The following is a 54340-nucleotide window of genomic DNA, read 5'->3' as shown; positions in this document are numbered from 1 at the left end:
GGCCGCTCCTTTCTCATCTATTTTGCGCTTCTCGCAATAAAATTACTCTCCGGTGTTTCGTTTTGCAAGAACCTCTGGTGTGCCGAGATATATTTACGAAAGATTGACGGTACCGCATATCCTGTTCTATGCACCGTTTCACTCGCCAGATGCAGTATAGGGACTGGTACTAATTATGTCGTTACCTATATCGATATTTCAAAAAGAATGACTAAGGAAAACGAAACAAATCAGCAGTCCTATGATGATGCGTTGGTTGTGTTACCAAGCTTTAATTTGCTAAACCGAGATGACATCGCAGTGCAACAAGCAACAATAAGTACCTTGAATGAGACAAGCTACCTAGCGCCTCCTGTTCGCGAGTTGATTATTGATCGATCTACAATCGAACGATCGATGATTGCGGCGCTGGATCGTAACGAATTTAAAGTATATTTTCAACCGCAAATAAAAGTAGACGGTAGCTTGATGGGGGCGGAAGCTTTGGTGCGATGGGAGCATCCAAAGCGCGGACTACTTCCACCATTAGAGTTCATCTCTCTGGCCGAGGAAACAGGAATAATTATTCAGTTAGGTCTATTCGTACTGGAGGAATCGTGCCGGAAAATTGTGGAATGGCAAGAGGATTTTAATATTGGTGAATTCAGTATGTCAGTTAACGTGAGCGCCCGTCAAATTCGTCATCCTGATTTCGTCACACAAGTATCAACAATATTAAAACGTACGCAGGCCGACCCCAAACGGTTAAAGCTCGAGTTGACGGAGAGCTTGTTAGTCGACAACCTGGAAGACACGATTTCTAAAATGAACCTGTTGAAGGCAAGCGGGGTTGGTTTTTCGTTAGACGATTTTGGTACGGGGTATTCGTCGCTGTCATACCTGAAGCGCTTGCCGCTTGACCAGTTGAAAATTGATAAATCGTTTGTTAATGATGTCTTGACCGATCAAAATGATGCTGCAATTGTGGAGATGATCTTGGCACTTGGCAAGAGCATGGGCTTGGCCGTGATCGCAGAGGGAGTGGAGACCGAAGAGCAACGATCTTTTTTAAGCGAGCGTGGGTGCAATGCTTTTCAGGGATATCTTTTTGGTCGACCCATGGCAATGGTCAGTTTTGAGACATTCTTAAATGTTAAGACATTTACAAACACGCTTTAGGTAGAGCGCGTTAAATAATCGATTAGTTATCGGGTTTCGTCTTGTTTGCGTTATTGCACTTTATTGCCACGTATAATATCGTTAGGGGTCTTCATATCTTATATAAACCATATGGATCCTCTAAGCCGACTCATCAAGTTAGTTCGACCGCAAGCCAGTCTTGACCTTCGGTGCTTGTTGGGGGGCGCGTTTTCTATTCAGCACGAACAAGAAGCTGAGGGAGTCGTTCCGTTTCATTTAGTTTTGAGCGGGACATGTGTTATTAAGACGAAAGGCTCAAAACCGTTAATCCTGGAGGCTGGCGATTTTGTGCTGTATCCGAACGGTGGAGCGCATTTAGTGCGGGATAACCTGGGTGGTAGTATGCCAATTAAGTCAACGTTAGAAGATGATGGCGACTTTCTGCCATTACGCAGTAATGGTAAGGGGGCGATCAATGCAGATTTATTGTGCGGACGCTTTCTTTGCGAGAGAGGGTCAGCCGCACTATTATTTGGAACATTACCTGATCCATTACATATTTCTTTAGCGAGGAGCCATCCTCTTCTTGCATTACAAACGTTGGTTGCTCTCATACGCGACGAGGCGGATAGCAAGAACTCCGGAGCACTAGCGATCGTTACCTCGTTAAGTCAGGCCTTGCTTGTCATGGCACTGAGAATTTATGGTGAACATCAATCGGATGTACCAAATATTCTGACACTGTTAACGGATAGCAGGTTGAGTGCTTCAATTCAAGCATTGATGATCGCCCCCGGGCATCAATGGACCATTGCCGAACTTGGTGCTAGGGCGGCCATGTCTCGGGCCACTTATGCGCGTCACTTCAAAGCCAAAGCCGGTATGACCGTATTGGAGTTTCTCTCGCATGTCCGGATGGCGACGGCCAGTGCATTATTACTTCATACCAAACGAAATGCGGGTGACATCGGCATGGAAGTCGGCTATCAATCTGAAGCCGCTTTTGGCAAGGCGTTTCGTATCAACACAGGATTCACACCGGGAAGATATCGGCAACAACTTCAAGAAAATGTAGCGGCTAATCAGAAATAAATCACGGTTCACTTTGAATGAAACGGATTGAGACGAATGCGTAGTTTCTTGGTTCTTTAGAACTATCGTTTTTCTGACAATCCTGAATACAATAGTTTCGTTGTATCCCTTTAGAAACTACTGGAGTTCATTATGTTTTCAGATTGGAAGTCTCTCGTCCCTCATATTAAAAAGTCGTTCGGTACCTTAAGTAAAGCACATCCTAAAATGGTGGCTGCTTACCAGGCGCTGGATTTGGCGTCTGCGGACGGCGGCGCACTTGATCCCAAGACACGTGAGCTGATCTCTCTTGCCGTCGCCGTAACGACGCGCTGTGACGGTTGTATTGGCACTCATGCTCAGGCAGCCGCTACCCATGGGGCTACTGAGGCTGAGATTGCTGCTGCTCTTGCAACAGCAATTTCATTGAATGCTGGAGCTGCGTACGTATACTCGCTCCATGCGCTAGAAGCTTTTAGTTCATTTTCGGATGCAAAGAAGCTTATCGCTTAAATCCAATAAGTTTCTTTCAAATATCACATGAGCGTTCGACGTCAATAATTAGTCTGGAAGTTGGCATTAATAGATCTAAGAACCGTCTTCTTGATTTATTACAGTGTGGTGTCGCTGACCGCAAACCGTGCATGTAAGGTTGCGCGCCACGCGGATTTGCGTCCATTCCATGGTTTGCGCATCGAGTAGTAGCAAGCGGCCGAGTAGCGGTTTGCCTATGCCCATGATGACTTTGAGTGCTTCGGCGGCTTGCATGCTGCCGATGATGCCGACTAGCGGTGCAAATACGCCCATCCTGGCACATTGGATTTCTTCAAATTGCTGGTCTGGGGGGAACAGACAGGCGTAGCAGGGGGATGTTATCTCGCGGCTGTCGAATACGCTGATTTGTCCGTCAAACGAGATCGCTGCACCAGATATCAGTGGAGTACCAGATTCCACACAAGCTTGGTTGACCGCATGGCGGGTACTGAAATTGTCGCAGCAATCCAGGACGACGCTGGCGTTTTGGACAAGCTGTTGCAGGCGTTGGCCACCGATTTTTTCTTCCAAAGTGACGATCTCAATCTCGGGATTGATGGCTGCTAGGGTCTGTCTGGCGGAGTTGGCTTTGGATTGTCCGACGCGTGCGGTGGTATGCAAGATCTGCCGCTGCAAGTTAGTCAGATCGACGGTGTCATGATCGACAATCGTGATTTTGCCGACCCCAGCGCTGGCGAGATAAAGCGCGGCTGGCGATCCCAAGCCACCGGCGCCGATAATGAGCGCATGCGCACCACTGATCTTTTGCTGGCCTTCAATCCCGATCTGGTCGAGCAAAATGTGGCGAGAATAGCGAAGTAACTGCTGATCGCTTAGGTCGGTGGTATCGGGTTCGGTCATAGCGCTTCAATTGGAATTACGAGGTGAGCAATCATCCTACACGTTTGTATCGTTTCAGGCATCATTGCAAAATGAAAAACTGGCGATAGATATTTTGCCCGCACATCACCATCTTGCGTGAGATGGACTACTGGTCATTACCGGAGGCGCCGTTACATTATCTTCGATGCCTCATTCAAAGAAGCTCCGGTTATTTTCCGCGTTTGGTCATTGAAATCTGGAATAAGTAAGTCCACAATGCTAAGTCCAAATGTAAGATGAATATTTCTATTATTCTGCTTTTTCCAGCCATTCTGTATTTTTGTCAAACTCGAGCAAACCAGATTAACTTTGGATTTGTGACGAGGCTTAGAGGTAGCAATATTCGGCAGTAGTTTTGAACTGTTATTCATGCAATATTGCCGGCCATTTATTACTAAAGCCCTCATTAAAAATAGATCCAATTTAGAACTCAAGAAACCATTGATTCAACATGTGCCATTTTCTGTAACGGGATGTAAGCCTGCGCAAACGAAGTCGATTAATCGCCCCAGCTTGAATAGCTTCGTCTGTAGTCGCTTGCACTTCTTTTTGCATACCAAACTGCACTGACAACACACAAATATTGGTTACATTATTTTTAAATATGGTGTGATTTTTGGGTGAATATTTACTGAAATTTATTTAATAATTAGAGCTACTGATTTGAATTGCCAATCGGGGTATGGATAGATGAAAGCATGCCTTGTTCAATGCTTCGTTCATTCAACCCTTATCAAGCTCAATATCTATTCAACGAGGTTCATACTTTATGAATTTTTTTCGTACAAATGTACGCCAATTATGGCTGCCGTGTTTGTTCTGCGCATTGACGCTTTCCGCTACCTTTCATGCCGAAGCGGATGACGTCAGTCAAATCACCAGCAATGGACAAAGGCTTACTCAATTTTTAGATCAAACACGGGTTGAGGAGTTGTGGCCAGCGGGTGTCCATGTCGCATGGGAGACAGGAGTACCAAATGGAAAACCGGCTAAAGGTGAAGGCAAGCATACTCACTGCAGTGCTTTTGTCGCTGCCATCGCCAAGCGATTAGGCATTTACATCTTACGACCACCCGATCACAGTGCCCAGCTGTTAGCCAATGCCCAGTACGATTGGCTTCTGACGCAAGGTGCACCAAAGGGATGGGAAGAACGACTGAGCTCTAAGCAGGCGCAGCAAGCAGCCAACAGTGGCGTGCTGGTCGTTGCCGTCTACCGCAGTCACCACGACGATAAGCCAGGACATATTGCGATCGTACGACCGGATTTAAAATCCGGGCGTGCGCTTGACTTGGAGGGACCACAAATCACACAAGCTGGAGCGGTTAATTACCTGAGTGCCACGCTAGCCCAAGGATTTGCATCGCATCCCTTGGCTTGGAAGAAAAAAGAAGTCCGTTATTTTTCGCATGATATTGAGTGGGAAAACGTCCAATAATGACAAGCTCAACAAATCTTACCCGCACTAAAAAACTGGTAATTGACTACGTAAACCAACCAGATTTCGATATTCTGGTTATCGCCAACTTCACCATAAAAATTCGGAGACTCAAATTGAGTATCCGATAGAGCTTTCATTTTTCTCTAGTGATCTTTTATGCCATAGCCTTAATAACCGTCAAATCCGCTTAGGCTCCAGACCACTATTTCCTTAGATTGCCTCTTTGCATTGAGGGCATAAAAAATCGCAGAGCTTGCTCGTGCGACTAATGATCAATAGCCCTATTTTACTGATACTCCCCCTTTCAGTAGAAAAAATGCCTCTGATGCCCAATATTTATATGGGGGATTAAATATACTAATTAGGAGTATATTTATTTACCCTACTTTGAGGCGATAAAAAGGCCGCACGATATGCGCCTCGGTCAGATCAGATCGTGACATGCAGGACACGATCTTAATCATTGTCGTTTTATTTTTTCTTTGAATCCGCTTTAGATTCCTCTTTGCTATCTTCTACGACATCTTTTGGATCAACTTTGGTGACTTTGACTGGCAAGCCTTTTAAGTGATTTAAGGCTTGCGCCAATTGGAAGTCATCTTTACTGCCGTATTCCAATGGTTTACTTTTTTTGGCGAGAGCGATCAGGCGCTGTTCTTCTTCCACCTCGTCAACCTTGGATTTATTGGCTTGCTCAGCTTCTTTGTCGTTATTTAAGTGCTTGTCTAAATCTACTTCGCGTGTGCGCAGGCTGTTGAAGCCGTCGCCTTCTGCAGTTTCTTCCACTGCCAGATCAGGGGTGATACCTTTAGCCTGAATCGAGCGACCGTTCGGTGTGTAGTAGCGTGCGGTGGTCAGTTTGACGGCTGTATCGGCAGAGATCTGGCGTATAGTTTGTACCGACCCCTTGCCAAAACTTTGAGTCCCCAGAATGGTGGCGCGTTTGTAATCCTGCAAAGCACCTGCCACGATTTCGGACGCGGAGGCTGAGCCAGTATTAATCAGCACGACCATCGGCACGTTCTTAATCGCTTCTGGCAATTTGCTGAGCGGATCGCCGATGGCGCGGGTGGCATAGTTTTCACGCTTAGCGGTGTAGCTGGCTTTGGAGTCGGCTAACTGGCCGTTGGTCGTGACGACGACGGCATCTTTCGGCAAAAACGCGGCTGAGACACCAATCGCACCAGGCAATACGCCGCCCGGATCATTGCGTAAATCGAGCACCAGACCTTTGAGATTAGGATCTTGCGTGTACAAAGCCTGAATTTTTTTGGCCATGTCTTCAACTGTCGGCTCCTGGAACTGGGCTATCCGCAACCAGGCGTATCCGGGCTCTACCATCTTTGCTTTAACGCTTTGCTGTTTGATCAGCTCACGTGTGATGGTGACGACGATAGGCTTATCCTCGTTTTTGCGCGCCAGCGTCAGCGTGATTTTGCTATTTGGTTCGCCACGCATTTTTTTGACGGCTTCATCCAGACTCAGACCTTTGATCGGTATCGAATCCAGACGGGTGATCAGATCGCCCGGTTTGATGCCGGCGCGATAAGCGGGCGAATCTTCAATCGGAGAAATGATTTTGACGTAACCATCTTCCATCCCGACTTCAATGCCCAGACCGACAAATTTGCCTTGCGTACCTTCACGTAATTCTTTGTAGGCTTTTTTATCCAGATAAGCTGAATGCGGATCGAGTGAGGCGACCATGCCAGAGATGGCTTCGGTCAATAGTTTGCTGTCTTCTACGGGCTCGACGTAGTCGGTCTTGATCATGCCGAAAACGTCAGCCAGTTGCCGTAGTTCTTCGACGGGCAAAGGTGAACCGGTATTTTTTTGTGCCAAAGCAGAAAACTGGATCGTCGCGGCAACGCCAGCGATAACGCCAAAACTGATTAAGCTAAAACTTTTTATTTTGCTACCCATTTCAATATCCACATCTCATCTGATTGTTGCCCACGTCAATGGGTCGAATACGCGCCCTTGATACCTTAGCTCAAAGTATAAACCTGATTCTTCATTGCCGCCGCTATTACCCGCGCTGGCGATGACGTCGCCGGTTTTTACGATGTCGCCCACATGTTTTAAGACTGCTTGATTGTTGCTATATAAACTCAGATATTCGTTACCATGATCTACAATCACCATATTCCCAAAACCGCGTAGCCAATCGGCAAACACTACTCTGCCAGCCGCAATCGCTTTGATTTCTGCGCCTTCTGCGGTCTTGATAAAAATACCTTTCCAGCTAGGACCATCCCCGCGTTTGCTACCAAACTTGGCGATTAATTCCCCTTTTACTGGCAATCGTAGTTGTCCTTTTAACTTGCTAAAATTGCCGTCAAAACTAGTCGCTATTGGTGTTTGCTCATTTTTTGCGATCACTTTACTCGGAGGTTCGTCATCGTCGATCGCATCAGGATTGGTCGGCTTACCGGATTTTTTATTTTTCAGTGCTTTTTCTTGAGCGAGTTTTTCCAGGCGCTGTTTTTCTTTTTGTTTTGCTAATTGTGCTGCGCGTTCTTGTTCTGCTTTGATTTGTTCCGCAATCAATTTATTTAATTGTGTGACCAGATTGCCGAGGCGTTGCTCATCTTTTTGCAGATTGTCGGCCTCTTTCTTTTGCGCGTGTAGTTTGTCGGCCAATTGCGCTAACAAGGTGCTACGTTTTTTCTTCTCGCCCTCTAAGGCTTTTTTATGTGTGATTTCTTCTTGCGCGATTTCGTCCAGATCGTCTTTAGCGTCTTGCTCTTCTTTGGCATTTTTTTGTACTGCGGCCAGGCTGGTGCGCAAGCCTTCTATCATTTTGGCCTGGGTTTGCGAGACATAACCCATGTATTGCAAATCACGATTGATACGGTTGGGATTGTCGCCCGATAGTAGTAGCTTGATGCGGTCGCTGTCGCCACGCATATATTGATGACGCAAAAAATCCGAGAGCTGCTTTTTTTGCTGCTCGACCTTGGCGCTGAGTCTGCTCTGTTCGGCTAATAATTGTTGCAGGCGGGTCTGGGTCTCGTTTTGCTCAGTTTGCAAATCGCGCAAAGAACGATTGGCTTCAGAAATGGCTTGCTCAGAATCAGCCAGTGCATCGCTAGCTTTGTCTTTAGCCGACTCTGTTTTATTAATATCTTTTTTGAGTGCTTGCAGCTTTTGCTGTAACTCAGTGCGCTGCGCTTCGACTTGATTTTTTTGCGTCGTGCGGGCATTACTAGCTGCTTGAGCGGGATTACTTAGTCCACAGAATAAACTGAACAAACTGCCAAGCATCAGCAGGCACATGCCCAGCGGCACCCGTGAAGAGTACGCTGGCCTGGTGCCTGTGTTTACTTTGTCTGCTTTGGTGTTGGTGTGCGTCACTGCGTTCAGCATCAAGGTCTTATCATGGTCTTACTTCGATTTCCCTTGGCTGGCAACTGCGTGCAATGCCGCTTCAATCGCGGATTGATCGCCCAGATAGTAATGCTTGATGGGTTTTAAATCGGCATCCAACTCATACACCAGCGGTTGTCCGTTAGGTATATTTAAGCTGACGATATCTGTATCGCTGATGCCATCCAGCATTTTGATCAAGGCGCGCAAACTATTGCCATGGGCACTGATGATGATGCGTTTGCCGGCACGAATGGCGGGGGCAATTGTATCGTCCCATGCAGGCATGACGCGGTCTACCGTGTCTTTTAAACATTCCGTCAGCGGGATTTGTGAACGCTTTAAACCAGCGTAGCGAGGATCGTTGAACGACGTACGGGGGTCATTTTCTGGTAAGGGATTGGGCGGTGTATCGTAGCTGCGACGCCATACAAGAACCTGTTCATCGCCATACTGGGCAGCTGTTTCTGCCTTGTTCAAACCTTGTAGCGCGCCGTAATGGCGTTCATTCAAACGCCAGTCGTGTACCACGGGCAACCACATCAGGTCCATTTCATCCAGCGTGCCCCAGAGTGTGCGGATAGCGCGTTTAAGGACGGAGGTATAAGCCACATCAAACATAAAACCAGCTTCTTTTAAGACTTTGCCTGCCTGGCGCGCTTCTGCTACGCCTTTTTCAGTCAGATCAACATCGGTCCAGCCAGTAAAACGATTATCAAGATTCCAGGTGGATTCGCCGTGGCGCATCAAAACGATTTTGTACATGGTGTAATGAAGTGTGATTAAAAAGAAGTTTGGAGTTTAGGACTTACGCAAAACAGTAGAGCAGCAACTACAACAGCATCTATTTTATAATGGGCGCGTTCTTTAAAACCATTTATAACGATCTATAACCATATTACCCATTGGAATACTGTGAAATTCTTAATTGAAAACATCTGGATGATTGCCGTCGCCCTCATTTCTGGCGGTGCTTTGTTGTTCCCTGTACTGCAACGTCGTGGCGCCAAGCTAACGCAATTGCAGGCAACGCAAGTCATGAACCAGGGTAAAACTGTCGTGTTAGATGTACGTGACGCAGAAGAATTTGCTGCCGGTCATTTGCCAAACGCTAAAAATATTCCTCTGGCCGATTTGTCTAGCCGCTTGAAAGAACTAGAAAAATCAAAAAACGGTACCATCATCACTGTGTGCGAGCGTGGTGTGCGGTCTGCATCAGCGGTTGGCGTACTCAAGAAGGCTGGATTTGAGCAAGTGTTTAGCCTTGAAGGTGGCGTTTCTGCTTGGAAAACCCAAGGATTGCCAACAGTGAAGTAATTGCCGGATGACAAGTAAGTCAGTTCGGTGAATAATTGAATAAATCATTAAAATACGTAGATATTTAAGTTAGCAGGAGAAAATCATGACAGCGCATGTCGTAATGTATAGCACCGCAGTTTGCCCATATTGCACGATGGCAGAGCGCCTGCTGAAGTCAAAAGGTGTGGACGAGATTGAGAAAATCCGTGTCGATCTGGACCCAGTTGTGCGTGAAAACATGATGCAAAAGACCGGCCGCCGGACAGTACCGCAGATTTACATCGGCGAAACGCATGTCGGCGGTTTCGACGATTTGTCGGCGCTGGATCGTACTGGCAAGCTGGAAGCTTTATTGAATCCCGCTTGATCAGGCGATGAATCGGCTTTGATCTGACTGCGGTTTTGCTCAATCAGAGCTGTTTTGCTGGCGTGTAACACAGTGCTTTCCTTGCCAGAGCCTTAATAAAATGTCATCGCATTGACAAATCAATCAGCAAAAATCACTTAAATAGCAGATTTTTGCTGATTTTGCATTTCACTTGGTAGAATAATGCGCCGCGATCTTGAAATGGCTTAAATCAGCTCTACCTACAGCCATCTCGCTGTTCATTAATTGTTATTAATCTTTTAGAATTTTTAGAAAGTCTCACATGTCTGACGAAAATCTGCAGCCCGTATTTCAAATTCAACGCGTTTATCTGAAAGATTTGTCGCTTGAACAGCCAAACTCCCCAGCTATTTTTCTGGAACAAGAAGCACCAACGATCGAAGTCGCTCTGGATGTCAGCGCAGCGCCATTAGCCGATGGTATCGTTGAGTCCATCGTGACTGTAACGGTGACTGCCAAGGTCAATGATAAAGTTGCTTTCCTGGTTGAAGGCAAGCAAGCAGGTATTTTTGAAGCACGCAATATTCCTGCAGATCAGTTAGATCCACTGCTGGGTATTGGTTGCCCAAATATTATCTATCCTTACCTGCGCGCCAATATTGCTGATGTGATTTCCCGTGCGGGTTTCCCACCAGTACATTTGTCTGAAATCAATTTTGAAGCTTTCTACCAACAGCGTTTGCAAAATATCGCTGAACAGCAAGCTAAATTGCAAGCTGAAGGCGGCGAACAAACGCCCGCAACGACACACTAATTGCGTGTGATCGAGTATTAGCCCGGTGAGCTGGTTAATGACTAAATTAGCTTAGTTAATTGACTTAGCTAATTGACTTAGCTGATCGGGTTTAAAGTGGAAATTACTATGCGTCGTTCTCTGATTTTATCTGTACTGTTAGGTATCGCTTCTTGGTCTGGCATCGCCCAGGCCTTAGAGTTTAGAGCTATCGGTGCGTCCCCCGTGATTTTGTATGATGCGCCATCGACCAAGGGCGGCAAGGTGTATGTTGCGCCGCGTGGCATGCCAGTGGAAGTGATTTTGACTTACGGCACCTGGAGCAAAGTACGCGACATGGGTGGCGATTTAAGCTGGGTAGAATCAAAAGAATTGGTCGCGCGTCGCAATGTCGTTGTACGTGTCGCCAATGTCAAAGCCCACTCGGCTGCGGATGAAGCCTCGCCTATGGTGTTTAGCGCAGACAAAAATGTGTTGCTGGAAATGGCCGAGCCGGTGTCATCAGGATGGGTTAAAGTAAAGCACCGCGATGGACAGATTGGCTATGTCAAAGTGTCTGAAGTCTGGGGCGTGTAGCAGGCTGCAAGGCGATCGAAAAAAGGACAGCATGCTGTCCTTTTTTATATACTCCCCTCATTTATAAGAAAATATGCCCTATTGTCCAGTGAATATTTGGACGGTTAATAAATACTGTATGGGGTATATATCTAATCTTTACCTGTATTTTCACAACGAGGTCAGGCAATCATGAACATAAGCGTACTTGGCGCTGGTGCCTGGGGCAGTGCATTAGCGATTTCTCTTGCCACTAAAAATCAGGTGTTGCTTTGGGGACGCAAGCCCGAGCTGATGCAGCAAATGCAGACTCAGCGCGAAAACCAGACCTATCTTGCGGGCTGTCCTTTCCCTCCAGATTTACAAGCCACAGCCGATTTTGAGCAGGCTATGGCGCATGCAAGTTCGGCAGACGGCTTGTTGATCATTGCCACCTCAGTATCTGGCTTACGGCCTTTATTGCAGCAATGTCTGCCATTTCAGCCGAAGCATGTGGTCTGGTTGTGCAAAGGCTTTGAAGAGGGCACGCAACTGTTACCGCATCAAGTGGTGCGCCAGGTTTTGGGCGATGCGGCGCAGGCGGGCGCTTTATCTGGTCCCTCATTCGCGCAAGAGGTTGCTAAGGGTTTGCCGTGTGCACTGACCATCGCTTCTACCTCAGCAGAGCTGTGCCAAAAAGTCGTCAGTGCGGTGCATGGGAATGCGATTCGGGTGTATTCCAGTGACGATGTGGTCGGTGTAGAAGTCGGTGGTGCAGTGAAAAATATTCTGGCCATCGCGACTGGCATTGCTGATGGTTTGGGTTTGGGTTTAAACGCCCGTGCAGCCTTGATGACACGCGGCCTGGCAGAAATCAGCCGCCTCAGCGCCGCTCTAGGCGGACGCGTGGAGACTCTGATGGGTTTGACCGGCGTAGGGGATTTGATTTTGACATGTACCGGAGATTTATCACGCAACCGCAAAGTCGGTCTGGCGTTGGCGCAGGGTAAATCCTTGTCGTTGATCGTACAAGAATTAGGACATGTTGCCGAGGGCGTGCGTTGCGCGCAGGCAGTCAAAACTTTAGCCGCCAGTTTGCAGGTGGAGATGCCAATTACCGATGCCGTCGCTGGCGTGTTGTTTGATCAAATTTCTGCGCAGCAGATGATTGCCCGTTTATTGGCGCGTGATGCTAAGCAGGAAGTGCTCTAACTTTATCAATGTTTGACGAAGATATCGAGGACTATGGTTGTGTGTAAGTGCGGCGCAACTTGGGATGATGTAGCACGCGGTTGATCACGGAATCCAGCACGAGCTGGCTACGCAACAACTCCCGGGTTTTTTGTATGCCTAATGTCGGTAAATACAGTATCCCGAGATCGACCATAAACCGGGTACGAATGTCTTTTCTGCGCAAAGATAATTTGCGATGATAAAGTTGTTTGCGGCGTCTGCTTCCTGGCATACATATACCTTAGTCTTAAGACATTGCCTGACATTACATGACGCATCAATCTTAATCTTGTTCGCCTTCTATGGGCAGCTTTTTTGCTAAACGGTTTTGTTCTTGTCGTAGCGCCGACGCAGATTTTTGGTGGCTACCTGCTGCGCGCTGTTTTGCTGCAACGGCAACTGGATTGCGTGGTTTGGTTTGCGCAGGGTCAAGTCGAAAGGTCAGCTTTTGGCGCGTGCCTGTCGTTTTATTTGCCATCACTACTCCTTTCTCTTTTTAACTATTGTTTTGAAGTTAAGTTAATCGCTTGCAGTAACAAAGAGTATTAAGATTTATTACCGCAAGCCTCAAGCCAGGCTAAATTTGTATTTGATGCGTATCAATAGCTATCAATTCAACGCACAGTAGACATTAAGTCGACACTAAGTCGACGTCAAATCGGCATCAAATTAAATCACAAAACATAGCGTGATAAATCCTCATCTACCGACAATGCCTGCAGTCGCTGCTCTACGTAAGCGGCATCGATCACAATGGTTGTGCCACTATTTTGATGTGCATCGAAAGAGATTTCTTCCAGCAGTTTTTCCATCACCGTATAAAGACGTCGGGCGCCGATATTTTCTGTGGTCTCATTGACTGCGTAAGCGATGCCCGCCAGTCTTTGCACGCCCTCATCAGTAAAGTCTATCGTCACACCTTCTGTCGCCAGCAAAGCTTTGTATTGATGCGTTAAACAGGCGTCGGTACTGGTTAAGATGCGCTCAAAATCGGCAATCGACAAAGATTCTAATTCAACCCGGATCGGAAAACGTCCTTGCAGTTCAGGTATCAAATCAGATGGCTTCGCCAGATGGAAAGCGCCCGAGGCGATAAATAAAATATGATCCGTTTTGATCATGCCGTATTTGGTGTTGACCGTAGTGCCTTCGACCAGAGGCAATAAATCACGTTGCACACCGGCACGCGATACCTCGGCGCCACCAGACTCAGAACGTGATGCGATCTTATCGATCTCATCTAAAAATACGATGCCGTTTTGTTCGACATTGTGTATTGCCTGCTGTTTCAGCTCGTCTTCATTGACCAGCTTGCCGGCTTCTTCTTCGATTAAAATTTTCAGAGCATCTTTAATCTTAAGCTTACGAGATTTTTTGCGTCCGCTACCAATGCCGGAGAACATGGATTTGATCTGCTCAGTCATTTCTTCCATGCCGGGTGGTGCCATGATCTCCATGGTGGGCGCGGTCTCGGTTACTTCGATATCGATTTCTTTGTCGTCTAAAGTGCCTTCACGCAGACGCTTGCGAAAAATTTGTCGCGTATTGTTATCCGCAGTTTTGCTAGCCTCTTTTTCTGCATTGTCTGCTGACACCGCAGTAGTTTCAGACACCTCTTTATTGGGACTAAAACCAAAATCACGGGCTGGTGGTAGCAGAATATCCAAGATACGATCTTCCGCCGCATCTTCAGCACGGGCTCGTACTTTACGAGTTGCTGCTTCGCGGGTTTGTTTGATACCGATATCCACCAAGTCGCGGATAATCGTATCTACGTCGCGGCCAACATAACCGACTTCGGTAAATTTAGTAGCTTCGATTTTGATAAAAGGCGCATCAGCCAGTTTTGCCAGACGACGTGCAATCTCGGTTTTACCCACACCAGTCGGTCCTATCATCAGAATATTTTTAGGCGTGATTTCATGCCGTAATGGTTCCGGGACTTGCTGTCTGCGCCAGCGGTTACGTAACGCAATGGCGACGGCACGTTTGGCGCGGGCTTGGCCAACGACATGTTTATCGAGTTCAGAAACGATTTCTTGCGGGGTCATATTCATGGTGCGATCCAAATCAGTCGAGAGTTTCTATCGTGTGGGACAAATTGGTATAAATGCATAATTCGCCAGCGATCGTCAGTGATTTTTTCACGATCTCGATAGGGGATAAATCGGTATTTTCTTGCAAAGCTTTGGCGGCTGACTGGGCAAATGTGCCGCCAGAACCAATCGCGCCGATGCCGTCCGTCGGTTCCAGCACATCGCCATTGCCGGTGATGACGAGCGTAGTCTCTTTGTCAGCGACCAATAGCATCGCTTCCAGCCGGCGCAGCATGCGGTCGGTGCGCCAGTCTTTGGCAAGTTCGACCGAGGCACGCATCAGGTGGCCTTGGTGTTTTTCTAACTTGGCCTCAAACCGTTCAATCAGCGTAAACGCATCCGCAGTACCGCCTGCAAAACCGGCTAATACTTTGTTGTGATACAGCTTGCGCACTTTACGGGCAGTACCCTTCATGATGATATTGCCGAGTGTGACTTGGCCGTCGCCACCGAGTGCGACTAGATTGCCGCGTCGTACCGACAAGATGGTGGTGCCGTGAAATTGTTCCATGTGATCCTCGAATAATGATGTGCGGATAGCGATCATCCATTGGCGAGCTCGCCAAACTTGATACGCTTAAGCTAATAATGGCGTGCTGATTGTTTTAGACCGCTTTCGATCGCGTTGGATAGAAATGGGGCTAGGTCTTCAAATTACAAGATAGCGCAGAAAGCAGAGGTGGCTTGCAACTTTGACGTGTGCTAATAGCTTATTAATTAATGCTTGCGAGGGAAGATGGTAGCAACGCTTTTCAAACCCATAGCATTAAACAAGGCCATGACTAAGTAGTTAACTTCCACGAATTGAATGTGATTATCTCTGACACCCGCGATGGGCACCAGACCATTAAGTAATTGTGCAGAGGCACCAAATTCGACCCGCTCCAGACGTGAGCAGTCCAGTATTATTTGGTTATATAGCTTCGAGTGTTCAGTAATTTGGGCAATCAGGATATCGGTTTTACCTTCTATGACAGCGGGCATCATAAACCGATGGGCTGATTCTGTTTCTAGCTGAACTTCAGGGAATGAGGTAGTGACTTTATTCTTAGGTGCTTCAAAAGAAGGGGGCGATACCTCAAAGGTAATACAGTAATCCATACTGACTTCTTCAAACGCTTTTTCAAAGTGCAGCAATTGCAGAATCTCAAGCAACAGCAACCATGGCGCTTCGGTTTCATCACGTCTGCCAACTTGTAGTATCGCGCGGATGTTATCGGCTAGATCTTGTGCCGCAACTAACATCAAGTCATGTTTAGTTTTTTTCAGGTTTCTGAGCGCACGCAATAACAAGCCACAGCCAACAGCATCGACACTTTTTACTCTTGTGAAATCGAGTTTCAGGCTTTGACTTTGCGTGCTTGCTTGTTGCAGGCGCTCAAGCAATTTGATAATGCTGCCATCTAATTGCGCAGGGAAAGAGATGTTTGCTGTTACCTGATTGAGATCGTCCTCGTCAGAGGTATCTGACTGATAACGTGAGTCATGCCAAATGGGCGGCGACATCTCGTACTTGCTGGCGTACTCCAAAGACAGGCGATCAAATTGCACTTGGTTATTTGAAATTTCGTACAAGTCAAACAGCATATACCAACCAATTTGTTCCGCTTGCCCAAGATTCCTGTTATGAATTGCGGCCTGCAACATTTGTTCTGCAACTTCTTTTTGACCGCTGGCAAATAAAATTGCTGCTTCTTCTAGCAAGGGAACCGATTCTGTTTCCGCCAGATCTGCCGTCATCAAGTCGGTATGCTGTTCTAATAAATAATCGGTCGTTGGCATTGCCAGGGGCAGCGTACTTTGGAAATCAGTTACCTGTTCAGTTGCTCGGGAAGATTTATTTGTGGCGTTGGCTTTTGCATCAGGCACTGTTTTATTCGGCGCCACACTTTTGGATTTGACCATATCGCGTGACATTTCAAATTCTATGGCGTCAATTTTACGTGCGGTAGCGCGTGCTACATGACGCTGAGCCATGATGGAATTAGAGGGCGTCTCATCACCGGACGTTGCCAGAATATCAGTATTGCCACTTTTAGAACGTGTTTTTTTGGCAGAAGTTTTCAGCGCGGAGTCTTTCTCCTGCTGACCATTCTTTTTGCCGAAAAGTGAAAAAATCCCCACGTTATTCCTGAATATAAAAAGACAATACGTATCTTTTATTTTGATTAAAAATTAATCTTGGTTCGCGCTCAGTGTCATTCACAAACAAGCAATTTTCCGAAGCTAAAGTATAGTCTGAAACATGTAACTAGGGTTAGTCACTTATGCTGTTTACACAGGCCTGAACGTAAATTTCGGTGTATGAATTGTAACGAACTTGACTTAATCGATGATTAATTCGCTTCACTTTAACCGAGCATAATTGATTTACAGAAAAAGTAGCTCTTATCAAATTTTTTCGGAATTACCCTAATGGTGTTCACTGGTAAGAAACGTTTGCTGTTTTTATAACAAAAGTACGTTTTCTTTCATGTCTGTAGCAAATCTATTACGCGATTAAATTGCGGTTGCGGTGTTTTCTGCAATTTCATTTATTCTTGAGGGCGTGAAAAACTCCAAGGCAATTCTCTTAAGTGCAGCGTGTCATTGATTGTGGTAAAAAACCTACAACTTTACTGACTGATTGGTATCTTTGGTCAGACAGACGGATTTGCAAGCGTAAAACTCACCGGGTTAGTGAATAAATTTTACGCAAAAAAAAGCGCGCAAGGTTTAGTTGCACGCTTCTTTATAAAGTTTGGCTATGGCTTAATCGCCGTACAGCTTTTGTTTCATTTCACGTCGTTGCTGCGCTTCTAACGACAATGTTGCCGTGGGACGTGCCAGCAGGCGTGGTACGCCAATCGCTTCGCCAGTTTCTTCGCACCATCCGTATTCGCCTTCATCAATACTGGCGATAGACTGCTGTACTTTTTTCAGCAGTTTGCGTTCACGGTCGCGGGTGCGTAGTTCCAGGGCATGTTCTTCTTCGATCGTGGCGCGATCTGCCGGATCAGGTACCAACACAGTTTCACGCAGGTGCTCTGTGGTTTCGTCGGCGTTTTTAAGCAAATCCTTTTCTAGCTGTTGCAAACGGGCTTTGAAAAAAGCCAGTTGTGCAGCGTTCATATAGTCTTTCTCGCCCATCTTGAGAAGTTCTTCCTCAGTGAGCAGAGCTGCTGGTGCGCTGACTGTAACAGTCGATTTAGGTGATTTAGTTGCCACTTCGCTTACTTTCGATACGACGGGTTAATACATAAGAAATAGCACAATGTTGCATTCAGGCCGCTATTATCCTCCCCTTACTGGCAAAGTAAATGACATCCGTATGAAGTCTGTCGTTGCTTTGCTTGGGCGCTTCAATTAGTTCGCCTTATTCAGTAGCCCGCTAGTTTATACCAAACATAGTCTTAAACCATCAATAAATACGTCTTTGGGCAGATTTTTGCCAATAAACACCATCTTACTTTCACGCAACTCGTCATCGCCCCACTTAGCGCCGACATCTGTGCCCATAATTTGATGCACACCTTGGAAAATCACCTTGCGGTCTGCACCATCCATTAACAGCACACCTTTGTAGCGCAACATGCGTGGTCCAAAGACTTGTACCAGTCCGCCCAAAAACTCGTCGAGTTTGCCGGTGTTAAACGGACGATCACTTTTAAACACGAAGGCGGCGATATCGTCTGAGTGATGTGCATGATGGTGGTTGTGTTCGTTGTGATGATTATGCTGATGATCTGCATGATCATGCCCGCAATGCTCGTCATGTACGTGCTCTTCTTCTTGTTCTGCCCGTAAAAAATCTGGATCAAGTTCTAGTTTGGCATTCAGGTTAAAGCCTTTTAAATCCAGTACCTCGCTGATCGCTACCTGGCCAAAGTCGGCAGTGCTGATGGTCGCGCGCGGATTCATACGCACTAGGCGTTGACGTAGCTCACTAACTTGTTCAGCATCGACCAGATCGGTTTTAGACAGAATAATTTTGTCGGCAAAACCGACTTGCCGTTGCGCTTCTTCATGCTCATTTAATTGTTGCATGGCGTGACGCGCATCCACCATGGTGACCACGGCATCCAGCATGTAGTAGCTGCCGACTTCTTCATCGACAAAAAAAGTTTGCGCTACCGGACCGGGATTTGCCAGACCGGTAGTTTCAATAATCACCCGATCGAAATTGAGTTTGCCTTCGTTCTTTTGCTGGATCAGATTACTTAGCGCGACGATCAGATCGCCACGCACGGTGCAACAGATGCAGCCGTTGTTCATCTCGATAATTTGCTCATTGCTGTTATGGACGAGGATTTCATTGTCAATGTTTTCCTGACCGAATTCATTTTCGATGACGGCAATTTTATGGCCGTGATTTTCTTGCAGAATACGATTCAGCAGCGTGGTTTTCCCTGAACCTAAAAAACCGGTCAGGATAGTGGTCGGGATTAAAGCCATGTCAATCAAGTCCTTAGTCAATTTTATGTCGCGCAATCTGCGCACCAACCTTTGATGGTCAGTTCTATATCGTGATTTTGAAAACCTTTGCCCAACGTCGCTTGCAGCGTCACTTGTAATTGGTCTTGCAGTGAGGGATGGTGGTGTGCCTGATTGGTGCAATGCTGTTCTTCATCCAGGCAAAACACTTTGGCGCAGCGAGTGCATTTGAAATGACCATGCTGATGTTGAATACCGCTGGCAACAATATGCGGCTGATGATCGCTCCCTGTGTTGTAGCGAAATATTCTGTCGTCACCGGCAATTTTATGCGCCAGACCGGCATCGGTCAGGCAATCCAAAGCGCGGTATAGCGTAACTCTGTCCATGTCGGGCAAAGCATCTTGCGCCTCTTGATGCGATAGCGCACGTCTGGTGTCTAGCAATACTGTCAATACACTCAGGCGCGCATCCGTCACGCGGATGGCGGCTTGGCGCAACATCGTTTCGGCCAGCGCACGACCTTGATCCGGTGGCATGCTGGCAGAAATTGGCTGGCTAGATGATGTGGATTTCATGGGCGGGCTGGCTGATGTGAAATGAGTGAGCTGAGTGTGCAGGTCAAATCTCGATTGAACCGAATGCTAACAACGCGATGCCACATTATGCCTGAAAATGCAATTCAGTTGCAAAAATGGGTACTCAGAGCTGGATGGAAATTGGGTTTTGTTAAGCGGAATGGTCGCTATCTTGATCGTATAATAAAATATACTCCTATGTAGTATATTTTATTGTCCATATATTCCTTGGTCATCATGGGTTATTTATAAAAAACGGTGGGGAGTATAGTAATTTGTTGACTATAAGCTGATCGGCATGGAGCCAAATAGTAGCGGCTAAATGCGACTTATTTTTTTGCCCGTGGATGTGCCTGATCATAGACTTTTGCCAGATGCTGAAAATCCAGCGAGGTATAAATCTGGGTGGCGGCGATGGAGCTATGGCCCAACATTTCTTGCACGGCCCGCAGGTCGCCGGAGGATTGCAGCACATGCGATGCGAAAGAATGGCGCATGACGTGCGGGCTGACATCTGCTGGAATGCCCAAGGATTGTGCATGGGCTTTAATGCGTAATTGCACCAGCCGCACAGAAATCCGGCTACCGCGCTCGCTTAAAAATAGTGGATGCGGGTCGGCTTTCAGCAGGGTAGGACGAATTGCCAGCCAGGTTTTGATTGCCTCCAGTGCCGGGCGACCGACCGGTACTATTCTTTGTTTATTGCCTTTACCGGTGACATGGACTTCTGCCTGCTGCATGTCCACCCAGCCTTGTGAGCTGTGTTCTTTTTGATGAGATTGCAGAGCATCCAGCGCCACCAGTTCTGACACCCGTAAGCCGCTGGAATAGAGCAATTCAAACATGGCACGGTTAGCCGCTTGCGTCGCCGTATCTGAGCGATGTTGCGATACCAGACGCACCGCATCATCGGTACCCAAGGCTTTTGGTAAGGATTTACTTTTTTTCGGTGGTTTGATGCCATCCACCGGATTGGCAATCATCGTAGTTTGCTCTGCCAGCCAGCGATAAAAGCCGCGCCAGCAAGACAGTTTGCGCGCAATCGAACGTGGATTTAAATCTTGCGCATGCAGTTGTGATGTAAACCGCCGGATTTGATGATGCGATATATCCGTCAAGTCACTTTCAGCTGCAAACTTGAGCAACTCGGCTAAATCTAATCGGTAACTTTCTACCGTATGAGGTGACAACTGCCGCTGCGACCGCAACATCTCCAGATAGTCTGTAATGCGGTTTTGTTGCGCCTCAGTGGACATGATGTTGCATTCTTAGTGAGCAGTTTTAAGATATAAGCGACATCGACGAAATTTATATTGCTTTTGCGATAGGCTCGGTAAAAAGTAATCGCATCATTTCATATGCCGGTTAATTAACTAATCAATCAATCAGACAGCTCAGTGCAGCGCTGCTGGTGTCTGCAATTTTGACTAAAAAATCGGTTGCCATTTCTTTGGTAAAACGAGCTGGGTCGGGAGAGCCAAGCACTAGTAAGCCAAAGGTGTTCGGTGATCCTGCTCCCAGAGAAATACGTAAAGGCAGCATCGCGACGGATGCAATTTTCTCGTCTGTTTCTATCCAGGTTGATGCTTCAAAATCTTGATTTTTCCCGCAGAAAGGCGTGCCTAATCCTTTGGCGAATAACTGTGCGTCTTCGCTTACCTCTTCTGCAAACCAGGTATGCGAAAAGTCTTCAGCGACTTGCCACAAGCGCAGCGTAGCGTAGGGCAAAGAGAAAATATCTTGCAAGCCTTGTGTCAGCACGTACGGGAGTTCGACGTCGTTACGCGCCAATAGTAAAGAGCGCGTCCATGTCTGAAACTTGGTAGTGATCGCATCGTTTTCTTGAGCGATGCGCATTAACTCTGCCATGCGCAGTTCCAGCACTTTATATTTTTCACGCACGACTTCCATTTGCCGCTCTTGCAGCGAGATGGCGCGCCCGAGTACCGGGCTAGTCAGTTTAACGCTGGATAAAAGCTCAGCATGCTCTTCAAAAAAGTGCGGATGGCTGACGAGGTAGGTGGCGATATCGGTGGAGTTCATGCTTAAAACTTTATAAATGTTCGGTAGCGAATTTTGCATAATTTTATGCAAAAAATGATGCAAAGATAACTGCAGGGTTTTGGTGGTACGGGATGCCGAAAATACATTGATAGATACATTGGCAAATACATTACACCTCAATGTTATCTGAATGTTTTAAATATCAATTTCACCTTCATACACAGTGACTGCCGGACCGCTTAAAAATACCGGCTGGCCTTCACCTTGCCAGGCAATTGACAGCTCACCGCCCTGCATACTGACACGGACTGGCGATGTCAGCAAACCACGGCGTATACCAGCGACTGCTGCCGCGCAGGCACCAGTGCCACAGGCCAGAGTCTCGCCAGCGCCGCGCTCAAATACGCGCAGACGAATATGCTGCGCATCCCGCACTTGCATAAAACCAGCATTCACCCGTTTAGGGAAGCGCGGGTGATGTTCAATCACCGGTCCGTCAAGAGCGACCGCAGCGGTGTCGGTATCGTCCACCACTTGCACCGCATGCGGATTGCCCATAGAGACGACTGAGAAGAGCGCTGCTTTGCCATTGATCAATAAAGGCCAGAGCGAGTCGTGTCCCTGGGGTGTCGCGTTTAGTCCGGCAGCATCAAATGGCACGGCAACTGCATCAAGTATCGGTGCGCCCATGTTGACCGTAATACGGCCGTCAGCCTCTAAGCGCGGCTCAATAATGCCCGACATGGTCTCTACTTTGATGGCAGATTTGGTAGTCAGTTTTTTGTCGATGACAAAACGCACAAAAGCGCGTGAGCCATTGCCACATTGCTCGACCTCGCCGCCATCTGCGTTATAGATACGGTAGCGGAAATCAATCCCTGCGGTGTCAGAGCGTTCGACCACCAGGATTTGATCGGCACCAACACCAAAGCGGCGATCAGCCAGCAATTTCCACTGCTCGGTCGTAAAAGAAATAGCTTGATTGATGGCGTCAATCACAACAAAGTCGTTACCTGCGCCATGCATTTTGGTGAATTTGAGTTTCATCGTTTTATTATAACTTGCTTGATGTTGGTTCTAGCGCTGATCAAGGGTTTGCCGCTGCTACTTTAGCCGTGACTTACCCGTCAACCTTAGTGCAAAGGGAAAATTTCTGCGGTTGGTATAGGTCTGGTATCGGTCTACTATCGGCCTACTATTGGTCTGGCATCGGCCCGTCTTGGGCTCAACTATTTGGCTGCAGTGATCAAGATTATTCAGCATACTCCATATTAGTATATATAGAGTGTCCATAACTTAATTGACCTTCATGCCATAAATAGAAAAAAATTAAGGGAGTATATTGATTAGCGTGGCTCTGTTTATAAATCGCCGATGAATCTTCCTGAGGATGTTATCGGCGATGGTAGCAACATTTTTGGCGCAAATGCGCTAGCTTTTCGCCGGCATAAGTTAGCCAAAACAGTGATCGCCATTGATGTCCTCGTCGACAGTCTTCGCTAATTTCAGGCAATCTTAGACAATTTTATACACGCCGCAACCTAGGACGACATCTTTAGAAACCGGCACGATGTACGATGTTTTCGTATCCACATTCTTTGTGTTCGGGTTCAAAATCGTGTAATCAACCCAGCCGCCGCTGCGCGGGATTGCGAAGGCGTCAGCGACTAATTTGCGACCGTCCAATCCGGTGACTTGTAGCAGATTGACTTGTAATTTAGACGAATTCCCGGCAAAGGCTATGTATTGGCCGCTACGGTCAAAGGCAAATACGTACATGTCGCGGTCGGCAAATTGGTGATTTTTATCGGCGGTAATGAGCTGCAGCGCAGCCTTACCGCTGTTTTGGTAAAGCGCCACCGCCTTTTTAACCAAGGCATATGCTTCATCTGCCGTGCCTTGCCGCAGTTTGAATGAGGACACCGCTTTCGATAAGGCGGTAGCCCGATCTTCCAGATTGATGGACGCATTTTTGGCTTCTTCTGCCATCTGACCATTGCTTTGGGTGATCTCATCCAGATGGCGTATCGCCTCTGAGATTTGTGCCAAGCCATTACTTTGTTCTTCTGAGGCGGTAGAAATAGAGTTGATATTGCCTGCCAGATTACGGATGCCATCCACAATATCGGCCAGCGTGGTGTTGACCTCGTTAATCTGCGAGACACCGGTTTTAACCCGATTGACGGAATCATCAATCAGCAATTTGATCTCTTTGGCCGAGCCTGCACTGCGTTGCGCCAGATTGCGCACTTCGGCCGCGACTACCGCAAAGCCACGCCCTTGTTCACCTGCACGTGCCGCCTCAACCGCCGCGTTAAGAGCGAGAATATTGGTCTGGAAGGCGATGGTATCAATCAGGCTGACGATTTCTTGCATCTTCAACGCACTGGTTTGGATGCCATTCATAGATTCGACCGCTGCGCTCATGGTGCTGCTGCCCGATTCTGCAATCAGACGGACATTGGCGGCAAGAGTATCCACCGATCTGGCGCTGGCGGCATTTTTTTGTACGGTTTCTGCCAGGTCTTCTACGCTGGCAGAGGTCTGTTCCAAGCTGGATGCCTGCTGCTCCGTGCGAGTGGATAAGTCGCTGATGCCAGTCGCCAGTTGATGACCCAGTTGGGACACCATGCTGGAATTGGTTCTTACATTAGCGACCAGTGCCGACAAGTTGTAATTCATCGTCTCTAAAGTTTGCCCCGTGGTGGCTAACTCATCTTTTCCAATGACGATCACTTGTGTCGTCAGATCGCCCGAGGCACCTGATTTGGCGGCGAGGGTGACGGCAGCTAATCCCTGCAAAAACGAATGATAAAAGCCATAAAACAAATACGCGACCAGTGACAACAGGATCAGCGCGATTACGGCAGCGGCGTTACGTTTAAAGCGCAAGTTCTCTGTGCGCTCAAGTATGTTGGTCGCTTTGTTCTGCTCGATCTGGCTGGTTTGAATAGCTGGTGAGGCGACTTGGCTATCTGCCACTACGCTTTGAAGTTCTTGCTGATAATTAGAAATGATATTGACGCTCAGAAGCAACATCGGCAATACAAATATAGCTGCCATACACAATAATTTAGCGCGCAAACTGAACTTGCCCATGATCAGGCTAGACGGAGCCATAAAGCGACTGACAAGCTGTTGGAGAGTTGCCATGCTGTCCTCTTTAAAAGGTTGTGGTGTTAGCTAATTCGTTTCAATGATTTTCTTGCGATCAATCCAGTTCAAAATCATTGTCGCAGATTTTTAAGCCGATTTAATCGATTCCCGTATCCGTATTGAATTTTGTGGGACGGTAGTAGCAAAGCTGCGTCCTAGTTTTAAAGCGACTTTATCAAGCGCGACCTCATCGGTACGCCGGGGCGCGGCTTAGCGGGATTTCGTTTTGGTTTAATTTTGGCTTAATTTTGGTTTGGTTGAGATGGCATACAAAAACCAGTACACTTCCTTCATCTGTCAGTCATACTGTACTGGTCTTTTTGTGATGTACTGTCCATTGAGACGGGCAGTACAGCATGTTAGTGTGCGAGGCATCGTAATCCATCCTTAGATCAAACGAGACCAAACGATCACTGCGAACTAGCACTGCGTTGTATGAGTGTGTGCTGTTCCTGTATTTTGGTTTAAAGGTAGGATAAAAAGTATATGATTCACTCACAAGGTGATTCTTTCGATTCGATTTAAGGCGATACCCTCGCCTGGTGAAAAGCACGGAGACCCCATGAACGCACCCATCAAGTCACAGACGTTGATCGACAATGACATCACGCTGGACGACAAATTTACCCTAGAGCGCGGCCGCGCTTTTATGACTGGCACGCAAGCGCTCATCCGCTTGATGATGCTGCAACGTCAGGCCGATGAAAAAGCCGGACTTAACACCGCTGGCTACATCACAGGCTATCGCGGCTCACCGCTAGGCAACGTCGATCTGACTGCCGCCAAAGCTAAAAAACATTTAGAAAAAGCGCATGTCAAATTTCATCCTGGCGTGAATGAAGATTTAGCTGCAACCTCGGTCTGGGGTACGCAGCAAGTCAATTTATTCCCAGGCGCTAAATATGATGGCGTATTTGCGATGTGGTACGGCAAAGGTCCAGGCGTCGATCGTTGTGGCGACGTGTTTAAACATGCGAATCTGGCAGGCACGTCCAAACATGGTGGTGTACTGGTCATCGCGGGTGATGATCATGCCGCGAAGTCTTCTACCGCTGCGCATCAGTCCGAACATATTTTAAAAGCCTGCGGTATTCCGGTGCTGTACCCGTCCTCGGTACAAGAGTATTTAGATTACGGCTTACATGGTATTGCGCTGTCTCGCTACACCGGCTTGTGGGTATCGATGAAATGTGTGACCGAAGTGGTCGAATCCGGCGCTTCCGTCGATATCGATCCTGATCGCATCAAGCCGATTATCCCTAGCGATTTCCAGATGCCGGCCGATGGCATCAGCATCCGTACTCCCGATCCAGTATTAGCGCAAGAAACGCGCATGATCAACTATAAATGGTACGGCGCCTTAGCCTATGCGCGTGCCAATAAACTCAATCAAATTATCTGGGATAGTCCACGTGCCAAGGTCGGGATTATCACCGCCGGTAAGTCTTATTTAGATACACGTCAGGCATTGGCCGATCTAGGGATTGATGAACAGGCGGCTGCCGACATCGGTATTCGTTTATACAAAATCGGTATGACTTGGCCGCTGGAATCCCAGGGTGTGCGTGAGTTTGCGACAGGTCTGGATGAGATTCTGGTCGTGGAAGAGAAGCGTCAGATTCTGGAATACGCGATTAAAGAAGAACTCTACAACTGGCAAGATGATGTCCGTCCGCGCGTAGTCGGCAAGTTCGACGACACCGGCGAATGGAGTGATCTGGATCACGCCGGTCATGGTGACTGGTTGCTGCCAGCGACCTACGAATTAAGCCCGGCACAAATCGCCCGTGCAATTGCATCGCGTATTACTAAATACTTCTCCGGCCATCCGGTAGAACAACGTGTGAAAGAGCGTGTAGCGTATCTGGAAGCCAAAGAAGCAGCTTTAAATATCGCTGCCAAGCCCGATCCTAACAAAGATCGTGTACCGCATTTTTGCTCAGGTTGTCCGCACAATACCTCGACCAAACTGCCTGAAGGCAGCCGTGCATTAGCTGGTATCGGTTGCCATTACATGGTGACCTGGATGAACCGCGAATCCACCGTCTTCAGCCATATGGGTGGCGAGGGTGTGACTTGGGTTGGGCAATCACCGTTCACTACCGAGAAGCATGTGTTTAGCAATCTGGGTGACGGTACGTATTTCCACTCCGGTCTGCTGGCGATCCGTGCTGCGGTAGCCGGTAAGGTCAATATTACCTACAAAATTTTGTTCAATGACGCGGTTGCCATGACCGGTGGTCAGGAGTTTGACGGCCCGCTCGATCCTGGCATGATTTCACGCCAGATCGCCGCTGAAGGTGTCACCCCGATTATCGTTGTGACCGATGAACCGGAAAAATATCCAGCCGATTATAACTGGGCGCCCGGCGTCACTGTGCGTCATCGTAGCGAACTGGATGCCGTCCAGCGCGAACTGCGCGAAGTCATTGGTACTTCCGCCATGATTTATGATCAAACCTGCGCCTCAGAAAAACGTCGCCGCCGGAAAAAATTTGATAAAGATGGCAAACCTGGCTTCCCTGATCCAGCCAAACGTGCTGTGATCAATGAGGCTGTCTGCGAAGGTTGCGGCGATTGCTCCGTGCAGTCCAACTGCCTTTCTGTCGAGCCATTAGAGACCGAATTTGGTCGTAAGCGTCAGATCAATCAGTCCTCCTGCAACAAAGATTTTTCTTGTGTGAATGGTTTCTGCCCAAGTTTTGTCACGGTCGAAGGCGGCAAGCTGAAAAAGCCTGCCAAAGCCAAAGTAGAGCAGGGCACGGCGCTGGATGTGGCAAGCTTACCTGATCCAGTTTTACCTGCCACTACCGAGCCACTGAATGTCTTGGTGACTGGTATCGGCGGCACCGGCGTGATTACCATCGGTCAGGTCATGGCGATGGCCGCGCATCTGGAAGGTAAAGCTTGCTCGGTATTGGATATTACTGGCCTGGCACAAAAAGGCGGCGCGGTGATGTCGCATGTGCGCTTGGCAGACAATGCCGACGATCTGCATTCCACCCGTGTTGGTACTGGTATGGCTGACGTTGTGATTGGTTGTGATGAAATCGTCACTGCCAGCCGTGACGCTTTGTCACGCATGGGCGAGGGCCGTACCCGTGCCGTGGTCAATTCTTCCGTATCGCCGACATCGACCTTTATCAAAAATCCAGACTGGCAATTTCCAGTGGAAGCTGCCGAGGCGGAAATTGGCAAAGCCTGTGGCAGCGACCGTGTAGACATGATCGATGCGTCCCACATCGCAACCACGCTGATGGGCGATAACATCGCCTCCAATATGTTTATGCTCGGCTATGCCTGGCAAAAAGGCTGGGTACCTTTGACCCAAGCCGCGCTGATGCGTGCGTTGGAATTGAATGCAGTGGCAATCGACTTCAACAAACAAGCTTTTAACTGGGGTCGCGTCGCGGCACATGATCTGGCGGCGGTCAAAAAACTGGTCACGCCAGCGCAAGTGATTGAGCTGAAACGTGCACCAACTTTAGATGACACCATCAGCAAACGTATTACGTTCCTCACGGAGTATCAAGACGCTGCCTATGCTTTGCAGTACAGCGAATTTGTGAACAAAGTCAAAGCTGCCGAAACTAGCATCGCTGATGGCAAGCCATTACGTCTGACGGAAGCGGTCGCTAAATATCTGTTCAAACTGATGGCATACAAAGATGAATACGAAGTCGCCCGTCTGTACACCGATGGCAAATTCCAGCAAAAAATCGCCGGCATGTTTGAGGGCGACTACAAAATCAACTTCCATTTAGCGCCACCCTTGCTAGCTAAAAAAGATGACAAAGGTCATTTGATCAAGCAGCAGTTTGGCCCGTGGATGATGAAAGGTTTTGGCATCTTGGCCAAGCTCAAATCCCTGCGCGGCGGCGCGTTTGATATATTCGGCTACACCGCAGAACGCAAGATGGAACGCGCTCTGCCAGTCGAGTACAAAGCCACAGTCAGCAAATTATTAGGGCAATTGACCAAGGATAATTTGCCGAAAGCAGTAGCGATTGCCAGCATCCCAGAAGATATCCGCGGTTATGGTCACGTCAAAGAACGTCATTTTGAAGCGGCAAAAGCCAAAGAAGCAAGCTTGATCGCCGAGTTTTCTACCCCAAGTCAGGCACAAAAGGCGGCTTGATGCTGTAGAGGATAGGTTAGGGTAATATCAAAAATGACCGGTCTGACCGGTCATTTTTTTGTCACTACAATGCCCGTGGTAATCGTAATTTCAATATACTCCCAATTATTTTTATAAAAAACATCTAATTGTCCAAATATTATAAGGGCATATAAAATATACATTTGGGGAGTATATACTGAAGTATTTGTTAATAAGTTGTGAGTCATGCATGCGCAGTGTCGGTATAAATTGATAGACTTATGATTAAGCTTGCTAAGGTAGATGCGGTAGATGGGGTAGTCCAAGCCTAATAGGGCTTACGCAAAAAAGTCTTACCCCAGTCTAACAGCAGGATGTACATCTAAGCTTTTAGCGCATTTCACAAACGCTTTATCAAAAGTTTTAAATCCTGTCGCCGTCGCGCTGATCACAAACTCGGTACCCCGGCGGCAGATGGAGATCGTCCCGTATCGCTTTAGGAATAATGATTTGCCCTTTGCTAGGTAGTTTGACGGTATCCAGATCTGCCTTCATCTTTTAAGTAAGTCGTAGAACCTTACCGGATGCTATCGCTAGCAACAAGCCTCAGTCATCCCATCGTCACAATCTACTGTCAGACTTGTTGCATCGCAATAAGATATGGTTACTCATTAATGATTTCTTTCACCAAGTCTGTACTGGCTGCTATTTTTCTTTCCCTCACTTTTTTTAGTTCCGTTTTTGCTGTGGATAATGCGATTATCGTTGGGCAGGTGATTGACCTGTCTGGCCCCAATGGCAGTATCGGGCGTGATTATGTGGCAGGTATTACGACTTACTTTGATAGCCTGAATGTTGCTGGTGGTCTCAATGGACGCCGGATTAAATATCTGGTGCGTGATGATCAGGGCGATGCTGCTGCTTCTGCAAAAGCAGTTACTGAGCTGATCAGTAAAGACAAAGTAGACTATTTATTGGGTGGAATTGGTCTGTCGGTCACCAATGCAGTTGTTGCTTCGCCAGCGTTTAAACAAAGCGCACTGACGCTATTTGCGCCTTTGGTTAGCTCCGTCAAAGACTACAATTCCCGCGTCGTCTTCTGGCGTCCTAGTCCAGAACAAGAGATGCAGTATATCTTTTCTTATTTTGATAAGTTAGGTATCAAAAGCGTTGGTATCGCGTATCAGGAGTCTGAGTTCAATCAGGAAATGTACCAATACGTAGTAGCCGAAGTTAGTAAGCGCAAAATGAGCTTAAGTGGCGTCGCACGTATCTCTAATTCACCCGTAGAAAACGAAAAAGAAGCAACCGCGTTGGCCGCTAAAAATCCAGGCATCGTGATCGTTGTGTCGGATACCGTTGGGACAGGCCTGTTTTTAAAACAGTTCCGTAAGCGCGCGGATAAAACATTTGTCGCAGGAATGTCTTTAATTAATTTAGAAACCTTGGCTGAAGTCGCAGGGCGCAGTGCCTTGGAGTGGACAGTATTTTCGCAAGTCGTCCCCAATCCTCTGGGTAAAAAAACCATCGTCCAGATTGACCATAGTGCGATGATGAAAAAGTTCCGGGATGAGGATTTATCTTCTTTGACGCTAGAGGGATTTATTGTCGCTAAGACTTTGGCAAAAGCGATCACTATGTCTAAATCTGGTCGAGATGGTTTGCAAGCATTAATCACACAAAAACATACACTCGACCTGGGTGGCATCAGCGTTACGCCGGACGACCCTAGTCGTCATATGTCTGGCTATGTAGATATCGCCTTGTTCCGTAAAGGTGGTGGCTTGTTATTTTGAGAGCTCATATAGATCGTACCTAGTGACTTTATAGTGACTTCACAGGCTCACGCCATTAGATTCCAGCCCACGCTAGGGTGACGCGTGCTCCAGTACTTCTGCTTCGCTTTATCCCATCCTTCATCAGCGCTTTTGAAGCGAGCTCAGACTTGGTTTATGCTTAGTCAGCTATAAAATTAGCTATAAAATTAGTTTTAAATCAGCAACCATCCAAGCTACTTTTTCTACCCCGCCTGATCCGTGCAGGAATCAAGCTTTCTTGCCATTTTCCAACTTTGCTGCAATTGGATTTACAATGCCTCCCAGCCAGTTTTGTTCCGCATTATCAATGTGGTCAATTCTCTATTTGATAAAGCACGTTCACCACAATATTTTTTGCTGTATTGGCAATAAAAAAGAGTGAGCGATTAATGACTAAGCAGGCCACGAGCCTGCTTAGCTACAATAAACAAGTAAGCCGATAGGAGACCACCTTGTTAACACAAAAACAAAAAATAGCCGCTATTCCAGAAGGGGCCGGAGCGTTGTTTTTCATTCAGATATTTGCCACCTTGGGTTTTGCCGTGTTGTATTCCACCTTGGTGTTATATGCGACTAAAAAACTGAACTTTAGTGTTAAGGACGCCACCGCGATTATGGGTGTGTTTGGCGCATTCAATTACGGCTTGCATTTATTCGGCGGTTATCTGGGTGGTCGTTTTATCAGCAATCGCAATTTGTTTGTTGGCGGCATGGTGTTACAGGTGATTGGTTGCGGCTTGATTTCTGGCGGCACAGTACAGCAACTGTACTGGGGTTTAGCTTTCTTCCTGACTGGCAGTGGCTTAAACGTCACTTGTTTAAATCTCATGCTCACGCAGCGATTTAAGCCAGAAGACGACCGTCGCGAAAGCGCGTTCCTCTGGAATTACGCCGGGATGAATTTGGGTTTTACTATCGGCTTTGCAGCGGCAGGTGCGTATCAATTGCAACAGGATTACGCCAGTTTGTTTATCTTCGCCACCATTGGTAACTTTATGGCGATCGTGCTTGCTGCATTTAACTGGAAGAAGCTATCGGACTTGAATACGCCTCTGCTACAAGCAGGACCAAATGAATTTAAATGGCGTTTATCCGTTGGTTTACTGGTCTTATTCGGTCTGGTACCGCTGATCTATTTTATGTTGCATCATGCCGAGGTCAGTGGCTACGTGGTACTGGCGATTAGCGCCGTGATTGCCTTAGTTTTAATTTGCCTCACTATTATTCATAAAGACCCGAGAGAACGCAGAAATATGTGCGCGTATTTATTACTCGCTGTCGGTTCTTTAGTCTTTTGGACCTTGTACCAAATGGCACCGACGGGTTTGCAATTATTTGCAGACAATAATGTAGATCGTATGGTCTGGGGCTTTGAAGTTGCACCGCAGTGGATACAAAATATCAATAGTTTTACCATCATGGTTGGTGGGCCTTTGATGGCAATGCTGTTTAGTTCGTTGCGTAAAAAGGGTTGGAATATTGATATCCCGAGGCAGTTTGCAGCCGCCTTAGTGTTGATCGGATTAGGATTTTTAGTTCTGCCCGTAGGCATCACATTGGCAGCTGCCAATGGTCTGGTCGCTTTCAAATGGATCTTCATCAGTTATCTGCTGCAAAGTGCCGGCGAACTGCTGATCTCACCGATTGGTTATGCCATGATCGGTCGTCTGGCACCAACGCAATATCAAGGTGTAATGATGGGCGCCTGGATGCTGGTCACTGGCACTGCATCCATTTTCTCCAGTTATTTCTCTGGACTGATCCCCGAAGCGGCAAGCGGCATGGCAGCCTCCACCAATCCAACCTACTACCAAATTTTTTCCAATCTAGGTTGGGGCGCGGTTGGGGTCGGTGTCGTGCTGGTTCTGCTGATACCGGTATTACGTAAATTGATTACCAACGGCGCGGAGAAGATCGATGTGGCGATGCCTACAGTCGTACCAAGCGAAGCACCCATTATTTAAAATGAACAACTAGATTCGCTTATTGTTGTAGTCAACACATCGCAGAGAGTAAGGTATGACATCACGCCGTCTCATCATGATCGCCGCCATCAATATGTTCATCGCCGTCGCCGCGGGCGCATTTGGTGCGCATGGATTAAAGGCGATACTCAGCGCAGAGATGCTAGCAGTCTGGCAAACCGCAGCGACTTACCAGACTAGCCATGCACTTGGCTTGTTTGGTATCGCTTTGCTGATGCCGCGTTTGCATTCCATCTGGCTAGCGCGTTCTGCCACTGTGATGCTAATCGGGATTGTGATTTTTAGCGGTAGTTTGTATTTGCTGGCAGTCAGTGGAATACGCTGGTTAGGTGCGATCACGCCATTTGGCGGACTGGCATTTTTACTCGCCTGGACAATGCTCGCATGGGCGGCGTATTGCGATACCAAATCAGTTTGATTGCCGATAAAAGGAAACACATCATGCGCACTATCATCGTTTTATCAGCACTCACTTTGCTCAGTGCATGCAGCAAAAAACCAGAGCCAGCGATCTCCTCAGAGCCGCCACTATTCAAAATCGCCGAGCCACAGCGCGAGCAATTACAAAAGGCTAAAGAGGTAGAGCAGACGCTACAAAAAGCAGCCGATGCACAACGTCAGGTGATTGATGGCGTGAGTGCTAGTCAGGTTGAGAAGTGATTCTGCTAAATGCTCAGAGGCACCTAAAAAGTCTATGAATGCAGTTACAATGACTTAACACAATTTTACGAATTGAGTTTGATCTATAGCCTGCGTTATTTGGTAATAGCAAGTTTTTGAGTATTTAAGCGCAGATTTTATTTGATGTGACTGTTGACAAATAAAGTGCAAATATGCATACGGTTACACTGTGTTAATCGTACCTGAGGAATAGAAAAAACTACACATTAGGGTACAAGAATGAGACTGCAATTTGGATTTAATAATGTCAACGAAAGTGGACTACAGCGAGAGTTGGTGCTTGGCTCGTTAAATAAATATATCAACGAAAAAATTAAAACGATTGATTTTGGAGGTCAAATTGAACTGTTTGATTTCGAATTGCAGTTAAAAAACATTGAAGAGTCAGAGTTTGGAAAAGTAAAAGTTAAAATTCCATTTAAAATGAAAAATATCATCGGAGTAATGGAGCATTTTTCTGGATGTGTTGAACTATTGATTAGTATGCCTGCAGCGAAAGCAAATGAAATTACTGACAAGACGGACTTTGCTCTTTTTGTTGTAAACGAATTTTTAGTTTTGCTTGATAGGATAAGCAAGGAAATCGCTGGCTTTGATGCAGAAAAATTGAAATCGGTATTGGTTCCAATGTTGCAGGATTGGAGCGCAATTCATCGTGAGAGTACAAAATGACATTTGATCCACTATCTGAAGTTGAAGATGCTGCGTTGAGTATTGATGATTCTCAAATATATCTACTCACTGAAATGCTACAGTCGGAAAAATATATCGAGTTTGCCGACAGCTATGATGTCAACGAGAGAGAGAGACTGACCGTGGTGACAAATGATTTGCTAAGCGTCTTAATAGAAAAAATAAGGCTGAATCCGACAAAGTTGTTTGTCTTATCTGAATTTAAATACGCGCTAGAAAAAATCGAAAACGAAGACACGGAGGCTTGTGAGTCGTTTGGTGAGGAGTTGGGGAAAATTATGGGTATTTTGAATATTGAGAGTTCGGACGGTTTGCTTGCCTTTTACCTAGGATTTTAATCTTAAAAATAAAAGCTAGTATGTATTGATCTTGGCCAGCAATTGTTTGTCGATGTGAGAAGCTAACATCCGTACGATTACGCTCCGCTAATCGTCTACGCGACCGACGCTATCAATCAGCTGCACTACTTCTCATTCACCTTCACCACCGTCACCGTGCAATGCGATTCGGCGACTACTTGTGTGGATACGCTGCCCAGATAGCGTTTGATGGCGGAACTTCCTCTTGATCCTATGATGATGTGATCGACGTCGTTGTTGTTGGCGTAGTCGAGGATGGCAGTTGCGGGATCGTGCGCTTCTAGTACGTGGAAAGTGATTTTATCCGGGTTGATGTTGAGTGGTCTTGCCCAGTGTTTGAGGTCGACTAATTGTTTGACGTGGATATTTTGGCCTTGCTGGATCAGGCTGTCGTCCATGCCGATGCGGTTGACTTTGCGCACGGTGACGCAGGCGAGTCGTGCACCTTGTTTGGTTTGTAGTGTGCGTTCGGTGATGTTGCGCAGGCTGTCTGCTAATTGTGTTGAGGCGTTGCTGGGATTACTCAAGTCTAGTGCGACCATGATGATAGGTGCTTGCGATAATTGCTCGGTGACGCTGTGCGGTAATGCAGGCTCTGAGCCTGCCGCCTGGAAGCGTCGTTTGAGTACCAATAAATAACCGTCTTGCTCTGTTTTTTCTGCTCTGTCGGTGAGCGTTAATTGGTCTGGATATTGCAGTGACAAAGCGAGCTGGGCGGCGGTGTCAAACCGGGCTGCGGGATTGACTTCTAGGCAGCGCAAAATAATTTCTTGTAGCCAGTCGGGGATGTTGGGATTGTGGCTGCGTGGTGGAATCGGGTCGCGGTATAAACGTTTTTTCAAACCATTGACGGTGGTCGGATATCCATACGGACGTTGACCAGTCGCCAGGTGATACAGCAAAACACCTAAGGCGAATAAATCGCTGCGGGGTTCGTTACGCACACCGAGCACTTGCTCTGGCGAGATGTAGGGGCCGGTGCCGAGTGGCAGTCGAAATTCTTCGTCCAGCAGGTCGGGCAGTTTGTCATGTCGCGATAAACCAAAATCAATCAGCACGGCGGAGCCATCTGCGCGGAACATAATATTGCTGGGTTTGATATCGAGATGGATCACGCCCTGACGATGTAAATCTTGCAGCGCATGCGCGATCTTGATGCCGATATCGACCACCTCGGCCACGGGCAGCGGGGCCTGATCAAAGCGGCTGCGCAGTGATTCGCCAGCGATGTGTTCCATGACGATATACGGTTGCGCATCAAAATCACCGGAGCCGAAATATCGCGGTACATGCTTGCCCTTGAGTTTGGGCATGATCATTTGTTCGACCTCAAACGCGACGATGGCAGTGGGGTCTTCGCTGGAAAAAAGCAGCGGTACTTTCATGATCAGTGCAGGCTGGGTTGTATCTTGCTCGTCAATATCGCCCGGTCCGCTTAATTCCGGCGGGTGGCGTTGTTGCAGATCGCTGATACGCCATAAGGCTGCCATGCCGCCAGTGTGTAATTTTTCTTCCAGTAGGTAGCCATTGACTTGCATGCCAGTGTGCAGAACTCGGTGATGTAAGGGCGAACTTGAAGCCAGCTTGGCGTGTTCAACTGGACCGTTATCGCTCTTCGGTGGTGACGGTGCTGAAGGTGCTGGCGGAGCTGGCAATTTTTTACCCGTTTCTGTTTGGCTTGATTGGCTGGACTTGTGATCTTTGCTGAATTTAGTTGCCGCTCACCAGGCGCTGTGCCAGAACTGCAGGCAAACCGGCGGCGATGACTTTGAGCGCTGTCGCGTCGTGATCGTACGGGATGCGGTAGTAGGTCAGCTCTAGTGTTTCTGTATCAAAAGTGGCGTAACACGCAGCCGGATTGCCGTCTCGCGGTTGCCCGACTGCGCCGGGTATCACCAGCCAGCGGCGTTGTTTGTTGAGTGGAATACTGTGTTCTGGCGCAGGTAAAAATTCGCCGGTTTTGCCTGCCAAGGTCATGTGGTACAGACGCGGCAAATGGACGTGGCCACAAAACGTGATGTGCGCTTTGGTCGCGTACATGCTGCGCATGGCCTCCATCACACCATCGACATATTCCCAATGTTCTGGCGCCCAGGCGTTGGCATGGACCAGCAGAATGTCGGGCAGCTCTATGCGGTAAGGTAAATCACGAATAAAGCCGATCTGCGCTTCGCTTAGTTGTGAGCGGGTCCACTCTACGACTTGTCGTGCGGTGGGGTTCATGCCTTGTCTATCCTCTTGCAGCAGGCCTATGTCATGGTTGCCCATGAGTACATGCGCACCGCGCTGGGCATACTCCATTACCGTACTCATCACCCAAGCGGGATCAGCGCCATAGCCAATTAGATCGCCCAAAAATGCATATTGATCGACCTTTTGCTGCTGCGCATGAGCCAGGACAGCTTCCAGTGCTTCGCGATTGGCATGTACATCGGTGAGAACGGCGAGCAGCATGATAGGGATCTTGGTTTGGAGTAACGACTTTGGTGGATGATGAATTGTTCGTGAAGCTGCAAAGACAATCGACAATCAGTTTGCTTATTTTTTGAATGAGTAAGCAGGGCTGATTTTAGTTCATTATGCTAACGCTGGCCTTACATTCATCGGGGCACGCAAAAATCCAACAAAACAGTTTCTTGCCGAGACTAAGAGAACGCCAAGACTTCTTTACTCTAAGTGCTTTTGCGCATCATTCCAGTATGGTTTTAGCAGGAACCCAGTGTCGTTAATCTGAAATAGACATGGCCGCTCCCAAACCATGTGTGTGGTGCAAGTAATGTCGCTGGATTCCGGCCAACACCACGCCGGAATGACGTCCCGTATCTTTTGAGCATCATGTGATGAGCATCAATGAGATGAACATTAATATTCAATCTGAATATGGTCGCTAAATACTATTACTCATGGGTAGTATATTTAGTTGTCCATATATTTACTGCCTTACAGGCCATTTTTATAAGAAATTATGGGGAGTATATTGATTTCCTTAGTTTTATGCCGTTGCCGCGGCATATTCTTGATAGCCGTTGGCGCGTAGTGCGCAGGCCGGGCAAGTGCCGCAGCCGTGACCCCATGCATGCAATTGTCCGCGCTCGCCGAGGTAGCAGGTGTGGGTGTCTGCGCGGATCAGATTGACCAGATCTGTGCCGCCCAATTGTTCTGCTAATTGCCAGGTCTGGGCTTTGTTGATCCACATCAGCGGAGTTTCTAATTTGAGCCGGGTTGCCATGCCGAGGTTGAGTGCGACTTGCAAGGCTTTCATACTGTCGTCGCGGCAATCAGGGTAGCCGGAGAAGTCAGTCTCGCACATCCCGCCGACCAGCACGTTGGCACCGCGCCGGTACGCCAGTGTTGCGGCGACCATCATAAACATCAGATTGCGGCCTGGGACAAAGGTGTTGGGCAGGCCGTTCTCTTGCATGACGATTTCTATATCTTCCGTCATCGCGGTGTGGGATAGCTGCGAGATCAGCGACAGGTCGATCATATGATCTTCGCCCAGCTTGCTGTCCCAGTCGGCCGACAAGCCGCGCATCTTTTCTAGCAAAATCGGGCGTTGCCCCAACTCGATCGCGTGGCGCTGGCCGTAATCAAAGCCGATGGTTTCTACCCTTTGATAGCGTGACAAAGCCCATGCCAGGCAGGTGGTGGAATCTTGGCCGCCGCTGAACAGAACCAGTGCGCTATCGTTTGAAGAGTTCATATAGATTTATTATGTTTGTATACTGGATGGGAGTAGGCTTGTTTGGCACTTAATCGTCCAGAGAATATATGGACAATCTAGTGATCAGGCTAGATACTCCCCTTATTTTTAAAATCAACGGAGTTGCGGCGTAAAGCCTGCAAACGCCCGCACAGCATTTTATCAAGATCAGGTGAGATTGCTGGCAGTCAATGAAATATTGTAAGAGAATGGGATACTTTTGATCAAAATAGCTGTCTATTTACATCAACACCTACCCTGATTTTTTCTAAAAAGACTGCATGAGCTTCACCAAAAAATTTCTCTCTTCTTCTATCTTGTCCGTGATTGATCAGGGCATGCTCAGTGCGCTGAATTTTGCGATTGGCATGCTATTGATACGTCTGGCGACCAAAGAGGATTACGGTTTATACGGCCAATTGTACGCTGGTGGTTTGTTGGCCGGCCTGGTAGTGGATTCCTGGATTGCAGGACCCTTGACGACGGTTGCCAGCGCAGTGCAAGAGAACACTAGAAAAGCCTTGTTACGTCACTACTGGATACGCCAGATCTGGAGCACGCTGTTGATGGGGGGACTGGCATTTGTGATTGTCGCCTTTATCCCTGCAGCGACGCACAACAGTCAGCCTGGCTATTTACTGGCGATTGCTTTTGCGGCGTATGTGATTGGTAATGGCGTGCGTGAATACGGTCGTACTGTTGGTTTTATTCAATCGGACATTTTTGCCGTACTGCGTCAGGATATTGTTTATGTGACTTTGGTCGCACTGAGTTTGCTAGCGCTGTATTTGACAGATCATCTTGGTCTGGAATGGATTTTTACTTGTCTGGCAAGCTCCTCAATCATCTGTTCATTACTCGGCATCGGACGTTTAAAAGCCAATACTAGTAACCACAGCGACCATCAAAATCAGACCTTAAGTGATGCCGCAAATGAGACCGCAAGTAAGACCGCAAGTAAGACCGCAAATGACACACTGAGTGGCGCAAAAATTTCCCAAGTCCAGGAAGATTTGCAGCAAGTAATTGTCGATCATCAGGACACCATTAGCGGGCATGGCCGCTGGGCGATTTTAGGTGTGCTGGTCGGCTGGCTATCTAACTACAGCTATGTATATTTGTCCGGCGCGTGGTTAGGCGTGGCGGCGATTGCGGATTTGAATGCCTCACGTACTTTATTAATGCCGATACCGCTGGCAGTGGCAGCATGGTCGCGGATCGCGCGGCCAGAAGCTAGCCGCCTGATGGCGGAGCAAAACTGGACTGGTCTGCGCAAGCTAACCTTGTTTTCCATCGCCGGGATTGAGCTGGTGGTACTGGCATACGTTGGCGTAATGCTGCTGATGTTGCCCTGGCTAGAGGCGCATGTGATCGGTTCCAAATACAGCGGGCTTGATCCCCTGGTGATGCTGTGGGGCGCCTACTTTGCGATCAACGCCGCACGTTGGGTCGGTACCTCTTGGCTAAGCAGCGGCGGCGCTTTTCGTTCCCTGTTTTATCTGGGGAGCGTGACTTTGGTACTGGTATTGGGCATCACCTCATGGACCATACCGCACCTCGGCACGTCGGGCGCGATTACCGCGTTGATCGCGGTAGAAGTGTTTGAACTCTTCGTAGTGTGGAAATATATTCTGCCGGGTTTGCAGAAGAACGCGTGATCGTGGTTTGACCAATAGTTTTCTTATGGGAAGCGCTTAGCCAGATGCTGCGCCAGCATGGTCGCTAGGTAAGTTTGCGACCACATTGGTGTGAAGGTATGGTCAACACCCTTGATCACTTCAATTTTAAGACTGTCTCTGTGCTGCAAAAGATGGGCATTGCTGCCCAGATGTTTGGTCATCAGATCGATGCTGCTGTCGTTGGCATCAAACACAAATACTAATTCCACTCCACGCGCCTGCATGGCCTTAAAGTTTCTGGCGACAGGTCCTAGCAGGTGATGAGTTTTCATGAAATGCGCTAAACGATGCCGCATATGATCGAGTAGTTTTTGTATCAATTTTTTAGCAAGATTTCTAAAAATCTTACGGGAGGCAATTTTGCCTCTGAGCATGCGACGCCATGTATTGCCATGCGTGGCAGCTTTAAAATAAAACTGGGTTGATTTAAAGGTCGCTGCTTTTTTCGTCTGTATTACGTTACCGGCGCGCCAGTGAAACATCAATACCAGACCAGTCACACGCGGGTCGTGTACCGCTGCCAGATACGACAGATACGCGCCAGAACATAAGCCCGCCAGCACAAAGCTGGGTTGTCCGTAAGCTTGCTGCATAAACTGCATGGCAGAGCCGATATCCTCCACGCCTTGCAATCCGTGTACATCATTTTCCTGCTCATCTGGTGTTGGTTGACTATAGCCAATGCCTCGCTTGTCATAACGCAAAACAGTAAAGCCTTGCGCAGCCAGTGTGCGCGCCATCGTCACATATAAGCGATGATTGCCGACGCGATGATTGGCACCGACATTGGTGAGGATAATGGCTGGTCGCGTAGTGTCGTTTTTGTCTTTGTTGATTCCGATATCGGTGCTGGTGGCGGCCGGGCCGGGCTGGGTAACGATGCCAACCATGCCATTAAACTGCACGATTTCTTCCTGCAATATTTGTTCGCCATACCGGATACGACAGCGCGTGGTTAGCATGTTTGCTGAGGTGGATGTTGTATCGTTCTGCTGATCTTGTAATGAGCCTTGCTGCAACGGGATTTGCTGTATCAGCCATTGGCACATTTCTGCCCAGATCGCATGCGGTACACTGGACTCATGCGCATCTTCGGTCATCATTGCGGCATAACCTGGCGTGGTAATCAGATGCATCTGATATTCATCACGCCGCCAGGTCGTCGCCAGTTTGGCCTCTTGACCAGAGATATCATCACGCGCGGCGATCATAACGGCAGCCGGTGGCGATGCCAGATTGAGGATGTTTAATTCGCTTAAAGCTGCACGCGTACTGGCGCAAAATGTATAGCCCGTCAGTTCATCATCACTGACGCTATGTTCTGATGGTTTTGCTTCATTACTTTTATGCGCAGCGCCAACCCCACTCATGCCGCGCAAGACCATTAGTTCACGCACATAGGCTCGACCAGATATTACCGGTGCCAGCATTAGCAGCGCAGGTGAGGCTAACTCAGTTGCCAGGCCTGCTGCGAGTAAAGCACCCATGCGCATACCAAACAAACTGATCTGCTTCACTCCGGACAAGCGGCGTAGTTGTTCTGCCGCCTGACGTATATTGTGCTGCCAGGCAGCCACCCGCACCGTATCACTCTGGGCAGAATCACCGCAGCCATCATAATCAAAAAAACAAACCGGAAAGCCAGCTTCTGCCAATTGCATCGCCAAGTGCTTATACGACAGATACGAGACCATATACTCATGCCCAAAGGGTGGGCAAAGTACCACGCCAGAATTGCGCATCGCCGTTTTAGGCGGGTGATACCAAGCTAACAAAGGCGTATCTGCATCGCCAAACCAGAATGCCTCTGCGGCATGATGATCTGTATGTGTTGGCGATATTGTCGGGATGTCTGCCGCAGTGAATGCGGGTCTGAATGCCGACATATGCATCGATGCGTGTGTTGATGTGAGCGTCGATTCTGATGATGGCGCATCGGCTAGCAACTGCTTGTCTGATGTCGTCATGTGATGCAGCTTTCCGGACGGTTTCCGGTATCACGGTCGTTAGCGTTAGCGTTAGCGTTCGCACTAGTGACTAGACAAGCATTCATAATCTTGCACGGACTGATGGCATTGAGCGCTGTAACTGTCCCTTGGATTTTGTCGGCACTTGCCAGATTTTTCTGGGTAATATCATTTTTGCTTAGGTGCGTCAGACGTGTCAGACGAATATGACGCTCTGTGCCAGGTGCCAGGTGGAAGAAATTATCTTCTGGCTGATATCCAATGACCTCAATTGCCAGCGACAGCGCAAGTTTTCGGGTTGAGACATGTAGCATCACATGGTCATCATCCGTCTGCACAAAATGCGCTTGTAAGCCCAGATCGCGCTCGACCGGATTACTTAACTGACCGATGCCCAACGGGAAATAGAAGGCCTCGCAATGCGCTGACGACGGTGCAGTTTGAAACCGCGCTACCGCCACATTATGTCCGGGCGGTCCAAAGCGATAGGCATAGGTGGTATCAAAAAAATGTTCCAGCATACTTTCTGCACGCACTTGCGTCACGCTATGCGGTGCCAGATCAATCTGGAGTTGTCCTTGCGCGATACGAGTCTCGCCATGCCGGTATAAATCGAGTGATAGTGTGCCTTGGTAAGCGACCGCGCTATCATTCACGAGATGCAGCGCAAGACCGTTTAAACCTTCATCCGTCATTAATAGGCTTAACGGTACCATCGCTCTTTTTGCGTAGTAATAAGCGGCTTTGGGTTTGCCGCTGGCATCAATCAACCCCCAGCCGGCACCTAGCCAAAGATCACGCAAAAACCAGATCAAAGCACCGTGGCAACTTGATCCTGCACGCCGCCATTCGGCCAGCGTTTGTGCCATCACTTCGCCAGTTGTCACACGTGCCAGCGCCAGATAACGCGTCGGGTCGGCATAGCGTAAGCGCGCCGGATCGAGCTGAAATAATTGCGCCATATAGTGATCGCGCACATCCTCAAAATCCCAGCCTGTACCACTATCACGCGGCACCCGTTGCTTCCAGACTGGATGTGTACCGGGTGCTTCGCCATTTTTTAACAGTGCCTCTATCGTGCTGTCTTCCGGCATATTTGAGAAGCCCAGACACTCAGAGGTAAAGCGCAGACCAGCGCGCCGCGCATCCTCCAGCGGCCGTAAATAAGCACCAACGCCAAAGTAATGCGCAACTCCCGCATCCAGCTGGAATGGCATGACGCCGCCACTAGGGCTGGAGGCAATATAGGTGGCGTCTGGCCGCATGGCCTTACACAACTGCGGCAAACTGTCTGCAAAAAAATGATTGCGCCATAGATTGGGCGCTACACCAAGCATTGCTGCCTGTTGTTCTATCTCTGAGCTACCGCATAACACTGCGATGCACGGAGACAACTGTGTGCGGTCTAAAAATTGTGTCGCTTCTTGGTGGGTGTTCTCAGCAAAAGCAGGATCATCTACCGGGTAATCCATATTGGCGAACATAAAATCCTGCCACACCAATAGTCCAAGTTCATCACATAGCCGGTAAAAGTCATCGCTTTCATACAACATCGTGCCGCCGACCCGCAGCATATTCATACCAGCATCGCGGGCTAATGTCAGCGTTGGCAATAGATCAGATGCATCGCCAGCGAGTGAGATCAGATCTACCGGTGTCCAGCAGGCACCGCGACAAAATACCGAGACGCCATTCACATACAGATGGAAGTCGCCATCATTTTTTCGCACCTCAATTGTCCTGAAGCCGAGTTTGCCTAAGTCAAACAGGTATTGTTGTGCCCCAATAGTGACTTCAATATGTGCCGGGTATAAGGCAGGAGTGCAGGCCGGATTGCCGTGGGTGTGTGGCCACCAAAGCTGCGCTTGTGCAATCTGCATCTCTCCTTGCGCCAATAGCTGATGCATTTCATTTTCTTTTTTTGCCAGTGTGAGCGCAAGACGTTGATCGCCTACGCACAAACTAATGGCTAAAGCTGCACTGTCAACCGATACGGACGTATTAATTTCGATTGTCGCATTGACGATACCGTCGCCATCTCGCACGCTGCTGCGGATATCGGCATGGATGATCTTGACTACGCTCGCGGTTTCTATAACCACAGGCCGATACGGTCCGACTGGCGCAACCGGCGGCGACCATCCGGGAATACGACCAAGCAAGCTGGTGCGCAACCAGCGTAATTGCTGTTGTTCTACTAGCTTAGTGCGCCAGCGTGCGCGTGGGCGGCGGATTTTTAAAGTTGCGTTGACTGATTTAAAACGCAGACTGATTACGCCGTTTGTGCCGCCGCTCTGGTGTGCCTGCATGTCTACACGATATTGCCTGAACATATTGTCCGCGCTGAAGAGCAGTGCATCATTCCAGTACACATCGACCAAACTTGCCAGCCCATCAAACCGTAAACTGGCAGCTTGCGACAAACTGCATTCACAACGGAACCAGTAATCGTAATCATCATAATTGGTTGCACCGTAGGCAAATTCTTTTGCCTCACGTTGTGCCGATGCTACCGTGCCCGGTACTTGGGCGGCTTTCCAGATCAGCGCATTTAACTCAGACGGTAATACAGACGCATCTGCAAACTGGCCTGCCTCGACCTCGGCATATTGCCACTCAGCGTCCAAGATGGTTTGACCGGGATGAGTGATTTTGGCCATCAGCCGTCCACCTTACCGTTCGCCCTGGATTGCTCGCCCACAAATATCGTCAGTTGATCTATCCCGGATTGCCAGTGTTGCGCCATTTCTATCAAGCCAGGCGTCAGATCAACTGGCTTTTTACCCATGACGGCGCGGGCGGTTTTTAGCAGCAAAGTTTTAGTTGCATTTGAGATGGCTTCAAAATGCGCTGCCGCAGTGTTTAATTGTTCTGTCGCATCATCAGCCATGACTAAAGACTGCTGCAACCAGCGCAAATAACTGGCGCCGATGCTAAACCCCGCACCCAATTGCCGCAGAGTGGCAAAGGCATAGGCATGATATGCCGCCAGACCCTCGGTTTTTAAACGCTCTACATCAGCGATAAACACAGGCATAAACAGGCTGATGGGATTATGTTTTGGGCGGCGCGCCAGATGCTTTGCCAGCAAAGAGATAGAAATTATTGCCAGCGCCTGATCGTCAGCGTAGTGCAGGTGATCGAGTCGTACAAACTCGGCAAACAGTGGCATAAACGTCGCATCATGCGGTGCGCCAACCCGGAAGGTTTTAACAAAATCCTCACCGCTCAACTGGTGATAACTGCTGTTATGAAAATAGCCTAAACGTTGCTGTTCTAAATCAATTTCTTGAATCGCAATCGTGGTCTTAACGTGATTACTACGGTAATCGGTACCCGAGGTATCGGGCAAATAAAAAGAATCGGCTTCTGTCAGTACCAGACGACCGCGTTGTAATTGTGTACAAGCGTTTTCTAACAAAGAGCGCCAGACATTCAGCTCTTGTACATCAATGCCATACAGCGCAAATAAATCTTCGTGCGGCGGTTTGTAGAAGGTCCATTGGTCGCCATCAAAATCCAGCGCAAATACCATGGACATACAGGCAACGGGATTCAGTTTTAAGCTATGTAAAACCTCGATCCATACATCGATATAGCAATTGGTTTCTACCCAGGCGCGGTCAGATCCATGCAAGCTATGCTGCTGATAAGTTTGATGATCCATATCGCCAAGCACTTGAAAACACGTGACGGATGAAGGATGTAGAGGTGGCTTCATGGCCAGAGTATGTCGCGCACAGTTTGTGGCCAGTGTGCGGTATCCATGCCGTGAGTTTTAAACAAGGCCATGACAATCCGTTCCAGACCAAAACCAAGGCAGGCGGTATGTGCAGTAGTGCCATCGGCAGTTTGGATATGAAATAATTTTCCGAAATGATCTTGATGGTAATTGAAGGAGCAAACCGCGGTAGGCTTCTCTTGCGAGATCACCGGGATCACGACTTCAAACTTCAATTGTTGTTCCCGTTGGTTGGCTGCCAGCATGCGACCACCGCGCCCGAAGAAAGGATCGGAGGCGACTTCAGAGCGCGCAGGTAAGCCAAGCGACAGTAAAATATCAATGCCGCGTTGCAGCCAGATATTGCGCCAGGCAATAACCATATCCGGGCTACCTGCACGGACAAATTCCCGCACGCGGAAGGATTGCATACGGGTTGGTTCTGGCGATGGCTCGTTACGAAATACCCAATTTTGCATGTCAACTAAGCGACCATTCTCAGGCAGAGTGCCGCTAAAGCTGGGATAAACCGGATAGCAGGCGGCAGGGGTCAAACACACCGCCGTCATGGTTTGCAGATGCGTCCATGGGCGACCTTCGTGCACACATTCGCTGAGTTCTTTATGCTGTGCCTCGTTGCCGGTAAAACTAAAAATAGTGCCAGCCAGTTGCGGGAAGGAATCCAGAAATTCGCTTTGTTCCAATACCTTGCGATCAAGGCAAGGCGGGAAGGACATTTTAGTTGCACCATCAGGCATCGCCAGGCGGCTTACTAAGTCATCAAATTGGCGCAATACATCTTCAAACATGGGGCCACGGCCAAAAATACCTTGTACACCGACCGGAATAATATGACCTGCAGCGACCAGATCATCGGTCAATAACTCGGGAGAAAAATCAATTGACATCGTTTGTCCTTTTAGTTTTTTTTAGAGATTGTTAATTTTTCTTTTGGCCGAATTTTAGTCATCTTTTAGTATCAGCAATAAATTAGCATTGGTCGCTAATATACGATCATTGCCAACCATTAATGCGGCTGAATGAGCATCACGCAGATGACGACTCATACTGAATTTACTATCGTTTTTGTAGCCTAAAATTCCGCAGATTAATAAAGCTTTCCCCACAATCTGTGGCAGGATTTGCGATGTCTCTACTTTGAGATTATTGATTTTTAGCGCATACGGCATGGAGGATAAAATCCCTTGCGCTGCATCGGGTGCGGCAGCGAGTTGTTCGTATTCAATCAGGCAGGCTTGCACGGAAGTGCGCATCGTTTGCAAGGTGCAGACTAACTCGGCAAGACGCAATGCAGTTGGTGGCGTAGTACCTGGATTAGCTCTTGCCTGACCTCGCACAAACGCCCGTGCTTTATTGACTGCCGCTGCTGCAATACCTTGCCAGATGCCACTCCATAATAAGTGCGATACCGGCACGACCGTTACGCTAGACATGTCCGCAAACGGTGTCGCGATAATTTGCTCTGCAACACCACTCGCGCTGAGCAAAAATGGCGGGCTGCAAGTACCGCGCATACCCATGGTGTCCCACTCGCCTTTTTGTTCTAAGCTGTAGTCGGCTTTGCGGACCAAAATTAAGGACTGATCGTTATTCGCGGCGTCTTCTGAGCGTCTTGCTGTCACCAATAAGTCATCTGCCTGAGCGCCGTAAGAAATCGTAGTCGCATTTTTAACTAACTTAAATTGCGTACTATTTTGTTTGTCATCTTGTTGGACGTGACAGCTACTGCGTCGCATTTCTCCACCAACGCCAACCTCAGACGTGACTGAGGCAATCAGATATTGGTGTGTCACCAGGTCGCGTAAATACTGCTGATACCAAGGGTGATCAGATGCATGCCGGACCAGAGTAATCACCTGTATCTGGTGCATCGCAAATACCATCGCGGTAGCAGAGCAATGCTGGCCTAACGCTTCACAAATCTCCACCAGAGTACTTAGGCTAGCGCCCGCACCACCCAGAGAGGCAGGAATATAAGCGCTTAATAATTGCGCGTCTTTTAGCGCAGTGATTGCCTCTTGCGGGAAACGACTATCCTTATCAACCGTATCTGCATGAGTGGCTGCAATTTCTTTAGCGATGGACTTAGCTTGTGCAATCAGTGTGGATGCGGATGCGGATGCAGATGCAGAGGTGGATGCAGGCATAAGTGAGTAGTGGGCTAAAGGTATTACGTTAAATAAGTGAGTAAATAAGTGAGTAAATAAGAGGGTGGAGTTTCTAAAAAAATTCCTACATCTTATCTACTTCAATACTAAAACTTTCAGGCAGTCAGTTCCTGTATTGCAGCGTCCATTGCGGCCATACTTTCAAACACGCTACGCTTAAGCATGCGGTCAGGGAACTCCAGATCAAATGCATCTTCCAGTGCCAGCATGACATTGACACTGGCATGTGATGTCATGCCCGCTTCATACAAATCTGCATCATCTGCCAGCGTGGCGATATCAACAGCTAGCCGCGCACGGTCTTTTAAAACTTGACGAATTTTTTCTATGCTCATGATTTTTTTTGAAAATTAAAATGCTGGATGCGTCTTTGATTGTAGCTGGAGTCAGGGTCGCATCAAGAAGCGCCCCAGAATTAATTTCTGCATGGAAATTAATTCTATTAAAAGTCGCTTGGTGACGTAGCGACTCAAAATTACACACAAATCATAACGGTAAATTTATCGGTAACTTGATGAAGAGCATATCAGATTGCTATGTTCTCCATAGTTAAACATCGTCAATTGCAAGCGCTTGTCACTTGCGTACAACGATATAGAAAATCGCTGTCCAACTCTTCTGACCATCATCGACCAAACTGCTGATGCCCTCAATTTATCGTTTTATTCCCCGATCTTTGCACTTTGTCTTGTAGCGCTGGAGCATTTGATGCATCCCATTTATTCTGATTTCCATCCTAAATTGAAAAGACGAGTAAACGCCATGCTAGAACTCCACAATGTCGTAAAAACCTATAACAAGACTGTGACGGCGGTTGATGATGTTTCTATGCAGTTGAGCAGCGGCGTACTGGGACTGATCGGCCATAACGGCGCTGGCAAGACGTCGCTGATGCAGATGATAGCGACATTGACCAAGCCGACCAGTGGTCAAATTTTATTTGACGGGATTGATATTGCCAAAAAACCGAATGCGATACGCCAGCGCTTAGGCTTTTTGCCGCAAGACTTTGGCGTCTACCCCAACCTGAGCGCGCTAGAATTTTTGCAGTATTTTGCGGCCTTAAAGGGGGTCCGCGATCCGTCTGGTAGCAGGATCAGACAATTGCTGGAGATGGTCAATTTGCATGAGCATGCGCATCGCTATGCCTCGACGTTTTCAGGTGGTATGCGCCGTCGCCTCGGGATTGCACAAGCTTTGCTGAATGATCCTGATATCTTGATTGTCGATGAGCCGACAGCAGGTCTGGACCCGGAAGAGCGATTACGGTTTCGCCAGCTATTGTCAGAAATCGGCTTTAAAAAATTAGTGATTTTATCGACCCATATTGTCTCCGACATTGAGAACATGGCAAGCCATCTGGCGATCATGCGCAAGGGTAAATTGATCGCTTACGATACCCCGGATAGTTTTGTAAAACATGGGCGCGGCCACATCTGGTCAGCCACAGTAAACACTCAGGAATATGAGTTGCTGAGCAAGCGTGTTCAGGTACTTCAGGTACAAAGACATGAATCCCAGATCCACTTGCGGATTGCGCATCCGCATTCACCTTGTAATGGCGCACTGGTTGCGGAGCCTAGTCTGGAAGAAGCCTTGATGGCACAGCAGTATGCGATTCAGGAGTTGGCAGCATGACCGCCTATGTTTTGTGGACGATGATACAAAGTGAAGTGCGCTTGCGTACCCGCCGCATCAGTAGCATCGTCGCGATCTTGGCAGTGGTCGCTATTACCTGGATGATGATTGCAGATCCGATTAGCGGTTCGATATTGATATCCGTAGGCGATGCGAGGGTAGTTTACAACAGTTTATGCCTGGCGCTGGGTAGCTCTTTACTGGCGAATTTATTTTTTGGTCTGGGTGGTTTTTACTTGGTACGTGGTCGTATGAACGACGATTTTCGTAGCGGCTGCGGCAGTGTGCTGGCGACGATGCCCATCAGTAACAGCGTATTTTTAATAGGGCGCTGGCTGGGTGCAGTCGCTTATTTGTGTGTGCTGATATTGGCATTGCTGGCCACTATTCTGGTCTTGCATTTGTTGCGTGGCGAAGGGCCGATACAGTTGCTGGTGTATCTGAAAACCTATGTAATCGTATTTTTCCCTTCCGTGATATTCGCCTGCAGCATGGCTTTATTTTGCGAAGCGTTTGCCCCTTTATCTGGCAAGGCCGGTGACGTCGCGTATTTTTTTGTGTGGATGCTGCAAAGCACAGTACCGATTGTAATTGCGGATCATGGCTCCGTCACATCATGGACGCCGGCAATGATATTTGATTTTTCTGGAGTGGCGACATCCAATCTGGGATTTCTGGCGATGTTTCATACCTCGCATTTTTCTATCGGTATTTCTGATTTTGATAAGACCTTGCCTCCCGTAGTGTTAGAAGGGGAGTTCTGGTCAACAGTGGTAGTGCTGACGCGCCTTGCCGGTGGAGTGATCGCGGTATTGCCTGTCCTGCTGGCGATCGCCTTGTTCCATCGGTTTTCTCCGGACAAAATCAAGCTTTCTGTCCGCCGCCAGTCTTGGTCTTTGATTGGGTTTGCCAACCGCTTGTTGCGGCCACTGACCAAACTTACACGACCGCTATTTGCTTTGGCTGCCAGCCTACCTGGCTTTACCGGTCAGGTCTTAGCGGAGCTGGCTTTGAGCTTGGCGTCGAGTCCCATCATGAGCGCTGGACTCCTATTCGCAATATTGGTTGGCTGCACCGTGGGCAGCGCAATGCTAGGTGGTTTTGTCCTGATTGCGGTGGCATTTTGGGGCGTGCAAATCAGTGACCTGAGTGTGCGTGATTACCAGTCGGATACTGAGAGCATGACAGCCGCAGTCATGGGTGGTGCGTCGATGCGCTACTGGCGGCAAATTGTTGCCAGCTGCTTACTCGGCTTGCTATTAACTGCTCCGGTAATTGTGCGTTGGGCTGGCCACGATATGTTGCGCGCGGTGACCTTAGTTAGTGGAATTTTTGCGATTGCTACCACCGCCAATCTGTTGGGACGGATAACCAGAACTTCGAGAACTTTTATCGCTCTGTTTTTATTTGGTTTATACCTTGCCACGCAGATTAAAGATGTCCCGTTTCTGGACGTAGTTGGTGCTAATGGGGTCGCAACGATGTCATCGGTTGTGATGCAATCTCTGTTTGGTTTGATTATGTGTGTATTTGCTAAGGGCTACAATCGTTGGCGAGTAGCATGACCTGCGTTCAAGCATTTTTAGGGCAAATTTAATATACTCCCCCTATATTTTATAAAATAAGGCCGATTGTCCAATAGAATTATGGGCAATAAAAATATACATAGGGGGAGTAATATTTAAGTGCGATCCGACATTCTGACCAACATGCGAGTAATCATCCAAATATAAAGGCGTCAGTGTAGTTGCAGTTACTCGAACGGTGTCCTATGATGGTATAAACATTACAACAAAGCCATGATAAAAATCATGAGACATCTGTCCCAGGGATAGGATTAAGTTTACATGCAGACAGAACCAGAGAGACAACGTCGTATGACTTGCCAACACTTGCGTCATGGCTTCTCGCATTGGATGGCTGTAGCTTTTGTGATCGCTTTTGGTATAGCCGCCAGCACGGAATGCATGGCGCTTGGGGTCTGCGAGAAGATCATTATCTCTGCAGATCCTGCCTACCCCCCCTTGCATTGGTATGACGGCAGCACAATGCGTGGTGCTAGTATTGCCGTTGCCAAACGGATTTTCACTGATCTTGGTGTGCCTTACGAGATTCGTTATCTTGGACCGTTTAACCGGGTCTTGGCCGCGGCGCAAAGTGGCGCGATTGATCTGGTTGTGACCTTAAAAGACAATCCAGAGCGCCGTGCTTATCTTAGCTTTAGTAATACGGTCATGCTGAATCCGGTAGCTGCTTTTGTCCGTGCAGACAAACGTATTAATGTGACTAAATGGGCTGATTTGGCGGGATTTCGCGGCGGCGTTGCCAGAGGTAACCGCTTTGGCGAGCCGTTTGATAGCTTCCTCAAAAACAATCTAAAAATCCAGGAAGCGAATGATCTTGAAACCAGTTTTAAAATGCTGGCAGCGGATCGATTTGATTATGTCGTAACCGGTTTTTATCCCGGCAGAGCGCTACTCATCTCTGCTGCGACGGATCAAAAAATTATTGCCTTATATCCGTACTTGAGCGATGTTCCCAATATGGCGGGATTTGTTACTCAAAGTCCTTGTACTAGCTATTTAAGCGCCTTTAACAAAGAATTAGACAAATTGATTAAAGAGAAATTTGTCGAGCAGGCGATAGAACAAGCGAACACTGAATGGCGCGCTCATCCTGTCTTGATTAAGTGAGTGATACTGCGAACAAGCAAATAAATACGCAAGTAAATAAGATAGGTTTTATTTTTTTATTTGTCCGATGAGTTGTTCAATATAATCCCCGTCAACATCGCTAAACAGGACACGTACGGGATACCATTCCAAAGCTGGTGCCAACCACAAATCTATATGCTGGCTTTTAGAATTCGGTGGTGGCAATTTAACGACGTGAACGGTCATTAGATTGCCCATCCCTGTAGCTAGAGTTTCGCGTTGCATGACTTTGAAGGACCAGGTTTCTGCGTCGCGTCTGCCTGCAACAAACATTTTCCATTCACTGCCGGGCTTAAATTTGTCACCGGCAGCGCGTGCTAGTCCTACTAGTTGCCAGGTCGCACTGCTACGATCTTGTTCTCCACCTTTGATCGGATAGCGTTCTGCTGACTCACTAAAAGTGATACTTTTTTTATCGCCTTTGCGGTTGAAGTTAGTAATAGTTTCTGGTTTTCCTAGGCGTTTTTCATTAAATTTTTCTGGTGCTAAACCATAGCTATCGACGCCGCCCACGCTACTAACATCCAGAATTTTTCCGATTAACATGGCACGAGTTTCCGTGATGATGCTATATCTTTGATTGCCTGTTTTCCACATCACACTCGCGTCACCGCTGAGTGTGATACCACTTTGCTTCGCTTTGATGGTGTATTCCAAGGTCGCAGAAGGAGGCAAATTAATACTAGACTTAGCCGGTGTATCAGCCAAGCTTGCTGTGCTGAATATTCCGCTAACCATACCGCAACACAGACTTGCAAATACGAGCAAGCGACGAGATTTTGGAACTGCCGGAATAGATATTGTTGAGGCAAATAAGTTGATACGTTTCAGGTACATATTTATCTTTCTTAATTTAATTGAGGCGTAATTTTGGTCACAATCTGTGTAGTGATTGCACCGTTGCTTTCTGTGTTGCGCACTTGTACCGGATACCAGTTTTTATCTGGTGCAAACCAAATATCAAGCTGAGAATTGTAGGCACCCGCTCGTGGTGGACGCACTACGTGCCAAGTATTCAATGTACCAAGTTTGTTTTTTAACTCTTCTTGCCCAACGATGACGAATTGGAAGTTAGTCGCGTCGCGTTCTTCAGCTACTTGGATGACGATTTCTCGCCCGACACGAAACTGTGTCGGATCGGCATAACCTATGCCTGCCAGTTGCATCAATACCGAGGCTTTATCTTGCGAGCCATCAACCAACGGTATTGATTTATTTGAAGATGAAAAACTGACTAACTTAGTCTCATAATTAAAGTGGATCGCTGTTTCTGAGCGATTGCGTCTGGATTCGCTGCTAGTGACAGGCGCAATCCCAGCGTCGGTGATCTTGCCGTCGCTATTGATTTTCAGCAAATTTAGGGTGGTTACCAATAAATTTAAGCCCGCGCTTACTGACATGCTGTAGGCGTTATTGCTGACATGCCAGTTGATTTCGCCAACACCATAAAAGGGGCTGCCGTTCGCCTCTGATCTGACCAATTGTAATTCTAGTACTGCTGATGGAGGTGGGGTTACTTTAAATTGTGCTGATGGAAGGTTGTCTGTACCAGTATTTTTAGTTGCACTGGCTACTTGCTCTAAAGAGGGGATCGCAGGCGGCGGAGTAGCGCTTGTAATTGTGCCGGTAGGTGAACCTGTAGTTGAATTTACAGCCCCAAAAGTTGATGTAGATGCTGCCAGATTTGGCGCAGGATTTTTTATCGGAGTCACTGCCAGATAGCCTCCCGTGGCTTCGTAAATAGCAGTTTCTTGACTACCATCGGCAATTTGTCCTGGCAGTGGTGGCGTTGCTGCAGGCTGTTGCGCTTGCGAGGGCAAGGGGTCTGGTTGTGGATCTGGAGGCGGTATTGCTTGCTTTTTTTCAAGCTTAATCACTTTTTCTGGCTTAGCCTCAACTTTGGTGGCAACTTCAGTTTTTGCCTGAATTTGATTGACGTATAACAAGCTCGGTTTTATCTCAGAATTTTTGATATCCACACCTGGTATCTGATCCGGAAGCGAATTAATCCAATGCAATGCCATGACATGCAGCAAGATTGCGGCGAGCACAAAAGCAAAAATTTTACGGTCGGGGCGTAGTCGTGTCAGCAGATTGGACGTCATGTTACGTTTAGCACTATTGCCTGTTGAATTTGATTGGACTGAATTTGCGAATTAACTCAATAACTTGAGCTTCTTGCAAAATACCCAAACCAGTAAAGTCGAGCATGGGTGTGGCCACTGTTGCGATTGGTTTTCTTGTT

48 protein-coding genes are annotated in these 54340 nt (G+C 47.9%); 20 read left to right on the top strand and 28 right to left on the bottom strand.

What is annotated here, in order from left to right; all coding sequences use genetic code 11:
- The 3 genes from QN395_RS15265 to QN395_RS15255 all read left to right on the top strand — a co-directional run.
- Window positions 1-1158 (top strand): EAL domain-containing protein (locus tag QN395_RS15265; protein WP_323492312.1); only part of this gene is annotated, 1158 nt, incomplete at its 5' end.
- Window positions 1159-1269: 111 nt separating this feature from the next.
- Complete coding sequence (locus QN395_RS15260; protein ID WP_323492313.1) at window positions 1270-2211, top strand: AraC family transcriptional regulator; 942 nt, start codon at window positions 1270-1272, stop codon at window positions 2209-2211.
- Window positions 2212-2343: 132 nt separating this feature from the next.
- Window positions 2344-2703, top strand: a complete 360-nt coding sequence (locus QN395_RS15255; RefSeq protein WP_323492314.1) for a carboxymuconolactone decarboxylase family protein — start codon at window positions 2344-2346, stop codon at window positions 2701-2703.
- Between the two features lie 75 nt (window positions 2704-2778).
- Here the strand turns inward: QN395_RS15255 and QN395_RS15250 are convergent, their stop codons facing one another.
- The gene (locus tag QN395_RS15250) at window positions 2779-3585 is read right to left on the bottom strand and encodes a HesA/MoeB/ThiF family protein (RefSeq protein WP_323492315.1); all 807 of its coding nucleotides are present in this window, start codon (window positions 3583-3585) and stop codon (window positions 2779-2781) included.
- Window positions 3586-4375: 790 nt separating this feature from the next.
- Between QN395_RS15250 and QN395_RS15245 the strand changes: the two genes are divergently transcribed.
- Window positions 4376-5044: a hypothetical protein gene (locus QN395_RS15245; RefSeq protein WP_323492316.1), complete on the top strand. Its 669-nt coding sequence runs from the start codon at window positions 4376-4378 to the stop codon at window positions 5042-5044.
- Between the two features lie 474 nt (window positions 5045-5518).
- Here the strand turns inward: QN395_RS15245 and QN395_RS15240 are convergent, their stop codons facing one another.
- The 3 genes from QN395_RS15240 to gpmA form a co-directional block, all read right to left on the bottom strand.
- Window positions 5519-6970: a S41 family peptidase gene (locus QN395_RS15240; RefSeq protein WP_323492317.1), complete on the bottom strand. Its 1452-nt coding sequence runs from the start codon at window positions 6968-6970 to the stop codon at window positions 5519-5521.
- A 15-nt stretch (window positions 6971-6985) separates the two neighbouring features.
- Complete coding sequence (locus QN395_RS15235; protein WP_416352059.1) at window positions 6986-8314, bottom strand: murein hydrolase activator EnvC family protein; 1329 nt, start codon at window positions 8312-8314, stop codon at window positions 6986-6988.
- Between the two features lie 120 nt (window positions 8315-8434).
- Window positions 8435-9181 (bottom strand): 2,3-diphosphoglycerate-dependent phosphoglycerate mutase, encoded by a 747-nt coding sequence (gpmA, locus tag QN395_RS15230; RefSeq protein WP_323492319.1) that lies wholly within the window; start codon window positions 9179-9181, stop codon window positions 8435-8437.
- 150 nt (window positions 9182-9331) lie between these two features.
- Here gpmA and QN395_RS15225 point away from each other — a divergent pair, with 150 nt between their 5' ends.
- From QN395_RS15225 to QN395_RS15205, 5 genes are all read left to right on the top strand, one after another.
- Complete coding sequence (locus tag QN395_RS15225) at window positions 9332-9733, top strand: rhodanese-like domain-containing protein (RefSeq protein ID WP_323492320.1); 402 nt, start codon at window positions 9332-9334, stop codon at window positions 9731-9733.
- Between the two features lie 85 nt (window positions 9734-9818).
- Entirely contained in the window at window positions 9819-10082 is a 264-nt protein-coding gene (gene grxC / locus QN395_RS15220; RefSeq protein ID WP_322120938.1) for a glutaredoxin 3, read from the top strand.
- Window positions 10083-10365: 283 nt separating this feature from the next.
- Window positions 10366-10857 carry a protein-export chaperone SecB gene (secB, locus tag QN395_RS15215; RefSeq protein ID WP_322120939.1) on the top strand — a complete coding sequence of 164 codons (492 nt, stop codon included), beginning with the start codon at window positions 10366-10368 and terminating at the stop codon, window positions 10855-10857.
- A 108-nt stretch (window positions 10858-10965) separates the two neighbouring features.
- Window positions 10966-11412, top strand: a complete 447-nt coding sequence (locus QN395_RS15210) for an SH3 domain-containing protein (protein WP_322120940.1) — start codon at window positions 10966-10968, stop codon at window positions 11410-11412.
- A gap of 171 nt (window positions 11413-11583) precedes the next feature.
- Complete coding sequence (locus tag QN395_RS15205; protein ID WP_323492321.1) at window positions 11584-12582, top strand: NAD(P)H-dependent glycerol-3-phosphate dehydrogenase; 999 nt, start codon at window positions 11584-11586, stop codon at window positions 12580-12582.
- Between the two features lie 31 nt (window positions 12583-12613).
- On the opposite strand, the gene QN395_RS15200 is transcribed toward QN395_RS15205, so the two are convergent.
- The 12 genes from QN395_RS15200 to QN395_RS15145 form a co-directional block, all read right to left on the bottom strand.
- The gene (locus tag QN395_RS15200) at window positions 12614-12835 is read right to left on the bottom strand and encodes a hypothetical protein (RefSeq protein ID WP_322120942.1); all 222 of its coding nucleotides are present in this window, start codon (window positions 12833-12835) and stop codon (window positions 12614-12616) included.
- A gap of 51 nt (window positions 12836-12886) precedes the next feature.
- The gene (locus QN395_RS15195; protein WP_322120943.1) at window positions 12887-13081 is read right to left on the bottom strand and encodes a hypothetical protein; all 195 of its coding nucleotides are present in this window, start codon (window positions 13079-13081) and stop codon (window positions 12887-12889) included.
- Between the two features lie 196 nt (window positions 13082-13277).
- Window positions 13278-14660, bottom strand: coding sequence for an ATP-dependent protease ATPase subunit HslU (hslU, locus tag QN395_RS15190; protein ID WP_322120944.1), 1383 nt, complete (start codon window positions 14658-14660; stop codon window positions 13278-13280).
- 13 nt (window positions 14661-14673) lie between these two features.
- Window positions 14674-15210: an ATP-dependent protease subunit HslV gene (gene hslV / locus QN395_RS15185; RefSeq protein ID WP_322120945.1), complete on the bottom strand. Its 537-nt coding sequence runs from the start codon at window positions 15208-15210 to the stop codon at window positions 14674-14676.
- Between the two features lie 206 nt (window positions 15211-15416).
- Window positions 15417-16823, bottom strand: coding sequence for an STAS domain-containing protein (locus QN395_RS15180; protein ID WP_322120946.1), 1407 nt, complete (start codon window positions 16821-16823; stop codon window positions 15417-15419).
- 627 nt (window positions 16824-17450) lie between these two features.
- Complete coding sequence (dksA, locus tag QN395_RS15175) at window positions 17451-17855, bottom strand: RNA polymerase-binding protein DksA (RefSeq protein ID WP_322121674.1); 405 nt, start codon at window positions 17853-17855, stop codon at window positions 17451-17453.
- Between the two features lie 219 nt (window positions 17856-18074).
- A complete protein-coding gene (locus tag QN395_RS15170) occupies window positions 18075-19133 on the bottom strand; it encodes a GTP-binding protein (RefSeq protein ID WP_323492322.1) in 1059 nt (352 codons plus the stop codon).
- Between the two features lie 23 nt (window positions 19134-19156).
- Window positions 19157-19690 carry a Fur family transcriptional regulator gene (locus tag QN395_RS15165; protein ID WP_323492323.1) on the bottom strand — a complete coding sequence of 178 codons (534 nt, stop codon included), beginning with the start codon at window positions 19688-19690 and terminating at the stop codon, window positions 19157-19159.
- A 329-nt stretch (window positions 19691-20019) separates the two neighbouring features.
- Window positions 20020-20946, bottom strand: coding sequence for a tyrosine recombinase XerC (gene xerC / locus QN395_RS15160; RefSeq protein ID WP_323492324.1), 927 nt, complete (start codon window positions 20944-20946; stop codon window positions 20020-20022).
- Window positions 20947-21067: 121 nt separating this feature from the next.
- On the bottom strand, window positions 21068-21733 hold the full coding sequence (locus QN395_RS15155) for a DUF484 family protein (RefSeq protein ID WP_323492325.1): 666 nt from the start codon (window positions 21731-21733) through the stop codon (window positions 21068-21070).
- A 156-nt stretch (window positions 21734-21889) separates the two neighbouring features.
- A complete protein-coding gene (dapF, locus tag QN395_RS15150; RefSeq protein WP_323492326.1) occupies window positions 21890-22741 on the bottom strand; it encodes a diaminopimelate epimerase in 852 nt (283 codons plus the stop codon).
- A gap of 468 nt (window positions 22742-23209) precedes the next feature.
- Window positions 23210-24847 (bottom strand): methyl-accepting chemotaxis protein, encoded by a 1638-nt coding sequence (locus QN395_RS15145; protein ID WP_323492327.1) that lies wholly within the window; start codon window positions 24845-24847, stop codon window positions 23210-23212.
- Between the two features lie 565 nt (window positions 24848-25412).
- On the opposite strand from QN395_RS15145, the gene QN395_RS15140 reads away from it, so the two are divergent.
- Complete coding sequence (locus QN395_RS15140) at window positions 25413-28988, top strand: indolepyruvate ferredoxin oxidoreductase family protein (RefSeq protein ID WP_323492328.1); 3576 nt, start codon at window positions 25413-25415, stop codon at window positions 28986-28988.
- 384 nt (window positions 28989-29372) lie between these two features.
- Here QN395_RS15140 and QN395_RS15135 read toward each other — a convergent pair whose 3' ends face one another.
- Entirely contained in the window at window positions 29373-29504 is a 132-nt protein-coding gene (locus QN395_RS15135; RefSeq protein ID WP_322120954.1) for an AbrB/MazE/SpoVT family DNA-binding domain-containing protein, read from the bottom strand.
- Window positions 29505-29623: 119 nt separating this feature from the next.
- Here QN395_RS15135 and QN395_RS15130 point away from each other — a divergent pair, with 119 nt between their 5' ends.
- The 6 genes from QN395_RS15130 (at window position 29624) to QN395_RS15105 (ending at window position 34463) form a co-directional block, all read left to right on the top strand.
- Window positions 29624-30745, top strand: a complete 1122-nt coding sequence (locus tag QN395_RS15130) for an ABC transporter substrate-binding protein (protein WP_323492329.1) — start codon at window positions 29624-29626, stop codon at window positions 30743-30745.
- Window positions 30746-31218: 473 nt separating this feature from the next.
- On the top strand, window positions 31219-32730 hold the full coding sequence (locus QN395_RS15125) for an oligopeptide:H+ symporter (protein WP_323492330.1): 1512 nt from the start codon (window positions 31219-31221) through the stop codon (window positions 32728-32730).
- A gap of 55 nt (window positions 32731-32785) precedes the next feature.
- Window positions 32786-33169 (top strand): DUF423 domain-containing protein, encoded by a 384-nt coding sequence (locus QN395_RS15120; protein ID WP_323492331.1) that lies wholly within the window; start codon window positions 32786-32788, stop codon window positions 33167-33169.
- 23 nt (window positions 33170-33192) lie between these two features.
- A complete protein-coding gene (locus QN395_RS15115) occupies window positions 33193-33411 on the top strand; it encodes a hypothetical protein (protein WP_323492332.1) in 219 nt (72 codons plus the stop codon).
- 240 nt (window positions 33412-33651) lie between these two features.
- Complete coding sequence (locus tag QN395_RS15110) at window positions 33652-34104, top strand: hypothetical protein (RefSeq protein WP_323492333.1); 453 nt, start codon at window positions 33652-33654, stop codon at window positions 34102-34104.
- Entirely contained in the window at window positions 34101-34463 is a 363-nt protein-coding gene (locus QN395_RS15105; RefSeq protein ID WP_323492334.1) for a DUF4844 domain-containing protein, read from the top strand. Before QN395_RS15110 ends, QN395_RS15105 begins: the two co-directional genes overlap by 4 nt.
- A 125-nt stretch (window positions 34464-34588) precedes the next feature.
- Here QN395_RS15105 and QN395_RS15100 read toward each other — a convergent pair whose 3' ends face one another.
- The 3 genes from QN395_RS15100 to queC all read right to left on the bottom strand — a co-directional run bounded on the left by QN395_RS15100 (window position 34589) and on the right by queC (window position 38187).
- Window positions 34589-36139 (bottom strand): bifunctional serine/threonine-protein kinase/universal stress protein, encoded by a 1551-nt coding sequence (locus QN395_RS15100; protein ID WP_323492335.1) that lies wholly within the window; start codon window positions 36137-36139, stop codon window positions 34589-34591.
- 55 nt (window positions 36140-36194) lie between these two features.
- Complete coding sequence (locus tag QN395_RS15095; protein WP_323492336.1) at window positions 36195-36938, bottom strand: metallophosphoesterase family protein; 744 nt, start codon at window positions 36936-36938, stop codon at window positions 36195-36197.
- Window positions 36939-37476: 538 nt separating this feature from the next.
- Window positions 37477-38187 carry a 7-cyano-7-deazaguanine synthase QueC gene (gene queC, locus QN395_RS15090; RefSeq protein ID WP_323492337.1) on the bottom strand — a complete coding sequence of 237 codons (711 nt, stop codon included), beginning with the start codon at window positions 38185-38187 and terminating at the stop codon, window positions 37477-37479.
- Between the two features lie 281 nt (window positions 38188-38468).
- Between queC and QN395_RS15085 the strand changes: the two genes are divergently transcribed.
- A complete protein-coding gene (locus QN395_RS15085; RefSeq protein WP_323492338.1) occupies window positions 38469-39845 on the top strand; it encodes a lipopolysaccharide biosynthesis protein in 1377 nt (458 codons plus the stop codon).
- A gap of 23 nt (window positions 39846-39868) precedes the next feature.
- Here the strand turns inward: QN395_RS15085 and QN395_RS15080 are convergent, their stop codons facing one another.
- From QN395_RS15080 to QN395_RS15055, 6 genes are all read right to left on the bottom strand, one after another.
- Complete coding sequence (locus QN395_RS15080) at window positions 39869-41833, bottom strand: alpha/beta fold hydrolase (protein WP_323492339.1); 1965 nt, start codon at window positions 41831-41833, stop codon at window positions 39869-39871.
- Window positions 41830-44493, bottom strand: coding sequence for a glycoside hydrolase family 2 protein (locus QN395_RS15075; RefSeq protein WP_323492340.1), 2664 nt, complete (start codon window positions 44491-44493; stop codon window positions 41830-41832). The genes QN395_RS15080 and QN395_RS15075 overlap by 4 nt, the downstream gene beginning before the upstream one ends.
- Window positions 44493-45554, bottom strand: a complete 1062-nt coding sequence (locus QN395_RS15070; RefSeq protein ID WP_323492341.1) for a DUF1839 family protein — start codon at window positions 45552-45554, stop codon at window positions 44493-44495. Before QN395_RS15070 ends, QN395_RS15075 begins: the two co-directional genes overlap by 1 nt.
- Window positions 45551-46462 (bottom strand): amino acid--[acyl-carrier-protein] ligase, encoded by a 912-nt coding sequence (locus QN395_RS15065; protein WP_322120968.1) that lies wholly within the window; start codon window positions 46460-46462, stop codon window positions 45551-45553. Before QN395_RS15065 ends, QN395_RS15070 begins: the two co-directional genes overlap by 4 nt.
- A gap of 54 nt (window positions 46463-46516) precedes the next feature.
- Window positions 46517-47722, bottom strand: coding sequence for an acyl-CoA dehydrogenase family protein (locus QN395_RS15060; protein WP_323492342.1), 1206 nt, complete (start codon window positions 47720-47722; stop codon window positions 46517-46519).
- Between the two features lie 116 nt (window positions 47723-47838).
- Complete coding sequence (locus tag QN395_RS15055) at window positions 47839-48078, bottom strand: acyl carrier protein (protein ID WP_323492343.1); 240 nt, start codon at window positions 48076-48078, stop codon at window positions 47839-47841.
- A 427-nt stretch (window positions 48079-48505) separates the two neighbouring features.
- On the opposite strand from QN395_RS15055, the gene QN395_RS15050 reads away from it, so the two are divergent.
- The 3 genes from QN395_RS15050 (at window position 48506) to QN395_RS15040 (ending at window position 52074) form a co-directional block, all read left to right on the top strand.
- Entirely contained in the window at window positions 48506-49381 is an 876-nt protein-coding gene (locus QN395_RS15050) for an ABC transporter ATP-binding protein (RefSeq protein ID WP_322120971.1), read from the top strand.
- Window positions 49378-50946, top strand: a complete 1569-nt coding sequence (locus QN395_RS15045) for a hypothetical protein (RefSeq protein WP_323492344.1) — start codon at window positions 49378-49380, stop codon at window positions 50944-50946. Before QN395_RS15050 ends, QN395_RS15045 begins: the two co-directional genes overlap by 4 nt.
- Window positions 50947-51228: 282 nt before the next feature.
- A complete protein-coding gene (locus QN395_RS15040; protein ID WP_322120973.1) occupies window positions 51229-52074 on the top strand; it encodes a substrate-binding periplasmic protein in 846 nt (281 codons plus the stop codon).
- Between the two features lie 48 nt (window positions 52075-52122).
- Here QN395_RS15040 and QN395_RS15035 read toward each other — a convergent pair whose 3' ends face one another.
- Complete coding sequence (locus QN395_RS15035; RefSeq protein ID WP_322120974.1) at window positions 52123-52932, bottom strand: DUF3108 domain-containing protein; 810 nt, start codon at window positions 52930-52932, stop codon at window positions 52123-52125.
- 11 nt (window positions 52933-52943) lie between these two features.
- The gene (locus QN395_RS15030) at window positions 52944-54200 is read right to left on the bottom strand and encodes a DUF3108 domain-containing protein (protein WP_322120975.1); all 1257 of its coding nucleotides are present in this window, start codon (window positions 54198-54200) and stop codon (window positions 52944-52946) included.
- Window positions 54201-54340: the final 140 nt, after the last annotated feature.

The sequence above is a fragment of the Undibacterium sp. RTI2.2 genome (assembly GCF_035018705.1).
Taxonomy (GTDB): Bacteria; Pseudomonadota; Gammaproteobacteria; order Burkholderiales; family Burkholderiaceae_D; genus Undibacterium.
Note: the sequence above shows the minus strand (reverse complement) of the source record. Positions and strands in the feature narration are given on the sequence as shown.

Excerpts from the sequence above, each read along its gene's own strand:
- grxC (WP_322120938.1), top strand. The coding sequence starts at position 9,819 with ATGACAGCGCATGTCGTAATGTATAGCACCGCAGTTTGCCCATATTGC.
- QN395_RS15165 (WP_323492323.1), bottom strand. The coding sequence starts at position 19,690 with ATGAAATCCACATCATCTAGCCAGCCAATTTCTGCCAGCATGCCACCG.
- QN395_RS15170 (WP_323492322.1), bottom strand. The coding sequence starts at position 19,133 with ATGGCTTTAATCCCGACCACTATCCTGACCGGTTTTTTAGGTTCAGGG.
- hslV (WP_322120945.1), bottom strand. The coding sequence starts at position 15,210 with ATGGAACAATTTCACGGCACCACCATCTTGTCGGTACGACGCGGCAAT.
- QN395_RS15145 (WP_323492327.1), bottom strand. The coding sequence starts at position 24,847 with ATGGCAACTCTCCAACAGCTTGTCAGTCGCTTTATGGCTCCGTCTAGC.
- QN395_RS15255 (WP_323492314.1), top strand. The coding sequence starts at position 2,344 with ATGTTTTCAGATTGGAAGTCTCTCGTCCCTCATATTAAAAAGTCGTTC.
- QN395_RS15120 (WP_323492331.1), top strand. The coding sequence starts at position 32,786 with ATGACATCACGCCGTCTCATCATGATCGCCGCCATCAATATGTTCATC.
- QN395_RS15060 (WP_323492342.1), bottom strand. The coding sequence starts at position 47,722 with ATGCCTGCATCCACCTCTGCATCTGCATCCGCATCCGCATCCACACTG.
- queC (WP_323492337.1), bottom strand. The coding sequence starts at position 38,187 with ATGAACTCTTCAAACGATAGCGCACTGGTTCTGTTCAGCGGCGGCCAA.
- hslU (WP_322120944.1), bottom strand. The coding sequence starts at position 14,660 with ATGAATATGACCCCGCAAGAAATCGTTTCTGAACTCGATAAACATGTC.
- QN395_RS15200 (WP_322120942.1), bottom strand. The coding sequence starts at position 12,835 with ATGCCAGGAAGCAGACGCCGCAAACAACTTTATCATCGCAAATTATCT.
- secB (WP_322120939.1), top strand. The coding sequence starts at position 10,366 with ATGTCTGACGAAAATCTGCAGCCCGTATTTCAAATTCAACGCGTTTAT.
- gpmA (WP_323492319.1), bottom strand. The coding sequence starts at position 9,181 with ATGTACAAAATCGTTTTGATGCGCCACGGCGAATCCACCTGGAATCTT.
- xerC (WP_323492324.1), bottom strand. The coding sequence starts at position 20,946 with ATGTCCACTGAGGCGCAACAAAACCGCATTACAGACTATCTGGAGATG.
- QN395_RS15210 (WP_322120940.1), top strand. The coding sequence starts at position 10,966 with ATGCGTCGTTCTCTGATTTTATCTGTACTGTTAGGTATCGCTTCTTGG.
- QN395_RS15030 (WP_322120975.1), bottom strand. The coding sequence starts at position 54,200 with ATGACGTCCAATCTGCTGACACGACTACGCCCCGACCGTAAAATTTTT.
- QN395_RS15045 (WP_323492344.1), top strand. The coding sequence starts at position 49,378 with ATGACCGCCTATGTTTTGTGGACGATGATACAAAGTGAAGTGCGCTTG.
- QN395_RS15250 (WP_323492315.1), bottom strand. The coding sequence starts at position 3,585 with ATGACCGAACCCGATACCACCGACCTAAGCGATCAGCAGTTACTTCGC.
- QN395_RS15040 (WP_322120973.1), top strand. The coding sequence starts at position 51,229 with ATGCAGACAGAACCAGAGAGACAACGTCGTATGACTTGCCAACACTTG.
- QN395_RS15050 (WP_322120971.1), top strand. The coding sequence starts at position 48,506 with ATGCTAGAACTCCACAATGTCGTAAAAACCTATAACAAGACTGTGACG.
- QN395_RS15130 (WP_323492329.1), top strand. The coding sequence starts at position 29,624 with ATGATTTCTTTCACCAAGTCTGTACTGGCTGCTATTTTTCTTTCCCTC.
- QN395_RS15205 (WP_323492321.1), top strand. The coding sequence starts at position 11,584 with ATGAACATAAGCGTACTTGGCGCTGGTGCCTGGGGCAGTGCATTAGCG.
- QN395_RS15035 (WP_322120974.1), bottom strand. The coding sequence starts at position 52,932 with ATGTACCTGAAACGTATCAACTTATTTGCCTCAACAATATCTATTCCG.
- QN395_RS15085 (WP_323492338.1), top strand. The coding sequence starts at position 38,469 with ATGAGCTTCACCAAAAAATTTCTCTCTTCTTCTATCTTGTCCGTGATT.
- QN395_RS15235 (WP_416352059.1), bottom strand. The coding sequence starts at position 8,314 with ATGCTTGGCAGTTTGTTCAGTTTATTCTGTGGACTAAGTAATCCCGCT.
- QN395_RS15070 (WP_323492341.1), bottom strand. The coding sequence starts at position 45,554 with ATGAAGCCACCTCTACATCCTTCATCCGTCACGTGTTTTCAAGTGCTT.
- QN395_RS15115 (WP_323492332.1), top strand. The coding sequence starts at position 33,193 with ATGCGCACTATCATCGTTTTATCAGCACTCACTTTGCTCAGTGCATGC.
- QN395_RS15195 (WP_322120943.1), bottom strand. The coding sequence starts at position 13,081 with ATGGCAAATAAAACGACAGGCACGCGCCAAAAGCTGACCTTTCGACTT.
- QN395_RS15055 (WP_323492343.1), bottom strand. The coding sequence starts at position 48,078 with ATGAGCATAGAAAAAATTCGTCAAGTTTTAAAAGACCGTGCGCGGCTA.
- QN395_RS15245 (WP_323492316.1), top strand. The coding sequence starts at position 4,376 with ATGAATTTTTTTCGTACAAATGTACGCCAATTATGGCTGCCGTGTTTG.
- QN395_RS15080 (WP_323492339.1), bottom strand. The coding sequence starts at position 41,833 with ATGACGACATCAGACAAGCAGTTGCTAGCCGATGCGCCATCATCAGAA.
- QN395_RS15155 (WP_323492325.1), bottom strand. The coding sequence starts at position 21,733 with ATGAACTCCACCGATATCGCCACCTACCTCGTCAGCCATCCGCACTTT.
- QN395_RS15260 (WP_323492313.1), top strand. The coding sequence starts at position 1,270 with ATGGATCCTCTAAGCCGACTCATCAAGTTAGTTCGACCGCAAGCCAGT.
- QN395_RS15110 (WP_323492333.1), top strand. The coding sequence starts at position 33,652 with ATGAGACTGCAATTTGGATTTAATAATGTCAACGAAAGTGGACTACAG.
- QN395_RS15240 (WP_323492317.1), bottom strand. The coding sequence starts at position 6,970 with ATGGGTAGCAAAATAAAAAGTTTTAGCTTAATCAGTTTTGGCGTTATC.
- QN395_RS15135 (WP_322120954.1), bottom strand. The coding sequence starts at position 29,504 with ATGAAGGCAGATCTGGATACCGTCAAACTACCTAGCAAAGGGCAAATC.
- QN395_RS15075 (WP_323492340.1), bottom strand. The coding sequence starts at position 44,493 with ATGGCCAAAATCACTCATCCCGGTCAAACCATCTTGGACGCTGAGTGG.
- QN395_RS15095 (WP_323492336.1), bottom strand. The coding sequence starts at position 36,938 with ATGCTGCTCGCCGTTCTCACCGATGTACATGCCAATCGCGAAGCACTG.
- QN395_RS15105 (WP_323492334.1), top strand. The coding sequence starts at position 34,101 with ATGACATTTGATCCACTATCTGAAGTTGAAGATGCTGCGTTGAGTATT.
- QN395_RS15065 (WP_322120968.1), bottom strand. The coding sequence starts at position 46,462 with ATGTCAATTGATTTTTCTCCCGAGTTATTGACCGATGATCTGGTCGCT.
- QN395_RS15140 (WP_323492328.1), top strand. The coding sequence starts at position 25,413 with ATGAACGCACCCATCAAGTCACAGACGTTGATCGACAATGACATCACG.
- dapF (WP_323492326.1), bottom strand. The coding sequence starts at position 22,741 with ATGAAACTCAAATTCACCAAAATGCATGGCGCAGGTAACGACTTTGTT.